The 55,316-nt window shown below is 63.6% G+C and carries 49 protein-coding genes; 22 read left to right on the forward strand and 27 right to left on the reverse strand.

Annotated features, from left to right (window positions below; genetic code table 11):
* The first annotated feature begins 85 nt into the window (after nt 1-85).
* The 4 genes from QZS13_RS03020 to QZS13_RS03035 all read left to right on the forward strand — a co-directional run bounded on the left by QZS13_RS03020 (nt 86) and on the right by QZS13_RS03035 (nt 2,962).
* The gene (locus tag QZS13_RS03020) at nt 86-634 is read left to right on the forward strand and encodes a DUF2975 domain-containing protein (protein ID WP_295585319.1); all 549 of its coding nucleotides are present in this window, start codon (nt 86-88) and stop codon (nt 632-634) included.
* 8 nt (nt 635-642) lie between these two features.
* Nucleotides 643-864, forward strand: coding sequence for a helix-turn-helix transcriptional regulator (locus QZS13_RS03025; RefSeq protein ID WP_295585321.1), 222 nt, complete (start codon nt 643-645; stop codon nt 862-864).
* A gap of 65 nt (nt 865-929) precedes the next feature.
* A complete protein-coding gene (locus QZS13_RS03030; RefSeq protein WP_295585324.1) occupies nt 930-2,462 on the forward strand; it encodes a DUF4153 domain-containing protein in 1,533 nt (510 codons plus the stop codon).
* Complete coding sequence (locus QZS13_RS03035) at nt 2,459-2,962, forward strand: hypothetical protein (RefSeq protein ID WP_295585326.1); 504 nt, start codon at nt 2,459-2,461, stop codon at nt 2,960-2,962. The genes QZS13_RS03030 and QZS13_RS03035 overlap by 4 nt, the downstream gene beginning before the upstream one ends.
* 43 nt (nt 2,963-3,005) lie before the next feature.
* Here the strand turns inward: QZS13_RS03035 and QZS13_RS03040 are convergent, their stop codons facing one another.
* A complete protein-coding gene (locus QZS13_RS03040) occupies nt 3,006-3,773 on the reverse strand; it encodes an IclR family transcriptional regulator (RefSeq protein WP_295585328.1) in 768 nt (255 codons plus the stop codon).
* Between the two features lie 189 nt (nt 3,774-3,962).
* Between QZS13_RS03040 and fabZ (QZS13_RS03045) the strand changes: the two genes are divergently transcribed.
* Nucleotides 3,963-4,406: a 3-hydroxyacyl-ACP dehydratase FabZ gene (gene fabZ, locus QZS13_RS03045; protein ID WP_295585331.1), complete on the forward strand. Its 444-nt coding sequence runs from the start codon at nt 3,963-3,965 to the stop codon at nt 4,404-4,406.
* Between the two features lie 61 nt (nt 4,407-4,467).
* Here fabZ (QZS13_RS03045) and QZS13_RS03050 read toward each other — a convergent pair whose 3' ends face one another.
* The 3 genes from QZS13_RS03050 to larA all read right to left on the reverse strand — a co-directional run bounded on the left by QZS13_RS03050 (nt 4,468) and on the right by larA (nt 7,481).
* A complete protein-coding gene (locus tag QZS13_RS03050; RefSeq protein WP_295585333.1) occupies nt 4,468-4,941 on the reverse strand; it encodes a GyrI-like domain-containing protein in 474 nt (157 codons plus the stop codon).
* Between the two features lie 34 nt (nt 4,942-4,975).
* A complete protein-coding gene (locus QZS13_RS03055; RefSeq protein WP_295585335.1) occupies nt 4,976-6,151 on the reverse strand; it encodes an NADP-dependent malic enzyme in 1,176 nt (391 codons plus the stop codon).
* A 70-nt stretch (nt 6,152-6,221) separates the two neighbouring features.
* Complete coding sequence (larA, locus tag QZS13_RS03060; protein ID WP_295585337.1) at nt 6,222-7,481, reverse strand: nickel-dependent lactate racemase; 1,260 nt, start codon at nt 7,479-7,481, stop codon at nt 6,222-6,224.
* A gap of 129 nt (nt 7,482-7,610) precedes the next feature.
* On the opposite strand from larA, the gene QZS13_RS03065 reads away from it, so the two are divergent.
* Nucleotides 7,611-8,486: a LysR family transcriptional regulator gene (locus QZS13_RS03065; RefSeq protein ID WP_295585340.1), complete on the forward strand. Its 876-nt coding sequence runs from the start codon at nt 7,611-7,613 to the stop codon at nt 8,484-8,486.
* 77 nt (nt 8,487-8,563) lie between these two features.
* Here QZS13_RS03065 and QZS13_RS03070 read toward each other — a convergent pair whose 3' ends face one another.
* The 8 genes from QZS13_RS03070 to trkA all read right to left on the reverse strand — a co-directional run bounded on the left by QZS13_RS03070 (nt 8,564) and on the right by trkA (nt 20,371).
* Entirely contained in the window at nt 8,564-10,006 is a 1,443-nt protein-coding gene (locus tag QZS13_RS03070; protein ID WP_295585342.1) for a DASS family sodium-coupled anion symporter, read from the reverse strand.
* A 441-nt stretch (nt 10,007-10,447) separates the two neighbouring features.
* Nucleotides 10,448-11,890 carry a DASS family sodium-coupled anion symporter gene (locus tag QZS13_RS03075; RefSeq protein WP_295585345.1) on the reverse strand — a complete coding sequence of 481 codons (1,443 nt, stop codon included), beginning with the start codon at nt 11,888-11,890 and terminating at the stop codon, nt 10,448-10,450.
* Between the two features lie 272 nt (nt 11,891-12,162).
* A complete protein-coding gene (locus tag QZS13_RS03080; protein ID WP_295585347.1) occupies nt 12,163-14,121 on the reverse strand; it encodes a sigma 54-interacting transcriptional regulator in 1,959 nt (652 codons plus the stop codon).
* A gap of 110 nt (nt 14,122-14,231) precedes the next feature.
* Complete coding sequence (locus QZS13_RS03085; protein WP_295585349.1) at nt 14,232-15,146, reverse strand: hydroxymethylglutaryl-CoA lyase; 915 nt, start codon at nt 15,144-15,146, stop codon at nt 14,232-14,234.
* Between the two features lie 63 nt (nt 15,147-15,209).
* The gene (locus QZS13_RS03090) at nt 15,210-16,409 is read right to left on the reverse strand and encodes a CaiB/BaiF CoA-transferase family protein (protein ID WP_295585351.1); all 1,200 of its coding nucleotides are present in this window, start codon (nt 16,407-16,409) and stop codon (nt 15,210-15,212) included.
* Between the two features lie 76 nt (nt 16,410-16,485).
* Nucleotides 16,486-17,427 carry an AEC family transporter gene (locus QZS13_RS03095; protein WP_295585353.1) on the reverse strand — a complete coding sequence of 314 codons (942 nt, stop codon included), beginning with the start codon at nt 17,425-17,427 and terminating at the stop codon, nt 16,486-16,488.
* 107 nt (nt 17,428-17,534) lie between these two features.
* Nucleotides 17,535-18,995: a TrkH family potassium uptake protein gene (locus QZS13_RS03100; RefSeq protein WP_295585355.1), complete on the reverse strand. Its 1,461-nt coding sequence runs from the start codon at nt 18,993-18,995 to the stop codon at nt 17,535-17,537.
* Between the two features lie 14 nt (nt 18,996-19,009).
* Nucleotides 19,010-20,371: a Trk system potassium transporter TrkA gene (gene trkA / locus QZS13_RS03105; RefSeq protein WP_295585357.1), complete on the reverse strand. Its 1,362-nt coding sequence runs from the start codon at nt 20,369-20,371 to the stop codon at nt 19,010-19,012.
* Between the two features lie 248 nt (nt 20,372-20,619).
* Between trkA and acpP the strand changes: the two genes are divergently transcribed.
* The 12 genes from acpP (at nt 20,620) to QZS13_RS03165 (ending at nt 30,357) form a co-directional block, all read left to right on the forward strand.
* The gene (gene acpP / locus QZS13_RS03110; RefSeq protein WP_295585359.1) at nt 20,620-20,850 is read left to right on the forward strand and encodes an acyl carrier protein; all 231 of its coding nucleotides are present in this window, start codon (nt 20,620-20,622) and stop codon (nt 20,848-20,850) included.
* A 65-nt stretch (nt 20,851-20,915) separates the two neighbouring features.
* Nucleotides 20,916-21,359 (forward strand): acetyl-CoA carboxylase biotin carboxyl carrier protein, encoded by a 444-nt coding sequence (accB, locus tag QZS13_RS03115; protein WP_295585361.1) that lies wholly within the window; start codon nt 20,916-20,918, stop codon nt 21,357-21,359.
* Complete coding sequence (accC, locus tag QZS13_RS03120; protein WP_295585363.1) at nt 21,353-22,744, forward strand: acetyl-CoA carboxylase biotin carboxylase subunit; 1,392 nt, start codon at nt 21,353-21,355, stop codon at nt 22,742-22,744. The genes accB and accC overlap by 7 nt, the downstream gene beginning before the upstream one ends.
* A complete protein-coding gene (gene accD / locus QZS13_RS03125) occupies nt 22,741-23,595 on the forward strand; it encodes an acetyl-CoA carboxylase, carboxyltransferase subunit beta (protein ID WP_295585366.1) in 855 nt (284 codons plus the stop codon). The genes accC and accD overlap by 4 nt, the downstream gene beginning before the upstream one ends.
* On the forward strand, nt 23,592-24,413 hold the full coding sequence (locus tag QZS13_RS03130; RefSeq protein ID WP_295585368.1) for an acetyl-CoA carboxylase carboxyltransferase subunit alpha: 822 nt from the start codon (nt 23,592-23,594) through the stop codon (nt 24,411-24,413). The genes accD and QZS13_RS03130 overlap by 4 nt, the downstream gene beginning before the upstream one ends.
* Nucleotides 24,410-25,360, forward strand: a complete 951-nt coding sequence (locus tag QZS13_RS03135) for a beta-ketoacyl-ACP synthase III (protein ID WP_295585370.1) — start codon at nt 24,410-24,412, stop codon at nt 25,358-25,360. The genes QZS13_RS03130 and QZS13_RS03135 overlap by 4 nt, the downstream gene beginning before the upstream one ends.
* A gap of 12 nt (nt 25,361-25,372) precedes the next feature.
* Nucleotides 25,373-26,311 (forward strand): DUF561 domain-containing protein, encoded by a 939-nt coding sequence (locus QZS13_RS03140; protein WP_295585372.1) that lies wholly within the window; start codon nt 25,373-25,375, stop codon nt 26,309-26,311.
* Nucleotides 26,312-26,369: 58 nt separating this feature from the next.
* On the forward strand, nt 26,370-27,305 hold the full coding sequence (gene fabD / locus QZS13_RS03145; protein ID WP_295585374.1) for an ACP S-malonyltransferase: 936 nt from the start codon (nt 26,370-26,372) through the stop codon (nt 27,303-27,305).
* Between the two features lies 1 nt (nt 27,306).
* Nucleotides 27,307-28,050 (forward strand): 3-oxoacyl-[acyl-carrier-protein] reductase, encoded by a 744-nt coding sequence (fabG, locus tag QZS13_RS03150; protein ID WP_295585377.1) that lies wholly within the window; start codon nt 27,307-27,309, stop codon nt 28,048-28,050.
* A gap of 89 nt (nt 28,051-28,139) precedes the next feature.
* On the forward strand, nt 28,140-29,381 hold the full coding sequence (gene fabF, locus QZS13_RS03155) for a beta-ketoacyl-ACP synthase II (protein WP_295585379.1): 1,242 nt from the start codon (nt 28,140-28,142) through the stop codon (nt 29,379-29,381).
* Between the two features lie 2 nt (nt 29,382-29,383).
* Nucleotides 29,384-29,818, forward strand: a complete 435-nt coding sequence (fabZ, locus tag QZS13_RS03160) for a 3-hydroxyacyl-ACP dehydratase FabZ (protein ID WP_295585381.1) — start codon at nt 29,384-29,386, stop codon at nt 29,816-29,818.
* Between the two features lie 77 nt (nt 29,819-29,895).
* Nucleotides 29,896-30,357, forward strand: a complete 462-nt coding sequence (locus QZS13_RS03165) for a MarR family transcriptional regulator (RefSeq protein WP_295585383.1) — start codon at nt 29,896-29,898, stop codon at nt 30,355-30,357.
* Between the two features lie 73 nt (nt 30,358-30,430).
* Here QZS13_RS03165 and gluQRS read toward each other — a convergent pair whose 3' ends face one another.
* Both gluQRS and QZS13_RS03175 read right to left on the reverse strand, forming a co-directional pair.
* Entirely contained in the window at nt 30,431-31,372 is a 942-nt protein-coding gene (gluQRS, locus tag QZS13_RS03170) for a tRNA glutamyl-Q(34) synthetase GluQRS (protein ID WP_295585385.1), read from the reverse strand.
* 43 nt (nt 31,373-31,415) lie between these two features.
* Nucleotides 31,416-32,795, reverse strand: a complete 1,380-nt coding sequence (locus QZS13_RS03175; RefSeq protein ID WP_295585387.1) for an undecaprenyl-phosphate glucose phosphotransferase — start codon at nt 32,793-32,795, stop codon at nt 31,416-31,418.
* A gap of 127 nt (nt 32,796-32,922) precedes the next feature.
* On the opposite strand from QZS13_RS03175, the gene QZS13_RS03180 reads away from it, so the two are divergent.
* Nucleotides 32,923-34,029, forward strand: a complete 1,107-nt coding sequence (locus QZS13_RS03180) for a glycosyltransferase (protein ID WP_295585389.1) — start codon at nt 32,923-32,925, stop codon at nt 34,027-34,029.
* 148 nt (nt 34,030-34,177) lie between these two features.
* Here QZS13_RS03180 and QZS13_RS03185 read toward each other — a convergent pair whose 3' ends face one another.
* The 5 genes from QZS13_RS03185 to QZS13_RS03205 form a co-directional block, all read right to left on the reverse strand.
* Entirely contained in the window at nt 34,178-34,903 is a 726-nt protein-coding gene (locus QZS13_RS03185; protein WP_295585391.1) for a hypothetical protein, read from the reverse strand.
* A 125-nt stretch (nt 34,904-35,028) separates the two neighbouring features.
* The gene (locus QZS13_RS03190) at nt 35,029-37,431 is read right to left on the reverse strand and encodes an O-antigen ligase (RefSeq protein ID WP_295585393.1); all 2,403 of its coding nucleotides are present in this window, start codon (nt 37,429-37,431) and stop codon (nt 35,029-35,031) included.
* A 141-nt stretch (nt 37,432-37,572) separates the two neighbouring features.
* Nucleotides 37,573-39,312, reverse strand: a complete 1,740-nt coding sequence (gene pyk, locus QZS13_RS03195) for a pyruvate kinase (RefSeq protein WP_295585395.1) — start codon at nt 39,310-39,312, stop codon at nt 37,573-37,575.
* Between the two features lie 164 nt (nt 39,313-39,476).
* Nucleotides 39,477-39,917 (reverse strand): HIT family protein, encoded by a 441-nt coding sequence (locus QZS13_RS03200; RefSeq protein WP_295585397.1) that lies wholly within the window; start codon nt 39,915-39,917, stop codon nt 39,477-39,479.
* A gap of 69 nt (nt 39,918-39,986) precedes the next feature.
* A complete protein-coding gene (locus tag QZS13_RS03205) occupies nt 39,987-40,589 on the reverse strand; it encodes a TetR/AcrR family transcriptional regulator (protein ID WP_295585400.1) in 603 nt (200 codons plus the stop codon).
* 136 nt (nt 40,590-40,725) lie between these two features.
* Between QZS13_RS03205 and QZS13_RS03210 the strand changes: the two genes are divergently transcribed.
* Nucleotides 40,726-43,011: a hypothetical protein gene (locus QZS13_RS03210; RefSeq protein ID WP_295585402.1), complete on the forward strand. Its 2,286-nt coding sequence runs from the start codon at nt 40,726-40,728 to the stop codon at nt 43,009-43,011.
* Between the two features lie 19 nt (nt 43,012-43,030).
* On the forward strand, nt 43,031-45,154 hold the full coding sequence (locus QZS13_RS03215; protein WP_295585404.1) for an RND family transporter: 2,124 nt from the start codon (nt 43,031-43,033) through the stop codon (nt 45,152-45,154).
* Between the two features lie 141 nt (nt 45,155-45,295).
* Here QZS13_RS03215 and QZS13_RS03220 read toward each other — a convergent pair whose 3' ends face one another.
* The 3 genes from QZS13_RS03220 to QZS13_RS03230 are packed head-to-tail and all read right to left on the reverse strand — an operon-like array spanning nt 45,296 to nt 48,089.
* Complete coding sequence (locus QZS13_RS03220) at nt 45,296-46,138, reverse strand: alpha/beta fold hydrolase (RefSeq protein ID WP_295585406.1); 843 nt, start codon at nt 46,136-46,138, stop codon at nt 45,296-45,298.
* Nucleotides 46,139-46,155: 17 nt separating this feature from the next.
* A complete protein-coding gene (locus tag QZS13_RS03225; protein ID WP_295585408.1) occupies nt 46,156-47,739 on the reverse strand; it encodes a sodium:solute symporter family transporter in 1,584 nt (527 codons plus the stop codon).
* Entirely contained in the window at nt 47,736-48,089 is a 354-nt protein-coding gene (locus QZS13_RS03230) for a DUF997 family protein (protein WP_295585410.1), read from the reverse strand. Before QZS13_RS03230 ends, QZS13_RS03225 begins: the two co-directional genes overlap by 4 nt.
* Nucleotides 48,090-48,307: 218 nt before the next feature.
* Here QZS13_RS03230 and QZS13_RS03235 point away from each other — a divergent pair, with 218 nt between their 5' ends.
* On the forward strand, nt 48,308-49,741 hold the full coding sequence (locus QZS13_RS03235) for a sigma-54-dependent Fis family transcriptional regulator (RefSeq protein ID WP_295585412.1): 1,434 nt from the start codon (nt 48,308-48,310) through the stop codon (nt 49,739-49,741).
* Between the two features lie 45 nt (nt 49,742-49,786).
* Here QZS13_RS03235 and QZS13_RS03240 read toward each other — a convergent pair whose 3' ends face one another.
* The 5 genes from QZS13_RS03240 to QZS13_RS03260 form a co-directional block, all read right to left on the reverse strand.
* Nucleotides 49,787-50,569 (reverse strand): HpcH/HpaI aldolase/citrate lyase family protein, encoded by a 783-nt coding sequence (locus QZS13_RS03240; protein ID WP_295585422.1) that lies wholly within the window; start codon nt 50,567-50,569, stop codon nt 49,787-49,789.
* Between the two features lie 116 nt (nt 50,570-50,685).
* Nucleotides 50,686-51,117 carry a signal peptidase II gene (locus QZS13_RS03245; RefSeq protein WP_295585414.1) on the reverse strand — a complete coding sequence of 144 codons (432 nt, stop codon included), beginning with the start codon at nt 51,115-51,117 and terminating at the stop codon, nt 50,686-50,688.
* A complete protein-coding gene (locus QZS13_RS03250) occupies nt 51,114-53,777 on the reverse strand; it encodes a translation factor GTPase family protein (protein WP_295585416.1) in 2,664 nt (887 codons plus the stop codon). The genes QZS13_RS03245 and QZS13_RS03250 overlap by 4 nt, the downstream gene beginning before the upstream one ends.
* A gap of 109 nt (nt 53,778-53,886) precedes the next feature.
* Nucleotides 53,887-54,330 (reverse strand): threonine/serine exporter family protein, encoded by a 444-nt coding sequence (locus tag QZS13_RS03255; protein WP_295585418.1) that lies wholly within the window; start codon nt 54,328-54,330, stop codon nt 53,887-53,889.
* Nucleotide 54,331: 1 nt separating this feature from the next.
* Nucleotides 54,332-55,105 (reverse strand): threonine/serine exporter ThrE family protein, encoded by a 774-nt coding sequence (locus QZS13_RS03260; protein ID WP_295585420.1) that lies wholly within the window; start codon nt 55,103-55,105, stop codon nt 54,332-54,334.
* Between the last annotated feature and the right edge of the window lie 211 nt (nt 55,106-55,316).

Consider the following 55,316-nt stretch of genomic DNA (forward strand, 5'->3'; position numbering starts at 1 on the left):
ACTTCCAGCATGATCACTTTAAAACCCGCATGATACAGACGTAGCGCCACACCACCGCAAAATTGCCCGGGTGCTCAACGCCCTGATGCTGGTCGCCCTGGTGTGCAACCTCATCATTTTGTACCTGGTGCCCGTGGCGGTGGTGTCGCTGGAGCTGTCGGACGGGTACGGACTGCTGGGGGGCGTGGCCTCCTACCTGGGAGACTTTCTCCGCCCCGGCCAGGACAGCCCCCTGACCGCCGGTGCCGCCGCCAGCCTCCTGGCCTGGCTGTGGTGCTGGAAGAGCCCCAAGGCGTCCGTGCTGACGCTGTTTCTGGTGATCTCCGGCATCTGCACGGCCGTCATTCTCTGGCAGGGGCGGCGGGTGCTGGGGACCATTCTGCGGGGTACCCCCTTCTCCGCGGAAAACGCCGTTTCCCTGCGCCGGTCGGCGGTGTGCTGCTTCCTGATCGCCGGAGCGGCGGCGGTGCGGGTGGTGTGGAGCGTCTGGTTTTACCGCTCCCTTTTCCCCCTGGTCACCTACAATGCCCTTTTCGTCCCTCTCTTCGCCATGGCGGGGCTTTTGTGCCTGGTCATGTCGGCCCTGTTCCGGCAGGCCGCCGAAATGAAGGCGGAAAACGACCTGACGATCTGAGGTGGACCATGGCGATTGTGGTGAATCTGGACGTGATGCTGGCCCGGCGGAAAATGACCCTCTCCCAGCTTTCGGAGAAGGTGGACATCACCCTGGCCAACCTCTCCATTTTGAAAAACAGCAAGGCCAAGGCCATCCGCTTTTCCACCCTGGAGGCCATCTGCGATGCCCTGGAGTGCCAGCCCGGAGACCTGCTGGAGTACGTGCCGGAGGAGAAAAAGGTTCCCTGAAGGCCGGTCCTGTCAACGTGCCGCTGTCCTTACTTGACGGACAGCTTTGAAAAGGAGAACTGCATATGTCTCAATTTGAACAAGCCCTGCCGCCGGGAGGGCCGGCGAAGCCTACCCAAAATCCGTCCTCCCCCGTCTGCGTGACGGGCCGGGAGCGGCTGCTGCTGCCCCTGACCTACCTGTGGTGTTTCCTTGCAGAGGACACCATCCTCTGGGCCTGGCCCCATGGCCTGGGCGTCTTTGCCACGGTGCTGGGCTGGTACGGCCTGCTGGCCCTGACCCTGGGCCCCACCCCCTTCCGGAGCCGGAACCACCTGTTGCTGCTGGGGATGAACCTGGCCCTGGGACTCACTTTTGCCATCGGCTCCAACCTGTACTTCCGGCTGTGGAATTTCCTGGCCCTGCTGGTGCTCCTGCCCCTCCACGCCCTGTCCCTTGCCGGCTGCTGCCGCCTGCCCTGGTGGCGAATCAGTATGCTGGGCGAGCGGTTTTTGCTGCTGATCTGGGGGCTGTTCAGCCATCTGGGCGCATCCGGCGCCGCTCTGGTGCCCCCCAAGGAGCACCGCTCCCGCCGCCTGGGCGCCGCGGCGGCCGGCGCGGTCACGGCGCTGGCGCTGGTGGCGGTGCTGATGCCGGTGCTCTCCTCCGCCGACGCGCTGTTCTATGCCGCCACAGCCCAGCTGCGTGCTTTCGTCTCCTCGCACCTGAGCGAGACGCTGTGGAAGCTGGTGCTGGCCCTGGCGGCCCTCCCCTTTGTGTTCAGTCTGCTCTACTCCCTGGCTCACCCCACGCCCCTCAAAGCATCCCCGTCCAAGCCCCTGACCGCCGATCCTCTGGCCCCCGCCCTGGTGCTGACAGCCCTGGATGCACTGTATCTGGCGTTTTTGGCGGTGCAGTCCGCCGGATTGTTCGGCGGGGCGGACTACCTGGCAAGCCGCGGTCTGTCCTACGCCCAGTGGGCCCGCAGCGGCTTTTTCCAGATGACCGGCGTTACCGTGGTAAACCTGACGGTGCTGCTGGCAGCCCTGGCCGTGAGCCGGCGGGGCGGCCGGATGTGGACGGCGGTACGGGTGCTGGGGGCCCTGCTGATTCTGGAGAGCTTCCTGCTTCTCTCTTCCGCCGCCTGGCGGATGGGGCTGTATATCGGCGCCTACGGCCTGTCCTTCAAGCGCTTTCTCACCGGCTGGGGTATGGGCATGATGGCCCTTTTCTTCCTGTGCGCCCTGTGGAAGCTGCACCGTCCCGACCGCCACTTCCTGCGCCGGGCGGTCCCCATCGCCCTGTGCGGGTGGCTGGTGCTCAATTGTATTCCCGTGGACTATCTGGTGGCCAAAAACCAGGTGGACCTCTACCTGGACGGGGAAAGCCCCACCCTCAGTGTCTTTTACCTGGCCGACTCCCTCTCCTACGACACCCTGGCCCAGCTGGAGCGGCTGGACGGAAGCGTCTCTGCATGGGACTACGAGTCCGTCACCGCCTCCTCCGAGGACGAGTCCCTGGACGCCCTGATCGCCGGGCGGCGGGCTCAGGCCAGGGCCGACTGTGCCGACTGGCGCAGCTGGTCCCTCTCCGCCTTCCTTGCCGGAGGCGGCGCATGAATGCCCGGCAGCTGCGCGCCCAGGTCCGGAGCGCTCTGGGTCTGGTGGCGCTGGGCGCCGCGGCGCTGACCGTCAGCGCGCTGGCATCGTTTCTGCTGCTGGCCGGCGGCAGCCTCCGCCCGCTGCTGGAGCGCCGGGACTATACCGCCGTGGTGGAGCTGAACTGGAACCTCTCCCTGCCGGAGAGCAGTGAATCGGTCTATGAGGCGGACTCCGGCCCCAGCTTCCACGGGGACGGGGAGCGGTACCATGTGCTCCAATACGCCGTGGACAGCGGCATCGAATCGGCCCTTTCCTGGCAGGCCCCGCCGGCGGACAGGACCATGGCAGAGACAATGGAAGCACTGATGGACGATCTGAACATTCCCCAACGGCTGCGGCCGGACCTGGACCAGTGCCGCTGGTACACCGCCGCCGATCCGTCGGATGACCGCAACCGCCTGTATTTGCTGTTTGATTTCTCCACGCTGGAGCTGTATATTCTGGAGTCCTTTTTCTGATGAAAAAAGAGCGCCCGCCGGAGCGGACGCTCTTTTGATGTACTTACAGCCGGTAGCCCAGCAGGCGGGAGATGTTGGAGGCCGTCTGCCGCACCTCCCGGATCATGTCCTCCTGGTCCTGGCGCATGCGGTAGTCGGGGCCGGAGATACTCACCGCCGCCGTGACCCGGCGGTTCATGTCGTAGACCGGCGCCGCCACGCAGATCAATCCCGTCTCGATCTCTCCCACGTCCATGGCGTAGCCGTTGAGCCGGGCCTGCACCAGCTCGTCCCGCAGGCGGTCCGGGTCGGTGATGGTCCGGTCGGTGAGGGGCTTTGCCTTGCGGCGCATCCACTCGCAGTAGTCGTCGATGAAGGCGGCGTCCTGGCACGAGAGCATCACCTTGCCGCTGCTGGTGGCGTAGGCCGGGGCCCGTCCGCCGATCTGGGTGTTGCAGACGATGGACCGGTGGGTCTCCACCTTGTCCAGATAGAAAATATCCCGCTCCAGCAGCACGCTGAGGTTGATGGTCTCCTGGACCGTGTCGCTCAGGTGCTCCAGCTCCGGCCGGGCCACCCGCCGAAGATCCGACTGTCCCAGGATGGCGCTGGCCAGCAGCATCAGCCGCGGTCCCACCCGGTAGCTCTTGCGCACCGGGTCCTGTACCAGGTACTGCCGGTCCGCCAGGGTGGACACCTGCCGGAACACGGTGGTAGAGGGCATGTCCAGATGCTCCACCAGCTCCTTGAGAGTCCACTCCGTCTCCCGGTCCATAAAGCACTCCAGGATCTGCAGTGCCCGAAGAATGCTGGATACCTGCTCTTTTGCCATGGTCGTCTCCTCCTCTTCCGCATAAACCGCCTATGGAAAACAGCCGCTTGACAAAGCGGCCGTCAATGCCTATGGTAAGAGTATAGCACAGGCGGCCGCGCTTGTGAATGCTTTTCACTGCATTTTCGGAATTTCATTCCATAATACGGAAATTTTGCCTGCGTGCTCCGCAGGCCAGGAGGCTTCTTTATGTGCAAGGCAATTTCTCTGACACACCAGCAGGTCATGGACATCATCCCCCACCGGGACCCCATGCTGCTCATTGACGAGGCCCGGGAGCTGGTGCCCGGCGAGTCTATCACGGCCACCTTCTGGGTGGACCCGGCCCGGGATATCTTCCGGGGCCACTTCCCCGGTGACCCGGTGCTGCCCGGGGTGTACACGGTGGAGGCCACGGCCCAGGCAACAGACCTGGTGCTCATGACCAAGCCCGTCTACGCCGGCAAGACCCCCCTGTTCCTGGGCATCAACAATGTGCGCTTCCGGCGCAAGATCCTCCCCGGGGACACCATGGAGATCCACGCCCAGCTGCTCAGCGAGCGGCCGGAGAAGGCCATTGCCACCTGCCGCTGCACGGTGTATGTGGCGGGCGAGCTGGCGGCGGAGACGGAAGTCACCATCGCCATGCGATAATCTTTCAAACAGCGCAGGACCGGAGATATAGGATACATCTCCGGTCCTGCGCTGTTTTACTTTATCTTGCTTTTACAGCAACCCACAATTGGCAGGTATACCGCTGGTCCCGAACATCACGCGCATCGGCCGGTGCATTACTGTAGCTTTCAATCCACAAACCATCCGCACAGACATAACCACTTTCAGGCAGCCATTGGGAAAACACCTCCCGGCTGAGAACCTGAATAGCCTGGGGAACGGGACCGGCACAGGGGAATACGGCCCAGGTATAAGCTGGGATCGTCCGGAGGACACAGCCCTCCGGAACTGCTCCGGCAGCATCCCAGTCGTCTGCAATCAGGTATCGGAGGCAGCCGCCGTCCGTCTGCGGCTCCGTCTGGCAAATGCCGTACATGCCCCGCAGCGTCCCCGGATCTCCATGGAACAGTTCATCCCAAAAGGCAGGAATCTGCTCCGGTGCAGCATCCATGGGAAAAAGACGCTCTCTGCCCAGTACGGTAAACGCATCCTTATGCTGAATCCTGACTTCCATTTTCCCACCTCTTCGGCAGCCAACCCCGGACAGCTTAGATCCGTGCCACGCCGGAGTCGTGGGCGGCCCGGCACACAGCCTCCGCCACGGCGGTCTTGACCCGGGGATCGAACGCCGCGGGGATGATGTTCTCGGCGTTGAGCTCGGCATCGGGGATGAGGCCCGCAATGGCCTTGGCGGCCGCCAGCTTCATCTCGTCGTTGATATCGCTGGCCCGGGCGTCCAGAGCGCCCCGGAACACACCGGGGAACACCAGCACGTTGTTGATCTGGTTGGGATAGTCGCTGCGTCCGGTGGACACCACCGCCGCGCCGCCGGCCTTGGCGTCGTCGGGATAGATCTCAGGGACGGGGTTGGCGCAGGCAAAGATGACGGCGTCCCTGGCCATGGTCTTGACCATCTCCGTGGTGACCACGTTGGGGGCGGACACGCCGATGAACACGTCGGCGCCCACCAGCACGTCCGCCAGGGAACCGGCCTTCTTTTCCAGGTTGGTCACCTGGGCGATCTCCTCCTTGATCCAGTTCATGCCCTCGGCACGGCCGGCGTACAGCGCGCCCCGACGGTCGCACAGCGTCACGTGCTTGGCGCCTGCGGTCAGCAGCAGCCGGGTGATGGAGATGGCGGCGGCGCCGGCGCCGTTGATAACGATCTTCACGTCCTCCAGCTGCTTGCCCACCACCTTGAGGGCGTTCCAAAGGCCCGCCAGGGTGATGATGGCGGTGCCGTGCTGGTCGTCGTGGAAGATGGGGATGTCACACTTTTCCTTCAGCTTGCGCTCGATCTCAAAGCAACGGGGAGCGGCGATGTCCTCCAGGTTCACGCCGCCGAAGGAGCCGGAGAGCAGATAGACGGTGTTGACGATGTCGTCCACGTCGTGGCTCTTGACGCACAGGGGGATGGCGTCCACATCGCCGAAGGCCTTGAACAGCACGCACTTGCCCTCCATGACGGGCATGCCGGCCTCGGGGCCGATGTCGCCTAGGCCCAGCACGGCGGAGCCGTCGGTGACCACCGCCACCGTGTTCCACCGGCGGGTGAGCTCATAGCTCTTGGAAATGTCCTTCTGGATCTCCAAGCAGGGCTGGGCCACGCCGGGGGTATAGGCCAGGGCCAGCGCCTCCTTGGAGTCCACGGCCGCCCGGGGCGTCATCTCCAGCTTGCCCTTCCACTCATAGTGCAGCCGCAGGGATTCTTTTGCGTAATCCATGGTCGATCTCTCCTTTATGTTTCTTTCTGTATGGATTGGTATGGCCCCAGGGGGCCATCGGTTGAACAGGTTATGTCTCCAGGTCGCCGGTCCAGGGCAGCGTGGAGCCGCCGTAGGGCATGACCAGCACGGTGGCGCCGCTGCCGCAGCGCTTTGCCGCGGCGTCGTAGGCCTCCTGGACCGTGTGGAACGGCGTCATGAAGAGGCTGCGGACCAGGTCGTCATTCAGGTCGCTGACGAGATAAATGTCCGCCTGCTCCAGTACCAGGGCGATGGCAGCCGCCTTGTGGCCGCCCAGCCGGAACTCCTTTTGGATGCGGTCGATGAGGGACCGGGGCGTGGGCGCCTGGGTGAGCCACTCCTCAAATACCTTCTCCCCCAGGCCCTCCCGGCACGAGCCGATGAGCACCACCACGCCGCCGGGCTTCACGGCGTGCTTGGCGTTGTCCAGGGCTTTCTGGGTCTGGTAGAGGTTCAGGTCCTTGGGAGCGCCCCCCTGGCTGACCAGCACGATATCCGCCCGCTGGGGCAGCTCCTTGCGGTAGAGAGTGTCCAAAAAGGCGCAGCCGGCCCGGTGGGCCTTCGTCACGTCGCCGGCCACCGCCCGGATGATCTCCTTGTGGGCGTCCAGCACCACGTTGACGATGAAGTCCACCCCCACCATGGCGGCGGCCTCCTCGATGTCCTCCCGGACGGGATTGCCGGTGAGCTTCCCGGCGCAGGCCGTCGGCTCCACCATGCGGCAGTGGTTGGCCTGGATGGCGTCCCGGGTGGAGACGCCGGGCATGATGGCCTTGGCGCCGCCGGAGTAGCCGGCAAAGTAGTGGTATTCGATGTTGCCCAGGCAGATGCGCCGGTCCGCCTGCGCCACCCGGCGGTCGATGTCCACCGGGGTGCCCCGGGAGGTGGTCCCCACATGGACGCAGTCGCTTATATCCAGATCCACGCAGCGGATCTCCCGCCAGGCCCGCTCTCCGGCCAGATGACGCTGCTCCTCGGGGGTGTGGGTGCGGTGGCTGCCCAGGGCAAACACCAGCGTGATGTCCTCCGGCCGCACGCCTGCATCGTACAGCTCCTCCAGCACCGGCGGCAGCACCACCCAGGTGGGCATGGGACGGGTGATGTCGCTGGTGACAATGGCCACCTTCTCCCCGGGCTGGACGATCTGCCGCAGCCGCGGCGTCCCGATGGGCTCTGCCAACGCCCGGCGGACCTCCGCCTGGCCTGTCAGCCCCACCGGCACGTCGTTGGGTTCCAGCACGCCCAGCAGCGACGCGTCGGGGACCTCCACCGTCTGGGTCCGCTCTCCGATCTTCAACGAAAGTTCCATGGTACTTCCTCCCTTATGTCATATAAATTGTAAAATCCTCCAGGTTCCTTGTCAAATATAGTTTTTCTTGATTTATATCAATATTTTTTATATTATCAAAGAAACGCTTTGAATTTGGAGGATTTGCCTATGAAATTGCAGCAGCTTCGGTATTTCACCGCCACCTGCCAGCTGGGCAGTCTCTCCCGGGCGGCGGAATCCCTCCACGTGTCCCAGCCGTCGGTATCCATGGCCATCCGGGAGCTGGAGCGGGAGTTCGGCGTAAATCTGATCGCCCGCCGCTACCAGGGCTTCACGCTGACGGAGGAGGGCGCCGCCCTGTGGGAGATGGCCCAGAGTCTGCTGCGCCACGCCGACCACGTGTGTGCCCAGATGCAGGCCCTGGGCCAGCGGCGCCGGCCGGTGCGGCTGGGAATGCCGCCCATGATCGGCACGGTACTGCTGCCCCGGCTGTACCGGGAGATGGCCAGGAGCTGCCCGGAGCTGCTGCTGGAGACGGAGGAGCTGGGCACCAAGACGCTGCTCCACGACCTGCGGGAAAACGCCCTGGATCTGGCCTTTGTCACCCACCGCCAGCCGCTGGCGCCGGAGTTCGGCGCAGCGCCGGTCACCACGCTGGAGATTCTCTGGTGCGCCCGTCCCGACCATCCCCTGGCCCGGCAGAGCCGGGTGTCCGCCGCGGATCTGGAGCAGGAGCCCCTGGTGCTGTTCCAAAGCGGCTTTTCCCTGCGGGAGCTGGTGACCGAGGCCTTTGAGGAAGCCGGGGTGACGCCCCGGGTGCTCCACACCTCCGAGCAGCTCTCCACCGTGGAGAGCCTGATCCGCAGCGGCACGGCCAGCGGCTTTCTGCTCAGTCCCCTCACCGGCGGCGATCCGTCCATGGCCGCCGTGCCCCTGGACCCGCCCATCTGCGTGCAGGTGAGTCTGGTGTGGCGCCGCAGCCGCAAGCCCTTCCGGGACATGGCCCGGCTCATTGACCTGTGCCGCCGGACGGCCCTTTTTTGAATCCCGGAAAGAAAATGCCTCCGGCGAGAGCCGGAGGCATTTCTTGGTAGAAACTCTGTTTTTGCGCATGTACAAGCTCAGGTACCGATACCGAAGATGCCCATGGTCACGCCGTAGAGCATGATGGGGAACACCACCAGGGCAATGATCTTCAGTCCCAGGCCGCAGGTAACCAGATCCTTCATGGTGATCTCGCCGGTACCATAGGCAATGGCATTGGGGGGAGTGGCGGGAGGCAGCATAAATGCGAAGTTGCACGCGAGCATGGTAGCTACCATCATGGCGAAGGGGCTCACACCGATGGCCTCGCCCACGCCGGCCAGCACGGGGATGAAGGCGGCCACAACCACGGCGTTGGTGGTCAGCTCGGTCAGCAGAGCGGTGACGATGCCGACAACGATGCAGATAACCACGGCGTTCATGCCAGCCAGGCCGGAGAGCATGTTGGCAACCCAGCCGGCCACGCCGGCGTCCTTGAAGGCGTTGCCCATGACCATGGAGCCGCCCAGCAGGATGACCGCGTTCCAGGGGATGTCGTTGAAGCCGGTCTTCCAGTCGCACACATACTCGCCGTTCTTGTAGTCGGTGGGGATGGCCATGACCAGGAAGGCACCCAGCATAGCCACGGTCTCATCGGTGGCGAAGGGGAGCCACTTGCCCCAGACCAGAGAACGGGTGACCCACAGGACCACGCAGAAGGAGAACACGATGGCGGTCCACTTCTCGCCCTTGTTCATGGGGCCCAGCTCTTCATACTGCTTGCGGGCGATGGAGATGTCGATAGAGGGCATCTTGTCCACCTTGAAGAACTTCACCATGTAGATCCACATGAGGGGGACCAGCACGATGGTGAAGGGCAGGCCGATCTTCAGCCAGTCCAGGAAGTTGATCTCCACACCGATGGTGGACTGAATCAATCCGATGCCGGTGGGGTTGGTGGTCGTACCGATGGTGGTGGCCATGCCGCCGATGGTGGCAGCGTAGGGGATGCACAGCACCATGGCCTTGCGCAGGCCCTTGGCCTCCTCACCCAGGGTGCTGGCGATAGCCAGAGCCACAGGCAGCATCATAACGGTGGCGGCGGTGTTGGACATCCACATGGACACAAAGGCCACAGCCAGGATGAAGCCCAGAATCAGGGTCGTGGGCTTTTTGCCGATCTTAGAGACGATGCCCAGGCTGATGCGCTTGTGCAGTCCGTGCTTGACCATGGCGCCGGACATGAAGCCCACGCCAACCAGCAGGTAGCAGGTGGAATAGGCGTAGTGGGTGAACAGCTGGACGTCATTTTCTCCCTTGGCGCCCGTAATTCCCATCAAGGGGAACAAAAGAATCGGAAGCAGTGCCGTAAACGGAATCGGCATGGCCTCGGTGATCCAGAAGACCACCATCAGCACGGTCACCGCCAGCACCCGCTGGCCCACCACAGTCAGGCCCTCGGGCGTAGGCATGAAGCCGATGATCAGCATCAGCAAAATGCCCACGATGAATCCGATTTTGCGAATTTTGAATTTACCCATCGAATCTCCTCCTCGTATGATGTGGATCAGACGGTATTTTTCCCCCTCCATCCGATCCGTGGGTTTGCTCCACAGAGCTTCATCGCCAAGTTATTATAGCAAAATCCGTGCCAACTACACAAGAGAGCTCGTCGTTTTTTGTTGATTTTTTGTACAAACCGGATTTCAAAAAATCAGCCTCTTACACAAATCAACGAATCAAACGTCTTTTCTTCCCACCGGGTTATGTCATAATTTTACAGTTCATTTAGCGGTTTGTTTCCGGAAAATTCCGATTTTTTAACAGGAACGTTACACAGAAAATTTACATATTTTCATTGAAAATTCCAGAAAAAGTCGCAGTTTTTAAAAGAAATACCCCCTGCCTGACGGCAGAGGGTATTTCGTGTTTTGTAACGTGCCGGTTTCAAATGTTACATCCGCACCATTCCGGGGAACGGCTCAGGTGCCGATGCCGAACACGCCCATGGTAATGAAGTAGAGCACGATGGGGAACACCACCAGGGCGATGATCTTCAGTCCCAGGCCGCATTTCATCAGATCTTTCATGGTGATCTCGCCGGTGCCGTAGGCAATGGCATTGGGCGGCGTGCCCGGAGGCAGCATGAAAGCGAAGTTGCACGCCAGCATGCAGGCGATCATCATGGCGAAGGGACTCACGCCGATGGCCTCGCCCACGCCCGCCAGCACGGGGATGAAGGCGGCCACCACCACAGCGTTGGTGGTCAGCTCGGTCAGCAGAGCGGTGATGATGCCCACGATGATGACGATGAGCACGGAATTCATGCCCGCCAGGCCGGAGAGCTTCTCCGCCACCCAGCCGGCCACGCCGGCGTCCCGGAAGGCGTTGCCCATGACCATGGAGCCGCCCAGCAGGATCACGGCGTTCCAGGGGATGTCGTTGAAGCCGGTCTTCCAGTCGCACACGTACTCGCCGTTTTTATAGTCGGTGGGAATAATCATCACCAGGAAGGCGCCCAGCATGGCCACGGTCTCGTCGGTGGCAAAGGGCATCCAGTCGCCCCAGAGCACGGAGCGGGTGCACCAGAGGATGACGCAGATGATAAAGACAATGGCCGTCCACTTCTCGCCCTTTTTCATGGGGCCCAGCGCCTCATACTGCTGACGGGCAATGGAGATGTCGATGGAGGGCATCTTGTCCACCTTGAAGAACTTCACCATGTAGATCCACATGAGAGGAACCAGCACGATGGTGAAGGGCAGGCCGATCTTCAGCCAGTCCAAAAAGTCGATCTCGATGCCAATGGACTCTTTGATGAGGCCGATGCCGGTGGGGTTGGTGGTGGTGCCGATGACCGTAGCCATGCCGCCGATGGTGGCAGCGTAGGGGATGCACAGTACCATGGCCTTGCGCAGGCCCTTGGCCTCCTCCCCCATGGTGCTGGCGATGGCCAGGGCCACGGGCAGCATCATGACGGTGGCGGCGGTGTTGGACATCCACATGGACACGAAAGAAACTGCCAGAATGAAGCCCAGAATCAGCGTGGTGGGCTTTTTGCCGATTTTGGAGACGATGCCCAGGCTGATGCGCTTATGCAGTCCGTGCTTGACCATGGACCCGGACAAAAAGCCCACGCCTACCAGCAGGTAGCAGGTGGAATAGGCGTAGTGGGTGAACAGCTGCACGTCGTTTTGCCCCTTGGCGCCGGTGATGCCCATGAGCGGGAACAGCAAAATGGGCAGCAGCGCCGTAAACGGGATGGGCATGGCCTCGGTGATCCAGAAAACCACCATCAGCACCGTTACTGCCAGTACCCGCTGGCCCACCAGGGTGAGCCCCTCGGGGGTGGGCATGAAGCCGATGATCAGCATCAGCAAAACGCCCACAAAGAAACCGATCTTTTGGACCTTTGTTTTACCCATGGATTCTCCTCCTCTATGTTTGCTTTGTAGTTTTCCGGCCGAATTTGTCAAACTATACAAGCACTTTCCATGCCAAACGGGTTGATTTTGTCGATATTTGCAGATCCTGAACGACCGGCAAACTGGTAAAAACGCCCTTTTAACGTCCCAGCTTCCTTCATTAACGGATTCTTGCGGAGGCGGTCTCCGGCGCTTCCCGGGGGAACGTTGCACCGTTGCGCTCTGTTGCAAAAAAAGTGGAGCGTGTGCAACAAGCACACGCTCCATGACCGTCAGCTGCGGCTGATCCCGTATTTTTTCATCTTCCGCCACAAGGTCTGGCGGCTGCACCCAAGGCTCTTGGCGGCCTCCTCCATGGAGCCCGGGTGGTTGCGCAGGGCCGCCGTCAGCGCCTTGCGCTCCTGGGACGCCTCGTCCCCGGGCCACTTGCGCTCCATGGGCGTGCCGCTGGTGCGCCGGCGCATGATCTCCGTCATGACGCTGTTGATCTCCGTGTCGTTTTGCAGCAGGATATGCACCCGCTCCGTGAAGTTCTGCAGCTCCCGGATATTGCCGTACCAGGCGTAGTCCTGCACCTGAGCCAGCATGTCCAAAAACCGCTTTTCCTGCTGGGATGAGACGGTGCCCCCGCAGAGCTTGCGGAAGTACTGCAGTCCCAGCACCCGCACGTCGTCGCCCCGGTCCCGCAGGGGCGGCAGCTCCAGGTCCAGCACGTTGAGCCGGTAGTAGAGGTCCTCCCGGAAGCGGCCCTCCATGGTCTCCTGGATCAGGTCCTTGTTGGTGGCGGTGATGATGCGCACGTCCACGGGAATGACCCGGTTGCCGCCCACCCGGCGCACCTCTTTCTCCTGGAGCACCCGCAGCAGCTCCACCTGGGTCTCCCGGGGGATTTCGCCGATCTCGTCAAGGAAGATGGTGCCGCCGTGGGCCAGCTCGAAAAGGCCCTCCCGGCCGCCTTTGGCGGCGCCGGTGAAGGCGCCGGCCTCGTAGCCGAACAGCTCGCTTTCCAGCAGGTTGTTGTTGACGGCGGCGCAGTTGATGGCCACAAAGGGACCGTCACGGCGGGAGCTGGCATTGTGGATGCTCTGGGCAAAAAGCTCCTTGCCGGTGCCCGTCTCCCCGTGAATGAGCACCGCCGCCTGGGAGGAGGCGTAGCTGCGGGCGATCTGAATGGTGTTGCGGATGGCCTTGGATTCTCCCACGATGTCGGAAAAGGAGTACTTGGCCACCAGGCCCTTTTCGTGGAGCTTGAGGCGGATCTTCTGCTCAGTGGACTGGAGCTGCTTGACGTCCTGGAACGTGGCCACCACGCCCCGGATCTGGTTGTCCACCACGATGGGGATGCGGTTGGTGTTGGCCATGGTCTTGCCGATCATCATCACCTGGTTGGTCTGGGTCTCACCGCTGCGCAGCACCTCCGGCAAAAGGGTGTTGGGCAGCACCTCGTCCACGGGCTTTCCAATGGAGTCGGCGGCCCGGCAGCCCATGATCCGCTCCGCCACCGGGTTGAGCACCTGCACCCGGCACTGGTCGTCGATGGACAAAATGGCGTCGTGGGTGAAGTTGAGCACCGCCTGGTACGTCTCCATCCGGGTCTGGATCACCTGCTGCTTTTCCGCCTCCTCGTGTTGGACGCGGCGGATCTGCCGGGCCACCTCCAGAGCGCTGACGATGGTGTCCTCGGAGTTTTCCACCGTAATGTGGGGAAAGCCCAGTTCCTTGGAAATGGGCTCCGTCCAGGCGCCGCCGATGCCCACCACGGCCCCGTCGGCCATGGCAGAGCGGACGCAGCCCCAGCAGTCCTCATAAGTTTTGAAAATGTAGTTTTTCACCTGGATGTCCAGCATCTTGCACATCTCCAGGACCTCCCGGCTCAGGGGGTCGTAGGTGAAAAACGCGATGAGGCCCGGCGTATGCAGCCCCCAGTCCTTGAGCATCCGCAGATAGTCCGTCAGGGTGTTGTTCAATCCCACCACCTTCAGATCCGTGGACTCCTCCACGATCTGCTGGGTGCCCTTTCGGGAGATGATGATCCTGGCGCCCTTGGCAGCCAGTGCCCGGGCACAGGTGATAATCTCCCGGCGGCCGTTGGAGGCCAGGAAAACATCCACGCCCGTAATTCCGCGCTTGTCGAGAATCTCCTGCGCTTTCTCGACCAGCTGCTGGGTGGGCGCCATGATGCAGATCTCGTTGACGTGCTCCATCCGCTTCCAGTCCAGATTCCGTTGCATACGTTCCACCTCATTCCTTAACACTTGCAACAATATAGCACAGATTCGACAAAAAAGGAAGCGCCCGGGCAAAAAAAGGAGCCGGCCAAAGGCCGGCTCCCGTATGGGGATCACACGCAGGGGGCTTTCTTGTACAGCGGCGTCATGTGGCTGACGATGTTGGCGTGGACGTTGGCTTGGATCAGCTCCACCGCCTCGTGGAGCACATCGTTGTCGATGCCGGTGGCAACGCCCATTTCGCTCATCATGTTCAGCACGTCCTCGGTGGCCACGTTGCCGGCCGCGCCGGGAGCGAAGGGGCAGCCGCCCAGGCCGCCGGCGGCGGACTCGAACTTGTGCACGCCCAGCTCCATGCAGGCCAGGGTGTTGGCCAGGGCCAGGCCCCGGGTATCGTGCAGGTGCATGACGAAGCGCTCGGGGCCGAACTCCTTGACCAGGGCCTCCATCAGGTCATAGGTGCGCTTGGGGTTGGACATGCCCACCGTGTCGGCGATCATGACCTCCTTGCAGCCCTGGTCCAGGCCGAAGCGCACCATCTCCGCCACCCGCTCCGTGCGGATCTCCTCGCCGAAGGGGCAGCCCAGGGCGGTGGCCAGGGCCAGGCGGAAGCGCATCTGATGGCCGTATTTTCCGGCCAGCTCCTTGAACTGGGCCAGAGACTCGTCGGGGGTGCGGCGGACATTGGCCATGTTGTGCTTTTCGCTGACGCTGACCACGTACGTCAGCTCGTCCACGCCGCACTCCAGGGCCGTCTCCACGCCCCGGGCATTGGGCACCAGGGCCACGGAACGGACGCCGTGGGTCTTGAGGGTATCCTTCACCGCCAGCATCACGTCCTTGGCGTCGGCCATCTGGGGAATGGCCTTGGGGCTGACGAAGGACACGGCCTCGATCCGCTTGAAGCCGGCCTCCGCCAGCTTTTTGATGATGGCGACCTTGGCGTCAAAGGGGATCAGATCATGGACGTTCTGGAACCCGTCGCGAGGGCATACCTCAATCAGTTCCACGCTTTCCGGCAGCTTCATATGCAAAACTCCTTTCAAAAAATAACGCAATATCTTCTGCGTCCCGAAGGACGCGGCTTTGCCTCAGATGACGCCCTCGTCCTTCAGCTCCGCCAGGCGCTCCGGGCTCAGGCCGAACACGCCCTCGTACACGGCCTCGTTGTCCTGACCCAGGGTGGGGGCGGGCGTCCGCAGCCGGGGCATGCTGTCCATGAGCTTGACGGGGTTGCCGTTGATGCGGATGTGACCGGCCACCGGGTGGTCGCAGTCCAGGAACATCTCCCGGACCTTGGCGATGTGCTCGTCGTTCATGACGGCGGGGATGTCGTTGATGGGGGCGGCAGGCACGCCGGCGGCGAGCACCGCGTCCACCGCCTCGGCGATGGTGTGCTGGGTGGACCAGGCCTCGATGATGACCTTCAGCTCCGCCTGGTTGGCAAGGCGGTGCACCGGCGTATCGTACCGGGGATCGCCCACCAGATCGGGACGGTGGAGCACCTGGTTGCACAGCAGGGCGAAGAGCTTGTCGTTGCCGCAGCCGATGACGAACTCGCCGTCCTTGGCCTTGAAGGAATCATAAGGGGCCGCGGAGGGATAGCGGTTGCCCATCCGCTCAGGCTGTCGGCCCTCCACCTGGTAGCGCTGGGTGTTGGTCTCCAGGAAAGAGACCAGACCGTCCACCAAAGATACGTCCACCCGCTGGCCCTTGCCGGTAAACTGCCGGGCGTTCAGGGCGGCCAGGATGCCCACGCACAGGTTCAGTCCACCCACCAGATCGCCGATGGCGCTGCCGGTGCGCAGAGGACCGCCGCCGGCCTCGCCGGTCAGGCTCATGATGCCGCTGGTGGCCTGGGCGATGATATCGTAGCCGGGGCGCTGGTGCTTGGGACCGTAGCTGCCGAAGCCGGACACCGCCGCGTAGACGATGCGGGGGTTGACCTCCTTCAAAACGTCATACCCCAGGCCCAGCTTGTCCATGACGCCGGGGCGGTAATTCTCCACCACCACGTCGGCGTTTTTCACCATTTCCTTGAACAGGGCCTTGCCCTCGGGCTTTTTCAGGTTCAATGTAACACCCTTTTTGTTACGGTTCATGTTACAATAATACAGACTTTCCCCGTTTTTGAAGGGCGGGAATTTCCGGGTATCGTCTCCGGTGCCGGGGATCTCGATCTTGATGACCTCGGCGCCCAGATCCGCCAGATACATGGTGCAGTAGGGGCCGGCCATGACGCGGGTCAGGTCCAGCACCCGGAGGTTGCTCAGTGCCAGTCGGTTTTCCATACAAGACTCCTTTCGCTCCCCGGCAGGGCGGGGAAGCTTCCTTTTCTATAATATCAAGCAATTTCCGTGCCAGGTCTCAGATAAGCCCTGCGGAGCGGAGGATGAACACCACGCCCGTCATGGTCACGATGGACACCAGGTGCGTCACCACCACGGCGCCGCAGGCGGTCTTTCCGTCGCCGCCCAGCTTGTCGGTGATGATGTAGACATTGACAGCGGAGGGCATGGCGCCCACCACGGTCAGCGTCACCACCTGCTCCGTGGTCAGGCCCGCCAGCACGGCCATGCCGCCCCAGATGGCGGGCATGATCACCAGCTTGATGCCCGCCGCCCGCAGCAGCAGCCCCAGATCCTCCCGGATGGCGTCCAGCTTGATGCTGGCGCCCACCACCAGCAGGGCCATGGTGCTGGTGGCCACCTCCAGATAGCTCAGGCTCTTGGTCACCACAAAGGGCAGCTCCACATGGAAATAGGCAAAGGGCAGTCCCGCCAGGATGGCCAGGACCATGGGATTTTTCAGCACGCCCAGCAGAATCTTGCCCACATGGACGCCGCCCTCTCCCTCCTTGACGGTCAGCAGGGCCACGCCCTGGATGTTGTACAGAGGCAGCACGATGGCCAGAATCACCGCCGTGGAGGCGATGGAATTGCCGTAGATATTTTGCAGCAGCGCCATGCCCAGGTAGGCGAAATTGCCCCGGAAGCAGGCGTGGGCAAAGGCGCTCTGCTTGGTCTTGTCCCGGCACAGCAGGTCGCCGCACACCCAGGCCAGGGCGAACTGCACCATGACGCCGCCGGCGGTCACCGCCACGTACTTGGGGTCAAAGGCCGCGGACAGGTCGGTCTGGCACATGTCCAGAAACAGCTTGGCCGGCAGCATGACGTAGTAGACCAGGTTGGTGGTTCTGGACACATAGTCGTCGGAAAACATTCCTTTGCGGGTCAGCACATAGCCCAGGCCCAGCAGAATAAACAGGGGCAGGCTGGTGTTGACGCTGAAGAGCAGATTTTGCAGCAAACAGATCGTTCCTTTCTCTCAGTAAACTTTACATTAAATTATACAAGCAATTTTTCTGCCAACTTTTGCCGGCAGGAAAACGCGCGGCCGGTTGGCCGCGCGTTTTTTCACTTGTTCCGCAGAGCGGGCAGCTTGCGCTTCCAGATAGACGGTGCCAACAGCAGCAGCATGGGGAACAGCTCCAGCCGGCCGGCCAGCATGTCAAAGGACAGCAGCAGCTTGGAGGCGTAGGAGAAAGAGGAGAAATTCCCCATGGGGCCCACGATCTCCAGGCCGGGGCCGATGTTGTTCATGCACGAGGCCACCGCCGTGAACGTGGTGATCAGATCCATGTGCTCCAGGGACAGCAGCAGGCAGGAGAACACAAACAGCGCCAGGTACACCGTGAGAAACAGGTGCACGCTGCGGATCTGCCGGTCTCCCAGAGCCTTGCCCTCAAAGCGCACGGTGGCCACTGCGTTGGGGTGGAGCATCTTCCGCATGTCGCCCAGGGAGGTCTTGCCCAGGATGACGATGCGGGCCACCTTGATGCCGCCGCCGGTGGAGCCGGCGCAGGCGCCCACGAACATCAGCGTCACCAAAATGGCCTTGGAGAACGTGGGCCACTGGTTGAAGTCCACGGTGGCGTAGCCGGTGGTGGTGATGATGGAGGAAACCTGGAAGAAGGCGTGGCGCAGGCTCTCCCCCACAGAGGAATACAGATGGGCGATGTTGGCGGTGATGGCCGCCACGGACGCCGCCACGATCAAGACGTAGGCCCGCAGCTCCTCGGAGCGGAACACGTCCCGGAACCGGCGGATAAGCAGGAAGTAGTAGAGGTTGAAGTTCACGCCGAACAGCAGCATGAAAATGCCGATGACCACGTCGAAATACGGGTTCTGGTAGGCGCCCACGCTCAGGTTGCGGCAGCTGAAGCCGCCGGTACCGGCGGAGCCGAAGGCGTGGATGCACGCGTCGAACAGCGGCATGCCGCCCAGCAGCAGAAGAAGGATCTCAATGACGGTCATGACCAGGTAGATGCCGTAGAGGATCTTGGCCGAGTCGCTCATGCGGCTGACCAGCTTGCCCACCGTGGGGCCGGGCACCTCCGCCCGCAGCAGGTGCATGCCGTGGCCGTCGCTCATGGGCAGAATGGCCATGACGAACACCAGCACGCCCATGCCGCCCACCCAGTGGGTGAAGCTGCGCCAGAACAGGCCGCTGCGGGTCAGGGACTCCACCTCCGTGAGGATGCTGGCGCCGGTGGTGGTAAAGCCGGACACCGTCTCAAAAAACGCGTCCACGAAATGGGGGATGTCCCCGGAGATGCAAAAGGGCAGCGCGCCGAAGGCGGACATGGCAATCCACGCCATGGCCACCACCGCCAGGCCGTCCCGGGCGAAAAGGGACATGCTGCGGGGCTTTTTCACGTTCATGAGCCCGCCCAGCACCGCCAGCACCGCCATGGGCAGTAGGAACGGCAGCGGGGACTCGCCGTACACCAGCGCCACCAGCAGCGGCAGTGCCAGCAGCGCCGCCTCCGTCAGGAAGATCTTCCCCAGGATATAGACGATCATTCGATTATTCACGCTCCGCCGCTCCTTTACTGCAGGATGTCCCGGATGTCCCGCAGGGAGGTGTCCGTGGTAACCACGATCACATCGTCATGGAGCCGCAGGGCATCCTCGCCGGAGGGGATGATGATCTGGCCGTTCTGGCGGACAATGCCGGCCAGCAAAATGCCGCTTTTGAGCTGCAGGTCCTTGAGCGGCACGCCGATGTAGGGAGCCTCGTGGGTCACACCGAACTCCAGGGCCTCCACCTTCTCGTCCACGATCCGGTGCAGCGTCTTGATCTGGGAGCCGGTGGCGTTCTGCATGGCCCGGACATACTGCAAAATGAGCTCTGCCGTCACGGAGCCGGCAGACACCACGCTGTCGATCATGCTCTCGTCGGACACCAGGTCCACCAGCTGCTTGCGGTTGATCTTGGCCACCACCTTGCACTCCCCCGCCAGCTTGGCCGCGCTCATGGACATGAGGATGTTGGCCTCGTCCATGCCCGTGAGGGCCACAAAGGCGTCGGTCTGGCTGATGCCCTCCTCGTGGAGCAGCTCGCTGTCGGTGCCGTCGCCCACGATGACCAGCGCCCGGGGCAGCCGCTCGCCCATCTGGACGCAGCGCTGCTCGTCCCGGTCGATGATCTTGACGGACATGCCCATCTCCAAAAGCTCCTTGGCAAGATAGTAACACATCTTGCTGGCGCCCACGATCATGACGGAGGAGGCCTTGCCCCGGAACACGCCCAGGTGCCGGAAGAACTGCTCCAGCTGGGCGGGTGAGGAAGTCAGGTAGATCTTGTCTCCGGTGCGCAGTTCAAAGTCACCGGAGGGGATGATGGTCTCGCCTTTGCGGGCCACGGCGCAGATGAGCACCCGCACCCGCAGGTTCTTGTAAAGGTCGGCCAGATGGACCCCGTGGAGCATGCTGCCCTCGGGAATCCGGTACTCCACCAGCTCCATGCGGCCCTTGGAAAAGGACTCCAGCTTCATGGCGTTGGGGAAGCGCAGCACACGGGCGATCTCCCGGGCCGTGGCCTTCTCCGGGTTGATGACCATGGAAAGGCCCAGATCCTCCCGCATGAAGCGCAGCTGCTTTTCATACTCCGGGTTGCGGATGCGGGCGATGGTGTGCTGTACGCCCATCTTCTTGGCCACCAGGCACGCCACGATGTTGATCTCGTCGCTGGAGGTGGTGGCGATGAGCAGGTCGGCCTTGTCGGTCTCCGCCTCCTTCTGCACCTCGTAGCTGGCGCCGTTGCCGCACACACCCATGACATCGTGAACGTTGATGATGTTCTCGATCAGATTGAAGTTATGGTCAATGACTGTCACCTGGTTTTCCCTGGACAGATGCTGCGTCAGCGCCAGTCCCACTTTGCCGGCACCCACGATGATAATTCTCATGGTACTTCCTCTCGTTTTCTCTGTATGTTCGCCTTTTACTCCGATTGTAATTTAATGATTATATAAGATCTTTGCTGAAAATGGAATACCTCCCACCGCTTATTGGCACAATTTTTATGGCTTTTCCATAACCTGTCTAAATTTCCCTTGACAAACCCAGCCCCAGTGCGTACAATAAGCACGGTTATTTTAGTTAAAGATTTTTAATTAAAATAATTTACATTTCGACAAAATAAGGAGTACCGTATATGGAATTCGAGAAAGTACGCGACATTATCGTGGAAACCCTGGGCTGCGACGCTGAGCAGGTGACCCCCGAGGCCAGCCTGGCCGACGATCTGGGTGCCGACTCCCTGGCCTCCGTTGAGCTGGTGATGGCTCTGGAAGAGGCCGCCGGCATCTCCATCGACGATGCCGATGTGGCCGGTCTGAAGACCGTGGGCGACATCATGAACTACCTGAAGGCCCACCAGAACTGACTGTAACCCCCCGCCGGTGAGCCCTGCTCCCGGCGGGGAAAACTTTCCGCTGAGAAAGGAACGACATGACCAATCAAGAGATTTTTGACCTGATGGACCGCTTCGAGCGCAGCAAGCTGCAATCCATGAAGCTCTCCTGCCAGGATTTTTCCATAGAGCTGTGCCGCCCCGAGCCGGCCCCTGTATACGCCGCGCCCGCGGCGGCCATGCCGGTCCCCGCGGCGCCCGCCGCACCGGCTGCCCCTGCGGCCGCGCCCGCCCAGGAGGAGGCCCCGGCCATCTCCGCGCCGCTGGTGGGCACCTATTACGCCGCCTCCGCCCCCGATCAGGCGCCCTATGTGGCCGTGGGGGACAAGGTCTCCAAGGGCCAGACCGTGTGCCTGATCGAGGCCATGAAGATGATGAGCGAGGTCCCCGCCCCCTGTGACTGCGTGATCGAAGAGGTTTTGAAGGCCAACGGCGAGCTGGTCTCCTTCGGCGAGCCTCTTTTCCGCTACAAGCCATGCTGAAGCGGGTCCTGATCGCCAACCGGGGCGAGATCGCCCTGCGGGTGCTGCGTGCGTGCCGGGAGATGGGCATCGACACGGTGGCCGTCTACTCCCAGCCCGACGCGGACGCCCTCCACGTCCAGCTGGCGGGCCAGGCCGTGTGCATCGGCCCGGCCAAGGCGGCGGAGAGCTACCTCAACCAGGACGCCCTGCTGACCGTGGCCAAGGCCACCGGCTGCGACGGCATCCACCCCGGTTACGGCTTTTTGTCTGAAAACGCGGAATTTGCCGACGCCTGCCAGGCCGCCGGCATCAAATTTATCGGCCCCAGCGGGGACACCATCCGCAAGGCCGGCTCCAAGTCCGCCGCCCGGGAACTGATGAAGGCCGCCGGCGTACCGGTGACCCCCGGTTCCGACGGCCCCGTCTCCTCCGCCCAGGAGGCCCTGGAGGCCGCCGGGCGCGTGGGCTACCCCGTGCTGCTCAAGGCCAGCGCCGGCGGCGGCGGACGGGGCATCCGCCGCTGCGACCGCCCCGAGGACCTGCCCGCCGCCTTCGCCGAGGCCCGGGCCGAGGCCCAGGCGTGCTTCGGAAACGACGAGATGTACCTGGAGAAGCTGGTACTCGCTCCCCGGCACATCGAGTTTCAGGTGCTGGCGGACCGGTTCGGCCATGTAATTCATCTGGGCGACCGGGACTGCTCCGTCCAGCGGCGCAACCAAAAGCTCATCGAGGAGGCGCCCGCCCGGTGCCTGACGCCGGCGCTGCGGGAGAAGATGGGCGAGGCGGCCGTCCGGGCCGCCCGGGCCGTGGGCTATGAAAACGCCGGCACCGTGGAGTTCCTCCTGGACGCCGACGGAGAGCACTTCTACTTTATGGAGATGAACACCCGCATCCAGGTGGAGCACGGCGTCACGGAGCTGATCACCGGCGTGGATCTGGTGCGCCAGCAGCTGCGGATCGCCTCGGGCCTGGCCCTGGACATGACCCAGGACGATGTGCACCTGACGGGTCACGCCATCGAGTGCCGCATCAACGCCGAGGACCCGGTGAAAAACTTCCAGCCCTGTCCGGGCACCGTCTCCTTCCTGCACTTCCCCGGCGGCACCGGCGTGCGGGTGGACTCGTGCCTCTACAACGGCTGCACTCTCTCCCCCTACTACGATTCCATGGCCGCAAAGCTGCTGGTCCACGCGCCCACCCGGCTGCTGGCCATCCGCAAAATGCGCCGCTGTCTGGAGGAATTCACCCTGGAGGGCTTCCCCACCAACGCGGAGCTGAGCTACCAGATTCTCTACCATCCCGATTTTATCCTGGGCAACTGCACCACTGCCTTTTTGGATAAGAACCTGCCGTCGCTGCTGGAGTTCAACCGGCGGCTGAGTGAAAGTGAGGAGCAGGCATGAATACGATCTTTGCCAAGCGCCGGGCACGGCTTTTGGCCATGAAGGCCATGCGGGACAACTACATTCCCGGCGACAAGCTGGTCACCTGCCCCAAGTGCGGTCAGGAGAGCGAGCGGCGCCTGGTGGCCCAGGAGCTGGCCGTGTGTCCCAAGTGCGGCTACCACTTCCCCATCGGTGCCTACTATCGCCTGAGCACCATTCTCGACCCCGGCTCCTTCCGGGAGCTGCACCCCCGGCTCTCTGCCGGTGACCCGCTGCACTTCCCCGGCTATCCGGAGAAAGTCCGTGCCGCCCAGCGCAAGACCGGATTGAACGAGGCCGCCGTCACCGCCACGGGCACCATCGGCGGGCGGCGGTGCGTGGTGGGCGTGCTGGACAGCCGCTTTTTCATGGGCTCCATGAGCGCCGCCGTAGGTGAGAAAATCACCCTGGCCATTGAATTTGCCGGCAAGAACAAGCTGCCTCTCATTCTCTTTTCCGCCAGCGGCGGCGCCCGCATGCAGGAGGGGATTCTCTCCTTGATGCAGATGGCCAAGACCTCCGCCGCCCTGGCCCGGTTTTCGGAAAAGGGCCTTTTGTATATCTCCGTGCTCACCGACCCCACCACCGGCGGCGTCACCGCCAGCTTCGCCTCCCTGGGCGACATCACCCTGGCTGAGCCCGGCGCCCTCATCGGCTTTGCCGGTCCCCGGGTCATTCAGCAGACCATCGGCCAGACGCTGCCCGAGGGGTTCCAGCGGGCAGAGTTCCAGATGGAGCACGGCTTCGTGGACCAGGTGGTTCCCCGGACCCGGATGCGGGACACCCTGGCTCAGCTGCTGCGGCTCCACGAGAAAGGAGGCCGCCCATGAGCAAGTCTCTCACCGCCGCCGAGCGGGTGGCCATTGCCCGCCATCCCCAGCGGCCCAACATCTGCGATTACATCGACGGACTGTTCACCGACTTTTTCGAGCAGCGGGGCGACCGTCTTTGCGGCGAGGACGCCGCCATCCTGGGCGGCGTGGCCCTCTACCACGGCCGGCCCGTCACCGTCATCGGCACCCGCAAGGGAAAGACGCTGGAGGAAAACCTCCAGTGCAACTTCGGCATGCCCAACCCGGAGGGGTACCGCAAGGCCCTGCGGCTCATGCGCCAGGCGGAGAAGTTCCGCCGCCCCATCCTCACGTTCATCGACACCTCCGGCGCCTACCCCGGCCTGGAGGCGGAGGAGCGGGGCCAGGGCGAGGCCATTGCCCGGAACCTCTATGAGATGAGCCGGCTGAGTGTGCCGGTCATCGCCGTGGTCACCGGCGAGGGCAACAGCGGCGGCGCCCTGGCTCTGGGCGTTGCCAACCGGGTGCTCATGCTGGAAAACGCCGTCTATGCCATCCTCTCCCCCGAGGGCTTCGCTTCCATTTTGTGGAAGGACTCCGCCCGCAGCGCCGAGGCCTGCGAGCTCATGAAGCTGACGGCGCCGGACCTTTTGTCCCTGGGCGTCATCGATGACATCGTCCCCGAGCCCGAGGGCGGCGCCCACACCGCCAGCGCCGTGGTCATGCGGCAGCTGGACCGCGCCATCTCCCGCCACCTGGCGGAGCTGGACAAGCTGAGCGGCAAGGCTCTGGCCGCCGCCCGCTATCAGAAATTCAGACAGATGGGAGCGGCTGCTCCCGACAAGGAGGAGCTATGAACGGAATCAAAATCCTGGGTACCGGCCGGGGCGTCCCCTCCAAGCTGGTCACCAATGAGGATATGGCCAAAATTGTGGACACCAGCGACGAGTGGATCACCTCCCGCACCGGCATCACCCACCGCCACCACCTGGCCGAGGGCGAGACCATCACCGACATGACGGTGATGGCCGCCCGCCGTGCCCTGGAAAACGCCGGCATCACCGCCGACCAGATCGGCGCGTGCGTCGTGGCCACCCTGACGCCGGACACCCTGGTGCCCTCCGCGGCCTGCTGCCTGCAGCGGGACCTGGGCCTGCCCCACGACACCGTGTGCTTTGACCTCAACGCCGCCTGCACCGGCTTTTTGTACGCCCTGCACACCATGGAGTGCCTGCTCTGCGCCTCCGAGCGCAAGTACGGCCTGGTGATCGGCGCCGAGAACCTCAGCCGCATCACCAATTGGGAAGACCGCGGCACCTGCATCCTCTTCGGCGACGGCGCCGGCGCCGTGGTGGTGGAGTCCCGGCCCGAGTGGCCCTCCATCTCCGCCGTGCTGGGCTGCCACGGCACCGACCAGATGCTGCGGGTGCCCGGCGTGGAGAAGGGCGTGCCCAGCCTCATTTACATGGAGGGCACCAAGGTCTTCAAGTTCGCCGTGGAGGCCGTGCCCTACTGCATCGACCAGGTGCTCTCCAAGACCGGCAAGACCGTGGACGACGTGGACTTCTTCGTCTTCCACCAGGCCAACGCCCGGATCATCGACCTGGCCGTGCGGAAGTACCACATCCCCCAGGAGAAGTACTACAAGAACATCTGCGAGTACGGCAACACCTCCGCCGCCAGCATCCCGCTGGTCATCAGCGAGCTGCACGAGATGGGCAAGGTGAGCTCCGGCTCCCGGGTGCTGATCGTCGGCTTCGGCGGCGGCCTGACCTGGGGCGGCGCTCTGGTGGAGTTTGCGTAAGAGGAGCGAGACATGAAAAAGCTGAACGAAATTCTGGGGACCGAGTTCCCCATCATCCAGGGCGGCATGGCCAACATCGCCACCGGTGAGTTCGCCGCCGCCTGTTCCAACGCCGGCGCTCTGGGCATGATCGCCACCGGCGCCTGGGACGGCCAGCGCCTGCGCCAGGAGATCCGCCGGGCCAAGGAGCTGACGGACAAGCCCTTCGGCGTGAATCTGATGCTCATGAACCCCTGCGCCGACGAGATCGCTCAGGTCATCATCGACGAGGGCGTGCAGGTGGTCACCACCGGCGCCGGCAACCCGGGCAAGTACGTCCCCGCCTGGAAAGAGCACGGCATCAAGGTGCTGCCCGTGGTGGCGGCCTCCGTGCTGGCAAAGCGGCTGGTGCGCCTGGGCGTGGACGCCGTCATCGCCGAGGGCACGGAATCCGGCGGCCACGTGGGCGAGATGACCACCATGGCCCTGGTGCCCCAGGTCATCGACGCAGTGGACGTGCCCGTGGTGGCTGCCGGCGGCATCGCCGACGGCCGTCAGGTGGCCGCCGCCTTCGCCCTGGGCGCCTGCGGCATCCAGGTGGGCACCTGCCTGCTGGTGAGCCGGGAGTGCCCCATCCACGAAAACTACAAGCAGGCCATCCTCAAGGCCAAAGACTCCGACACCACCGTCACCGGCCGCTCCATCGGCGGGCCTGTGCGGGTGCTGAAAAACAAGATGGCCCGGGAGTACCTGGCCCTGGAAAAGCGGGGCGCCACGCTGGACGAGCTGGAGAAGGTCACCCTGGGCGGACTGCGCCGTGCCGTGCTGGAAGGCGACGTGGAGCACGGCAGCGTCATGAGCGGCCAGGTGGCCGGCATGCTCCACGAGATCCGTCCCCTGCGGCAGATCTTCGAGGACCTCTACAACGGCGGCAAGGCCGTGCTGGAGGCAACGAACCGGGAGTGGCAGTGAGCCTCTCCCGCTTCGCCGGGACCCGCCGTCCCGATTTTGACGAATGGAGATACGCATCATGAAGCTTGGATTCTTATACGCCGGGCAGGGCAGCCAGCACCCCGGCATGGGCGCGGACCTGTACGAGTCCTCCCCCGTGTTCCGTCAGGTGCTGGACCAGGCCGCCGCCCAGGTGGACTTCGATTTGAAGAAGGTGTCCTTTGAGGACCCCGACGGGGTTTTGAACCAAACCCGCTACACCCAGCCGTGCATGGTGGCCTTCGCCGCCGGCATGACCGCGCTGCTGCACCAGGAGGGCATCGTGCCCGCCGTGGCCGCAGGTCTGTCCCTGGGCGAGTACTCCGCCCTCCACGCCGCCGGTGTGTTCGACGCCGCCACCGCTGTAAAGCTGGTGGCCTTCCGTGGCCGGGCCATGGAGGAGGCGGCCGCCGGACGGGAGAGCGCCATGGTGGCCGTACTGAACCTGGACCGGGCGCCTTTGCAGGCGTGCTGCGACGAGGCCTCCGCCCTGGGGTGCGTGGTGATCTGCAACTACAACTGCCCCGGCCAGCTGGTCATCGGCGGCGAGAAGGCCGCCGTGGAGAAGGCCGCCGCCCTGGCCAAGGAGAAGGGTGCCCGCCGGTGCCTGCCCCTGAAGGTCAGCGGTCCCTTCCACACCCCCCTCATGGCCCCCGCCGGGGACGCCCTGAAGGACTACTTCCAGACCGTCACCTTCGCCCAGCCTCAGATCCCCGTGATCTTCAACTGCCTGGGCGACGTGAAGGACGACACCGTCACCATTCCGGAACTGCTGGTGCGCCAGGTGCAAAGCAGCGTCTTTATGGAGGACTCCATCCGCACCATGGCCGCCATGGGCGTGGACGGTATCGTGGAGATCGGCCCGGGCAAGGCCCTGACCGGATTTGTGAAGAAAACCGTGCCGGAGATGCCCGTCATGCCGGTGGAGACCGCCGCGGACGTGGAGGCGCTCAAGGCCTGGATCAAGGAGAGATAATATGAACTTTGCAGGAAAGACCGCCATCGTCACCGGCGGCAGCCGGGGCATCGGCAAGGCCGTGTGCCTGGAGCTGGCCCGGGGCGGCGCCAACGTGGTGCTCTGCTACGCAGGCAGCGCCGAATCCGCCGCCAAGGCCGCGGCCGAGTGCGAGGCCCTGGGGGCCAAGGCCCTGGCCGTCAAGTGCGACGTATCCCATCCCGAAGAGGTCAAGGCCATGGTGGACACGGCCGTCAAGACCTTCGGCGCCGTCCACATTCTGGTCAACAACGCTGGCATCACCCGGGACGGGCTGCTTATGACCATGAAGGACGCGGACTTTGACGCGGTGCTGGACACCAACCTCAAGGGCACGTTCTACTGCATGCGGGCCGTGTCCCGGCCCATGATGCGCCAGCGCTACGGCCGCATCGTCAGCCTCTCCAGCGTGGTGGGTCTGCGGGGCAACGCCGGCCAGATCAACTACGCCGCCAGCAAGGCCGGCGTCATCGGCATGACCAAGTCCATGGCCAAGGAGCTGGCCACCCGGGGCGTCACCGTCAACGCCGTGGCCCCCGGCTTCATCGAAACCGACATGACCGCCGCCATGACCGACGCGGCCAAGACCGCCACCCTGGCCGCCATCCCCATGGGCCGGCTGGGCGCGGCCGAGGACGTGGCAAAGGCCGTTGCCTTCCTGGCAAGCGACGAGGCCGCCTATGTGACGGGCCAGGTGCTCTGCGTGGACGGCGGCATGGCCATGTGACAAAGGCTCCGGAAGTACGCTTCCGGGTCGCCTCCGCCCTTTTCGGGGCCGGAGTCCCTTTTACTTTGAACGAATTTGGAGGTTACAATATGGATCGACGCAGAGTCGTCATCACCGGCCTTGGGGCCATCACCCCCGTGGGCCTCACCGCGCCGGAGAGCTGGCAGGCCGTGAAAGACGGCGTGTGCGGCGTGGCGCCCATCACCCAGTTCGACACCACCGGCATGAAGGTCACCCTGGCCGCCGAGGTCAAGGGCTTTGTGGCCGAGGATCACCTGGGCAAGCCCGAGGCCAAGCGCATGGGCCGCTTCACCCAGTTCGCCGTGGTATGCGCTCGGGAGGCCATGGCCGACAGCGGCCTCAAGGCCGAAGAGGAGGATCTGGACCGCTGCGGCGTCATCATCTCCAGCGGCATCGGCGGCCTCGCCATCACCGAGTCCGAGCACGACCGGGGCCTTGCCCGGGGCTGGGACCGGGTGTCTCCTTTCTACATTCCCACCGCCATCTCCAACATGGCCGCAGGCCAGGTGGCCATTGACACGGGCTTCCGCGGCATGTGCACCTGCCCGGTGACCGCCTGTGCCGGCGGTACCAACGCCGTGGGCGACGCCTTCCACTATGTGCGCGACGGCTACGCCGACGTGATGCTCTGCGGCGGCACGGAGTCCGCGGTGACCCCGCTGGCCATCGGCGGCTTCACCTCCATGAAGGCCCTGAGCCAGGCCACCGACCCTAACCGCGCTTCCATCCCCTTTGACGCCGAGCGCAGCGGCTTCGTGCTGGGCGAGGGCGCCGGCGTACTGGTGCTGGAGGAGCTCCAGCACGCCCTCAAGCGGGGCGCTCCCATCTACGCCGAGGTGGTGGGCTACGGCGCCACCTGCGACGCCTACCACATGACCGCGCCCCGGCCCGACGGCTCCGGCGGCGCCAAGGCCATGGCCCTGGCCATCGCCGACGCAGGCATCACCGCCGACCAGGTGGGCTACATCAACGCCCACGGCACCTCCACCCACTTGAACGACGCCGGTGAGACCGCCGCCGTCAAGACCGTCTTCGGCGACCACGCCCGCAAGCTTGCCATGAGCTCCACTAAGTCCATGACCGGCCACATGCTGGGCGCCGCCGGCGCCGTGGAGGCCATCTTCACCGCTCTGACGTTGAAGGACGGCTACCTGCCCGCCACCATCAACTACTCCGTGCCCGACCCGGAGTGCGATCTGGACGTGATCCCCAACACCGGCCGCAGCGCCGACGTGCACTACGCCCTGTCCAACTCCCTGGGCTTCGGCGGCCACAACGGCAGCATCCTGCTGAAGAAATGGGAGGCGTAACCATGGGACTCAAGCTCAATTCCAACGAGATCGCCCAGATCCTGCCCCACCGCTATCCCTTTGCCCTGGTGGACCGGATCACCGACGGCGAGCCCGGCCAGTGGGCCAAGGGCATCAAGTGCGTCAGCGTGGGTGAGCCGGTGTTCTGCGGCCACTTTCCCCAGGAGCACGTCATGCCCGGCGTGCTGCTGATCGAGGCCATGGCCCAGGTGGGCGCGGTGGCCATCCTCTCCCTGCCCGAGTATCAGGGCAAGACCGCCTACTTCGGCGGCATCAAGAACGCCCGCTTCAAGTCCAAGGTCACCCCCGGCGACGTGGTGGAGCTGGAGTGCGTGCTCACCAAGCGCCGCGGCCCCGTGGGCGTGGGTGAGGCAAAGGCCACGGTGGACGGCAAGGTGGTCGCCACCGCCGAGCTGACCTTCGCCATCGGAGTGTAACCATGCCGGCAGTTTGCCCGCAGGAGCGCCCCAACAGAGCCGGTAAAGAAAATTTCGGGAAAGAGAGCGCCCGCCGTATGCTGGAACAGGCTTTTTTCAACGTGTATACGAAATTCAAACTGCATTTTTACCAGGAGATCTTCCGCCGCTTCCAGGACCGGGAGGCAAGCCTGACCACGGTGGAGACCTTCTGCATGGAGACCATCCAGGCCCTGGGCACGCCCACGGTCAACGAGTTTGCCACCTTCATGCGCATCTCCCCGCCCAACGCCGCCTACAAGGTCAACAACCTGGTGAAAAAGGGCTATATCCGCAAGGTGCAGTCCCACGAGGACAAGCGGGAGTACCACCTGGAGGTCACCCAGAAGTATATCGATTACTACAACATCTCCACCGCCTACATGGTGGAGGTCATGCACCGCATCGCCCGGCGCTTTACGCCGGAGGAGTGCGCCAAGCTGGAGGAGATGCTCTCCGTGGTCAGCCGGGAGCTGATGCCGGAGGTGGACATCCCCGAAGCCCGGATGCCGGGCAACTGACCCCGCCGGGAACCGGCAAAACAGCAAGAGGCCGCAGGCAATGCCTGCGGCCTCTTTTTCCTATGCACTCCAATCAGCCGAATAGTCCCTCCGGGATGGGGATGTCCGCTTGGGGCACCTTGGCCCAGTCGAATTCCGCCAGCAGCTCCTCAGCAGACGCCGCAGCGGCGGAGGGGTGGAACCCGCCAAGATAGGCAAGCCTCCCCAATATCTCCTCCGGCCCTAGGCGGCCCATGAGCACCTCCAGTCCCGCGTCGGCGTCCCGCTTGCTGAGGCGGCGTCCGTCGTGGCTCAGCAGCAGCGGGAAGTGGCAGAACCGGGGGGCGGGCAGGTCCAGCAGCCGGTAGAGCAGCAGCTGCCGGGGGGTGGAGTCCAGCAGGTCCGACCCCCGCACCACCTCCGTCACCCCCATGGCGGCGTCGTCCACCACCACCGCCAGCTGATAGGCGAACATGCCGTCGGACCGGCGCAGCAGGAAGTCCCCGCAGTCCCGGGCCAGGTTCTCCCGGTAAACTCCCATGTGGCGGTCCGTGAAGGCGATCTCCTCATCCCCCACCCGCAGCCGCAGGGCCGGGGCGCGGACCTTGGCCTTTTCCGCCGCCTGCTCCGCCGTGAGACGACGGCAGGTGCCCGGATAGAGGACCTGTCCGTCCTGGCGGTGGGGGGCGCTGGCGGCGTGGAGTTCCGCCCGGGTGCAAAAGCACGGGTACACCAGCCCCATCTCCTCCAGCTTTTGAAGCGCCGCCTGGTAGCGCTCCGTCCGCTCGCTCTGGAAATAGGGGCCGTGACCGCCGTCGGCGCCGGGGCCCTCGTCCCAGTCAAGGCCCAGCCACCGAAGGTCCTCCATGGCCTGGAGGGCATAGCGCCGGGGACAGCGGGCCGTGTCCAGGTCCTCCACCCGCAGCACCACCCGTCCTCCCTGCTGCCGGGCGCTGAGCCAGGCCAGCAGGCAGCAGAAAAGATTGCCCAGGTGCAGCCGCCCGCTGGGCGACGGGGCGAACCGTCCCACCACCATATGCGTCCTCCTTCCGCAAAAGGAAGCGGGGGAGCCCGCTTCCTCAGACGTTGATTTTCTCCTTGTTCACCGCCCGGAACAGTGTCATGAGCAGGATCTTCACATCAAACAGGATGTTCCAGTTTTCAATGTAATAGAGGTCGTGCTCAATGCGCTCCCGGATGGACGTGTCCCCCCGCAGCCCGTTGACCTGGGCCCAGCCGGTGATGCCGGGGCGCACCTGGTGCTTGACCATGTACCGGGGGATCTCCTCTTTGAACTGCTCGACGAAGTGGGGCACCTCCGGCCGGGGCCCCACCAGGCTCATATCGCCCTTGAGCACGTTGAAAAACTGGGGCAGCTCATCGATGGAGCACTTGCGGATGAAGGAGCCGAAAGCGGTCTTGCGGGGGTCCACATCCCGGCTCCAGCCGGTCTGCTCCTTGGCGTTGACCCGCATGGACCGGAACTTGTACATGTAGAATTCCTTTTTGTTTTTGCCCACCCGCTTTTGCCGGAAGATGATGGGCCCCGGAGACGAGAGCTTCACGCCCACGGCGGCCAGCAGCATCAGCGGTGAGGTCACCACAATGAGCACCGACGCGCCCACGATGTCGAAGGCCCGCTTCAAAAAGGCGTTGCCCAGATTGTCCAGAGGGACCCGCCGCAGGTTGATCATGGGCAAGCCGTCCACGTTGTCCACCTGGGGGTTGGAGGGGATGTACGCGGCGTAGAACGGGATCACCGAGGCCTTGGTGCCGGTCTTTTCGCAGGCGCTGATGATTTTGGGCAGCCAGCACTCGTCGGCGGCGCTTACCGCCACCACCACCTCGTCCGGTACCCGCGCGTCCAGCACCGCCTCCAGCTGGTCATAGCGGCCCAGGCAGGGCAGGGCGCTCCAGGCGCCGCCGTCGCAGACATAGCCGTCCACCTGGTAGCCCAGGTTGCGGTCCACATTCACCCGCTTGAGGTACGTCCGGGCCATGGGGCCGTCTCCCACCAGCACCACGTGCTTTTGGTTGTAGCCCATGCGCCGGTACCGCCGCAGCAAAAGCCGCATGGCCGCCCGCTTGCCCAGCAGCAAGAAGGAGCTGACCAGGAAGAAAAACACCAGTGTCCAGCGGGACATGTTCTCCAGGCGGAACACGAACAGTACGCTGGTCAGCGCCATGGTGTCCAGTATGTTGGCACCCAAAAACCGGGCAGCCTCCCGGTGGAACCGGATGGCCCGGTAGGAGCTGTACAGCCCCACCATGCCGTAGGAGATCAGGCACAGCACCACCGCCAGCGCGCCCAGATACACATAGTAAACAAACGGGACGCCCTCGATGCCGGAGAATACATAAAACCGAATGAAATAGGCGATCATCATGGAGGCGAACACCAGCACACCGTCTGAAATGACGTGCAGCTGATTGAGCAGATGCTGATTTTCCTTGATCATGTCCCCGTTCCTCCGCGGTGTCGAACTTTGTCCCTATTGTACCGGTTCTGTCCGCCCCTGTCAATTTCCTTGCAATGACACTTTCTTCCCTCTATAATAAATGCATCCTGTTTCGGGAGGTACTGCCATGCCGGCCGTTCTGTTCACCGCCTCCACCTGGTCCCACATCGCCCATTTCCACCGTCCCTACCTCCGGGCCTTCCGCTCCCTGGGCTATACGGTGCACGCCGCCTGCGGCGGCGCAGCCGTCTCCATACCGGAAGCCGACGCCTGCTTTGACATGCCCTTTGAAAAAAAGATGACCGCTCCGGCCAACCTCCGTGCCCAGAGCCGGCTGCGGCATCTGATGGCGGAGCACCGCTACGATCTGGTCATCACCCACACGTCTCTGGCCGCCTTTTTCACCCGCCGGGCCGCCGCCTCTGTCCGCCCCCATCCGGCGGTGGTGAACGTGGCCCACGGATATCTCTTTGATGACCAGACGCCGCCTTTGAAAAAGAGCGTGCTGACGGCGGCAGAGCGCCTCACCGCGTCCCGGACAGATCTGCTTTTGACCATGAACGACTACGACACCCGCTTTGCCCGGCAGCATCATCTTGGGCGCCGGGTGGAGCAGATCCCCGGCATGGGCGTGGACTTTTCCCGCTTCCCGCCGGTATCCCCCCAGGCCCGGCAGGTTCTGCGCCGGGCCCACGGCATTGCCCCGGACGCCTTCGTCCTGCTCTACGGGGCGGAGTTCTCCGGGCGCAAAAGCCAATCCACGCTGCTGCGGGCCATGCCGCTCCTTCCGGACCGGGTCATACTGGCCCTGCCCGGCCAGGGGGCATTGCTGGACGAGTGCCGGCATCTTGCCCGGGAGCTGGGCCTGGGAGACCGGGTTCTCTTCCCCGGGTACTGCCCCCACATGGCCCCCTGGTACGCCATGGCGGACTGCGCCGTCTCCTCCAGCCGGTCGGAGGGCCTGCCCTTCAACATCATGGAGGCCATGCATGCCGCTCTCCCGGTGGTGGCCACCGCTGTCAAGGGCCACACGGACCTGGTGACACCGGGCCGGACCGGGTATTTGTTCCCCTACAGCGACCAGGCCGCCTTTGCCCGGGCGGTGGAGCAGCTCCTGGCCGCCCCCGACCGCGCCGACGCCATGGGCCGGGCCGGTGCCGAGGCCGCCGCTCCCTATGAACTGACCCGGGTGCTGCCCCAGGTCATGGAGCTGTATCTCTCCGCTGCACAGTAAAGAAGTCCCGCGCCTTTCGGCGCGGGACTTCTTTACTGGGGAAGCTCCTCCTCTGCCGCTTGTTTCGGCACAGTCAGATAATCATCGGAAACTTCCCGTTCCTCCACGTACTGGCTTCCATCTGCATTGCAGATCAAAACTCTGATTTTCACAGCTTCACCCCATAAATAAAAATTTTTCCGCCCGGCTGAATCAAAACGTCATCATAGGCGAAAAAGTTGATGGTCTCTACGCCGCTGGCAGTGACATATTGCGGTAAGGGACTGCCGCCGACCACTGTGCCATACCCTCGATCGTCGGAAAAATTCAAAACGGTGCTAATGCAGCCGTTTTGCTCTGCGAGCCGGATCTGCACAGCAGTACCGCGCTGATCGGAGGCTGCATGTCCTTCAAACTCATACAAACAATACCGTTCACTGTTTTGACTTTTGTATGCAAGATTACTCATGCCGTTGATGCGAACCGCGATATTGATCTCCTGGGACACCAGCAGCTTTGGAACAAGCATCACGTACACATAATCCTGCCACCGGATATCGCGTACATCCACATCCACCTGATTGACCGCGGTGCCCACCGTCACCTCCCGCAGCTTTACAAAGGGCATGGCATCCACCATGGCCTGCAGCTGTGCCAGCGCCGTCTTGTCCGCCTTGCTGCTCTCCAGCGCTCCTGCGGCTGCTGTCACCGTCTGAGATACCTCTTGCTTGGCAGCATTAATCGCCGCTTCCCGGCTCTGCGTCTCCGTCTTCAGCGCTTGCTGCAGGGCCATCAATCCGTTTTCCACGTTGACGTTGTCCCGGTTGAAGTCCTCCCGGAGGATGCGGTCTTCCGGGTTCCATTGGTTCAGCCGGTAGTTTTCCGTATAATTCATTTTCTTTTACCTCCTTTCCGCCCACAGGGGCTTCAACCCGCCGCTCCGGGTCCGGAAAACGTGCACGAATCTGTGCAACAAAAAACGCGGAAGAAAAAATTCTTCCGCGTCTTTTTTCCGTTTGTTCAGCCGAAGAAGCTCTGCAGGGCATCGTAGGCCGTCTGGCCGTCGGCGCCGGACTGGGCCGCAGCTGCGTCCAAAAACGCCTGATTCTCCTCGGTGAGCTGGATCTGCTCCATGCGTCCGCTGCTGTTGAAGTCCGTGAGCAGCCGGGCAAACTTTTCCACGCTGTCCAAATACTCCGGCATCTCCTCCGGCTCCATCTGGGCCCCCGCCTGGATATACAGCCGGGCAATGCTGTTCCACGCGGCCGGGTTGGACGCCTCCTGCTCCAGGCCCGTCCGGCAGGCAGAGAAGAATCCGTCAAAGTCCCGCAGGGGCAGGCAGTAGTAAGCCGCCACGTAGTAGCAGTTGTCAAAGTTCTCCGTTGCCAGCAGCTTGGCAGCATACCCATTGGCTATGCCCCGGCCCGTGGTATTGCCCAGCTGCAGGGCGTTGACCATGGCGGTGGCCTGATAGGTGGCGTCGTCATAGAGCTCCATCCGGTCCAGGGTCTGCAGCTTGGAGACAAACTCCGAGCGAGTCAGCTCCTGGTTCTCGATTCCCTGGAACATGGCCGCCGCCGTCAGGGAGCTGACCTGGACGGCCGCAAACACCACGGCGGTTGCCCACAGCACCGCGGCTGTGGCGCTGCCGCATCGGGCCGCCCGGCGGCTCTCGCCGGGAACGTGGTAGCGGATGACTATGGCTGCCAGCAGAATGAGGACCGCTGTCTGATACATCTGGGTAGACCAGACCACCTCCGTCATGGAGTGGGCAATCATCATGGTCATGCAGGCGGCAAATAGGGCAAACTCCCCACCCCGCTCCGGGTCTTTGCGCCGGCGGATCAGCACCGCCAGGGCACTGCCCAGCAGGAACAAGAACGACGCCAAACCCACCACGCCGGCCTCATCCAGAATCTGGATAAACTGGTTGTGGATATACTTGGACTCATAGTAGAAGCTCTGCACGGCGGTGATGCGGCCCTCCACGCCGCCCACGCCCCAGCCGATGACAGGGCTCTCCTGCCACAGCTTCAGGCCGTCCCGGAAGAACACCAGCCGCTGGATGAAGTTCTGGTTGGCCCGCAGGCCCTGGAGGCGGTTGGCCGCAAAACCGGGCAGCAGCTTGTAGCCCAGGGGCAGCTTTGTGCCGTCGGAGAGGGTCACGGACTCCACGCTGCCCTCGCCGGTCATCTGGAACCACACCACCCGGGTGCCCTCTTCCACCGTGAACGACGCCTGAGACAGCGGCCCCTCATAGAGCACAGTCTGGGTGTGCATCATCAGCTGGGCCTCGTTCTGCGCATAAATCTGAACCTGGGGGTCCGTTCCCTCCACCGTGACGGTGTACGTCCCGGCAGCAGGATAGACCGCCCGGGAGACGGCCTCATCCGCCGTGAGGGTCAGACTGCCGGTGACGGTGAAGGCCAGCACGGCATAGAGCACCACCACGGCCGCCAGCACGCCGCCGGAAATCACGATCGCCCGGCTCCGGCCCGCCAATACCCTCACCAGCTTTTGCCCGGCGAAGCGGTCCAGCGCCCAGACGAGCGCCCCGCATACCACTGCCAGCAGCACCGGCACCACGCTGCCCGTGCCCAAAAACGGGTAAGCGGCAAAGGCGCACACCACCGTGGACAGCACGCACTCGACCATCAGCAAAAAGGCCTCCAGCCGCTCGCCCCGGCCCACGCAGACCAGGTAGACAAGGCACGTGAGGGCGAATGCGCCCATGGCGCCCATGGAGAAGGAGAGAAAGAACGCCAGGGCGTCCACGCCCAGCGTCAGCGCCGCGGCCAGGCGCTCTTTCTTTCCTGCGGCGGTGCGGTAGAGATACAGTCCCAGCACCAGGCCGAAGGCGATCAGTCCGGCGGAGACGTTGGCGTTGGAGAAAATGCCGGTGATGCGGGTTCCCTCCTCATAGCCCATGGTCTCCAGAGGATAACCGCAGCCCAGCAGTCCCATAAAGGCGGAGAAGGCCCGGGTCAGCAGCTGGGCGCTGCCGGCGTCGATGCACAAAAGGGAGACGGCCGCCAGCACGCCGTGGAGGGACCACAAAAGCCCCCGCAGCTTCCCCTCCCCGGTACGGGAGAGCACCAGGCCGAAGGCGGCCAGGGCTGCCAGCATTTTGGTGCTCTCCTGGGCGGCGTAGGCGCCGAAGTCGCACCAGAGCCCGGAGGCCAGGTACACCAGGCCGTAGACCACCACCGCCAGCGTCAGCCAGCTGCCCCGGCGGCGCAGATTGCCCCAGGGCCCCCGTCCCACGGAGAACACCAGCGCCGCGGCCACCAGTCCCACCGCCGCCTGACGGCTGATGCCGGTGATGGCCAGGAAGATGAAAATCGGCAGCAAATACGGATACACCGCGCCCAGCACACCCCGGGAGGGGGCGCCGCTTTGCGCCGGTTGACGAAACTTAGCCAAGGAACTTCACTCCTATTCATTATAATCGCGGAGGTATTATACATGGTTTTCCCTGTATTTTCAACCGTTTCCCGGCAAACCATGCACGCTTTGACCAAAAAGGCCCCCGGCGCGATGCGCCGGGGGCCTTTCCCAGAGCGTTTATTCCGGCAGCGTCTGCACGACGCCCCGGAGGCAGTCCACGGATACCCGGGTGCCGTCCTGGAGGCGGCGGGTGGCGTCCGCGGCGCCCACGATCACCGGCTTATCCAGCGTCAGTCCCACGGTGGCCGTGTGGCAGTCGGCGCTGGCCTCCTCGCTGATGACGGCGGCAGCCTGGCGGATGTAGGGCAGCAGGTCATTGGTGGTGTAGGGCACCACCAGCACGTCGCCCTCCCGGAACTTCTCCGCCACCTCTTCCAGGGTGCGGCACACGCACAGCCGGCCGCTGGCTTTCTTGTCGCCGATGCCGATGGCGTTGAGGAGGGAGCCGCCCACCTGCTGCACCCGGATCATGTTGGTGGTGCCGGCCACGCCCACGGGCACGCCGGCGGTGACCACCACCAGGTCGCCCTGGTGGACGATGCCCGCCTTTTCCGCCGCGTCCACGGCGAACTCCACCAGCTCGTCGGTGCTGCTGGCGTAGGGCATGGTCACCGGCTCCACGCCCCAGTACAGCGCCATCTGGCGGCGCACCTGCTCATCCAGCAGCAGCGCCACAATGGTGGTGCGGGGCCGGAAGCGGCTGACCATCTGGGCGGTGACGCCCCGCTGGCTGACGGTGAGGATGGCGTCGGCGCCGATGTCCATGGCGGTGGTGCAGGCGGCGTGGGCCATGGCGGTGGTGACGGACAGCCGCTCCTTGCCGGAGACCTTCAGGGGCTTTGCCCGGTCGATGTTGGCCTCCGTGCGGCGGGCGATGGCGTCCATGGTCTCCACGGCCTCCACCGGGTACTTGCCTGCGGCGGTCTCACCGGAGAGCATGATGGCGGAGGTGCCGTCATAGATGGCATTGGCCACGTCGGTGATCTCCGCCCGGGTGGGACGGGGATTTTCGATCATGGAGTCCAGCATCTGGGTGGCGGTGATGGCGGGCTTGCCGCAGGCCACGCACTGGGCGATCATATCCTTTTGGATGATGGGAATCTCCGTAAAGTCGATCTCCACGCCCATGTCGCCCCGGGCCACCATGATGCCGTCGGCCACGGCCAGGATGTCCGTCAGATTGCTGACGCCCTCCTGGTTTTCGATCTTGGCGATGATGCGGATGCGGGAGTTCTCCTGGTCCAGGATCTGGCGCAGCTCCCGGATGTCGGAGGCGGTGCGCACAAAGCTGGCGGCAATATAGTCAAAGCCCTCCCGGATGCCGAAGAGGATGTCGTCCCGGTCCCGCTGGCTCACATAGGGCATGGACAGCCGGACGCCGGGGATGTTGACGCCCTTGTTGTTCTTCATAACACCGCTGTTTTCCACATGGCAGAGGATATCCGTGTCCGTGGTCTTCACGACGGTCATCCGCACCAGGCCGTCGTCCAGCAAAATGGTGTCCCCGGCCTTCACGTCGCCGGGCAGATTGGCGTAGGTGACGGAGCAGCACGTCTCGTCCCCCGCCACGTCCCGGGTGGTCAGGGTGAACTCCGTGCCCTCCTTGAGCTCCACGGACCCGCCGGCAAAGGACTTGAGCCGCACCTCGGGGCCTTTGGTATCCAGCATGGCGGCGATGGGCAGATTCAGCTCCTGCCGCACGGCCTTGAGGGCGTCCAGCCGGGCCTTGTGCTCGGCGTGGGTGCCGTGGGAGAAATTGAACCGGGCCACGTTCATGCCCGCCAGCGCCATCTCCCGCAGGACGCCCTCCCCGTCCGTGGCAGGGCCCAGCGTGCACACGATCTTCGTTTTCCTCATGAATATAAACCACCTTTCCAAAAGGTAATCGTTTTTCTGACGCATATCATTCTAGCACACGCCAATGCCGTGCGGAAGAGGATATTTCGTAAAATTTGCGTGAACAGCTTTGGGAAAAAAGACAAGAGAGAGGCCTGCGCCTCTCTCTTGTGCAGCGGCACGGTTTACATGCCTAATTTTTCCCGCAGAGCCCGGATCATATCCGCGTATTCCTGCTCCGTCAGGTAGACCGGCTCCGGGTTGGTGATCTGGAAGTTCCCGCCGAACTCAAAGCCGCCCTCGTACTTGGGCACGATGTGGAAGTGCAGATGGGGGTTGGCGTCTCCAAAGGAGGCCAGGTTCAGCTTGGTGCAGCCCCACAGCTCCTTCACGGCGCCGGAGGCCCGGGCCAGATCCTCGGCGAAGTCCGCCCGCTCCCGGTCGTCACACTCGCACAGCTCCCGCCGGTGGTTCTTCAGCGCCAGCACGCACCGGCCCCGGTGCGCCTGGTCCTTGAAGAGATAGAGCATGCCGGCCTTCATCTCACCCACCGGAAACATGATGGCCTCCCGGCCCTCGTTGTGTTCGTCGCAGTAAAAGCAGCCCACAGGGATCTCCTCCTTCATTGGTTGATACTTCCACCTTACATCCGATTCGCCCCGCCGTCAAGGAAAACGCGGCTGCCGGCCGCGCTTTCAGGACGCCCCGCCCGGCGCCTGGGCCAGCAATCCCTCTCCGGCCCCCTGGACCATCCGGTCGGCGGCGCAGACCAGCGTCTCCTTAGGCAGGGACATCCCCTGGTCGAACCAGGTCTTCATCAGCCCGATGAGGCCGTAGGCCACAAAGCTCAAAAGGTACTCCATCCGCTCCGGGGAGGCGTGGGAAAACCACGCCCGGGCCAAAGGCAGTCCGTTTTCCCGGATGAGCTGGTGGAGCCGGTCGGTGAAGTTGCTGGTGGAGTTGTTCACAAACAGCGCCCGGCACACCGTCCAGTGGTCCACCACGTAGTCCAGAAGAGGCTCAAAGACAGGCCGCAGCGTCCGCTCTTCCCTGGTCTGGGCCATGTGGGCGTCGATGAGTGCTTGCGCCTCGGCCAGCATATCTGTCTCCACGCTTTGCAGCAGAGCGGTGGTGTCCGGGTAGTGGAGATAGAATGTGCCCCGGCTCAGATCCATCCGCTCCGTGATATCCCGCACGGAGATGTCCGAAAACCGCTTCTCCCCCATCAGCTCCAGCAGTCCTTCCTTTAAAAGACGCCGGGAGCGTCGGGAGCGTCGGTCCTCCGTTTCGTTTTTCATGGTGCATCCTCCTCTTGACACTTGTGCAAATGTGTCCATTGCATTTCCCTCTGAGCGGCATTATAATCTCCCTCGAAAAATAAATCAACAATATTTTATTATTGAACATTTGTTGATAATTGAGAGGAGCATGCACATGAACCGCTTCCATGTCCGCCCGCGCCGCGTTGTGGCAGCTGCCACAGCGGCAGCACTGCTGGGCACCGCCCCCGCCGCTCTGGCCGCGGAACCCATCGGCGACGGCGTGGCCCCCGTTTACGATGAGGCCTACTACGCCACACTGGACTACTACGGCAACCTGAAAGAGGGCAGCGTAGTCAAAAGCTACGTGCTCAACGGCGCTACCACCCTGGAAGACCACGGCACCTACGACGCCGTGAGCAACCTGACCGACGGCACGGAGCCCACGCAGCAGGACGGCACCGTCACCTTCCGCTTCGGGGACGACGCCCCCTCCCACTTCTACTTTGAGGGCAAGACCGCCGCCCCCTTCGAATCGCTGCCCTGGACGCTGTCCATCCACTATACCTTGAACGGCGTGCCCACCAAGGCCGAGGACCTGGCCGGCAAAACCGGCGTGGTGGAGATCTCCGTGGACGCCATCCCCAACCCGGACGCCAGCGAGTACGCCCGCAACAACTACACGCTGGAGGCCATGGCCCTGTTCAACCAGGACGACATTTTGTCCCTGGAGGCGCCGGGCGCCCAGGTGCAGCTGCTGGGCAACCTGCGCACGGTATTGTTTCTGGCCCTGCCGGGGGAGGAGCAGCACTTCACCATCCGGGTGGGCAGCGACGACTTCGCCTTTGACGGCATGACGTTTTTGATGGTGCCCGCCACCCTCAGCCAGCTGGACGAGATCGCCCAGCTCTCGGAGCGCAAGGACCAGCTGGAAGACGACTACGACAAGCTCTCCGGGAGCCTGGACACGCTGCTGGACGCCTTCGGCGGTATGCAGAGCAGCCTCAACGCCACCGCCGACGGCCTGGACCAGCTCAACGAGGCCCGGGGCACCATCTCCCAGAGCAAGGACCAGCTCTACGCCGAGGCGGACGTGGCCCTGGGAGATCTGGCGGGTCTGGCCGACACCCTGGAGCCCCTGGCGGGCCATCTGGACACGGCCTCCCAGGCCCTGACGGACATCCAGGAGCAGGTGAACAGCCTGTGCACCTCCGCTGTGAGTCTGCGGACCCAGCTGGGGGACCTGCGGGACGTGCTGGACGACCTGGACGAGGATCTTGCCGACCTGCAATCCGGCAAGGGCAGCGCCTCCGCCCTGCGCAGTGACCTGAGCAACCTGGGCCGTGTGCTGGAAAAGCTTCAGAAGCTGGCGGGCACCGCCCAAAGCGCCGTGGACGCCCTGTGCAAGCAGGCCCCCTCCCTTTCCGGCGGGTCTGAGGTGACGGTAAACGGTATGACCGTGGACGAGATCCGCGCTGCCGTCAAACAGCTGGACGCAGCCTACAGCGCCAAGTACGAGGAGTATGTCGCCCAGATGACGGAGGCGGGACTGGAGCCCTCCGAGGCGGAATTCCAGGAGCTGTGGAAGTCCGGCCTCTCTTCGGAGCAGTATCAGCTGTGGGCGTTCTCCAAGACCGGCGAATACGATAAGACGCTGGAGCAGGCGGACGCCGTCAACCAGCTGCTCACGGGCTTCGGCATCTCCGTGGACCAGATGAAGGCCCTGGCTGAATCCATGGGCGGTGCCACCAGCACCATGCTCGGCCAGCTGGGCGATCTGTGCGATGCCCTGGGCGAGGACGGCCTCAGCGGCACGCTGTCCGGCTTTTTGAAGAAGGCGGACAGCACCACAGACCACCTGCGGGATGCAGGCAGCGTTGCCCAGACCGCGTCCAAAAAGCTCCAGGAGATCCTGGACGAGACGGAAAAGCTCAATGAAACCGTAGACGGCTACATCCCCCAGGCCCAGCAAGCTCTCACCGACGCCAAGGCCCTGACGGAGGCCGCCGTCACCGGCGCACGGGACCTGCACACCTTCCTGACTGATCTGGAGGCGGTGACGAAGAACGCCGGCACCCAGCTGGACAGCGGTACCCAAAAGACCCTCTCGGGCCTTGCCGCCTCCCTGCGCCAGGCGGCCAGGAGCCTTTCCACCACCTCCGACGTGAAGGCCGCCAAAAACGACATCAGCTCCATCATTGAGGACACCTGGAACGAGCACACGGGCCAGATGGACAATCTCCTGAACATGGACGCTACCGCCGAGGCCGTGTCGCTGACCTCCGCAGAAAACCCCGCGCCCCAGAGCGTCCAGGTGCTCATCCGCACCCAGGAGATCCAGCCCGCCGGGGACGAGCCGGACGCGCAAGCATCCCAGCAGGCGCCCCAGACCTCCTTCTGGGACCGGGTGGCCCAGATGTTCCGGGATTTCTGGAACGCCGTCACCGGGATTTTCTCCTGAGCCTTGAAAGAGCAGGTGGATGAACTTGATTGAAAAATTTGCCCATGGCCTGACCCGCAGGCCCAAGCTGGTGGCAGCCATTGCGCTGGTGATGCTCATTCCCTCCGTCATTGGCTACGCCGCCACCCGCATCAACTACGACATTCTCTCCTATCTTCCCCAGGACCTGCCCTCCTCTCAGGGTGAGCAGCTGCTGGAGGACCCCTTTCAGATGGCCGCCACCAGCATGCTCATTGTGGACGGCATGCCCGCCGGCTACACCAACGACCTGGTACAGGAGATCCAGGACGTGCCCGGCGTGTCCAACGCCGTGTGGCTGAGCAATCTGGTGGGCATCCAGATCCCCGCGGACATGATCCCTGCCTCCTTCCGGGACCTGTTCTTCTCCGGGGACGCCACCATGATCCTCATCCAGTACGACCACCCCGGCGCCTCCGACGAGACGATGGAGGCCATCGGTCAGGTGCGCAGCCTGTGCAATGAAAAGTGCTTCCTGGCAGGCTTCTCCGTCATCATCAAGGACACCCGGGACGTGATGGACAGCGAGCTGCCTCTCTTCGTGGGGCTGGCCATCTTGCTGGCCCTGGCCGCCATGGCGCTGACGCTGGAGTCCACGGTGCTGCCCTTCGTGTTTCTCGCCAGCATCGGCATCGCCGTGGTCTACAACTTCGGCACCAACGTCTTCTTGGGCGAGATCTCCTACATCACCAAGGCCATCGCCGCGGTACTGCAATTGGGCGTGACCATGGACTACTCCATCTTCCTCTACCGCCGCTACGAGGAGGAGCGGGCCAACTACAGTGACAAGCGGGACGCCATGGCCCAGGCCATCTGCGCCGCGTTCCGCTCTCTGTCCGGCTCCAGTCTGACCACCATTGCCGGCTTCCTGGCCCTTTGCTTCATGCGTCTGACCCTGGGAAGGGACATCGGCATCGTCATGGCCAAGGGCGTGGTGCTGGGGGTGGCCACGGTCATTCTGGTGCTTCCCAGCCTGGTGCTTCTCTTCGACAAGCAGATCGACCGCCACAAGCACAAGACCCTCCTGCCCAGCTTCCACCGTGTCAACGGCTTCGTGCTGCGGCACCGGCGGGCCCTGGTGGTGCTGACGTTGGTGCTGTTTCTGCCCGCTTTCTACGCCCAGAGCCACGCGGATATCTACTATAAGCTCGATGAGTCCCTGCCCAAGGACCTGCCCTCCATCGTCAGCAACGAAAAGCTCAAGGAGGACTTCGACATGGCCACCTCCCATTTTCTCGTGCTGCGGGACGACCTGACCGCTTCCCAGATGAGTGAGCTGGAGCAGCGGCTGGAGGCCCTGGACGGCGTCACCTCCGTGGTGTCCTACCACGCGCTGCTGGGCACCGGAATTCCCGACTTCTTCGTGCCCGAGGACCTGCGTCAGATGCTCCGCCAGGACGGCTGGCAGCTGATGATGGTCAACTCCTCCTACGAGCCCGCCACGGACCAGGTGGCCGCCCAGCTGGACGAGATGCAGGCCATTCTCAACGACTACGACCCCGACGCCATGATCACCGGCGAGGGCGCCATGTACCGGGACCTGATCGACACCGCCGCCGTGGACTTCAACGTCACCAGCTACATCTCCATCGCCGCCATCTTCCTCATCATCGCGGTGGTGTTCCGCTCGCTGACGGTGCCGGCGGTGCTGGTGGCCACCATTGAGCTGGCCATCTTCTTAAACCAGGGCTGCTCCTACTTCACCGGCGCCCAGATCCCCTTCATCGCCCCCACCATCATCAGCTGCGTGCAGCTGGGCGCCACCGTGGACTACGCCATTTTGATGACCTCCCGGTTCCAGGAGGAGCTGCGCAGCGGAAAGACGGCCAAAGAGGCCATCGCCATCGCCGCCGACTCCTCCGACGCCTCTATCATCACCAGCGCCCTGGTGCTCTTCTGCGCCACGCTGGGCGTGTCCTTCGTCTCGTCCATCGACCTGATCGGCGCCATCTGCATTATGCTGGCCCGGGGCGCCTGCATCTCCGCCCTGGTGAGCATCTTCCTCATGCCCGCCATCTTGCTGGTGTGCGAGCCTCTTTTCAACAAGACCAGCCTCCGCTGGCGCACTACGCCTCCCCAGCGCACCGCCCCCCGCCTGCCCTGGAAAAAGCACGCCGGCGTGTGAGCGGAATTTCCCTTTCCATCAAGCAGCAGAGGCCGGAGCTTTTTATAAGCTCCGGCCTCTTTTTTATGAAAGCGCCCTGTCCCTTATGGGGACAGGGCGCTTTCGAGAGGGGAAAATGAGGGGAAAACAATTTGATGATGCTCAGGCGTACTGCTCCACAAACTCCAGCACCGTGCCATTGAACTGCTCCGGGTCCTCCAGGAACATGACGTGGCCCAGATTCAAAAACTCGTGGTAGTAGCACTTGCCGCCCACCAGGTCCCGGTAGTGCCGGCCCATGGCGATGCCGCGGGGGATCGCGCCGCTGTCCGCGCAGCAGATCATCAGGGGGATGGTGATCTTTTGCAGCGTGGGGGTGTAGTCCTTGAAGAGGAAGTCGTTGTACAGGGCAAATGCGATGTACACGGGCAGCTTTTTCATCTCCGTGCTGACCCAGTCCTCCACTTCCTTGCAGGGGGGCTCGTGGAAGCAGATGCGGGTAAAGGCCCGGGTGTAGGCGTCGTGGTTGACCATGGCGTTTTCCAGCGTGGCGGTCATGCCGTCCATGTTGAAGCCCGCCAGGGAGTGACTGTTCCAGTTCTCGGGAGAGAAGGGATACAGGGCGCTGTCGATGACGCCGATCTTCTTCAGGTGGTCCGCGCCGAACTGCTCATAGTACTCCATGACCACGCTGGAGCCCATGGACCAGCCCAGGAGCGTCACGTCCTCCAGTCCCAGGTGCTCGATGAGCTCGTGGATGTCCTTGGCACAGCGCTCCATGGTCAGGTTCTGGAGGGTCTTGGAGGAGGAGCCGTGGCCCCGCCAGTCCACCAGCACCAGCCGGTGGTTGGCGGAGAGGCCCTCGATGTTCTTATAGAAGAACTTGGAAGAGCACAGATACCCGTGGAGAATGACGATGGGGTCGCCCTTGTCCTTGCCGTAATCCTCAAAGTAGATCCAGGCGCCGTCGCTGACCTGGAAAAAGTTGTCCCTGCTTTTAATCATGGTTCATGTTCCTCCGTTCAGTCCTTCAGGGTGTCTACCTTGGCGTACTTCTCGTCGTAGTCGGCGCAGAAGAACACCTGGAAGTAGCCCAGCTTGATCCGCTCATTCTTCGTGGCCTTGCTCACCGCCACCAGCAGCACCAGCGAGAGAATCCACGCAGGCAGGAAGGCGTGGACGCCGCCCAGGGAGGCAGCCCACCAAGCCTTGGTGGCGGGGATGACGCTGGAGAGGAAGTAGAACACCACATAGGAGGCAAAGCCGCCCACGATGGAGGCCACCATGCCCTTGGCCGTGGCCTTCTTCCAGTACATGCCCACCAGCACGGGGAAGTACCAGGCAGCGCCCAGGGCCGCCAGGGCGAAGTTGATGATGTACTGGGTCAGCTCAGAGGGCTTGAGGGCGATGAGGGTGGCGATCAGGGCGATAACCAGCACGCAGGTGGTGTTGATGCGGCTCTGGGTCTTGGCGGGGGTGGAGGGCTTGCAGCAGTCGACGATGAAGTCCTTGGCCAGCATGGAGGCGCCTGCCATGGCAAGGCCCGCCAGAGAGGACTGCACGGCGGCGAAGATGCCGCAGAAGATGATACCGCCCACCCAGGAGGGCAGCAGGTTGGTGGCGTTGAAGATGGTGGTGTAGTCGGCGGTTTCCAGATTGGGGTTGATGGCGTAGGTCAGGGGGCCGGTGAAGCACATGATGCCCTGGACCAGAGTGAACACGCAGCAGGAGATCATGACGCCCTGCTTGAGCTTTTTGTGGTTGTTGTAGGTCATGGTGACGGACAGGGCATGGGGCACCGCGCCCAGACCTACGCCGGCGAACAGGGCCGTACCCATGGCGTTCCAGAAGCTAAAGCCGGTGTTGGCCTGAATGGCGCCGGGGAAGGCGGAGCCCAGGTACTCCATGGTGGCCCGGACGCTGCCGTGGTTTTCCACGTTGGTGGCAATGAGGATGCCGATGATGGCGAAGGTGGCCAGCAGCATGATGACGCCCTGGATGACGGCCACCTTGGCCATGGACTTGATGCCGCCGGAGAGGGTGTAGATAACGGTGATGACGATGACCAGCACAATGCCCAGATAGTAGGCGTTGGTGCCGGTGACGGCGGCGAACACCTTGGCGCCGGCGGAGATCTGGCCGGCGGCGAAGAAGGTCAGGCCGAACGCGCCGGTGATGGCCAGGGCAGCCACCACGGCCTTGGACTGGAACCGCAGGCCCAGCAGCTGCTGGAAGGTGACGGCGCCGGTACGGTCCCGGAGGATGGCCACCTTGCGGCCCACGCTGCCAAGACCGTAGGCGGCGGTGAGGAAGCCGGCGTAGTAGACCAGGGCGGCGGTGAAGCCCACCTTATAGCCCAGGCCCGGGGCGGTAATCATGGTGCCGCCGGCCATGGAGTTGGTGGCGGCGATCATGGCGATGGCGAAGGCGCCCAGCCCGCCGCCGCCGGTGAGGAAGGAGGCCAGACCGTCCTGGCTGCCCTTCCGGGACTGATACTTGATGTAGAAGCCGAAGCCCACAATGACCACCGTGTAGATGGCGAAAATCACCAGCATCGTCCGGGACGTGGACGCGGTGATGGAAAATCCTCCCAGATCGTAGCTCATGCCTTATTCCCTCCCTCTTTCTTGTCAGACCGGTTTTTCTTGAAGCGGGCCGTCAGGGGGAATTCCTCCCACTTGGCCAGGTAGATCATGCCCACCACAAACATGGCAAGGTAGATCAAAATGGCGCCGGAGATCCACATGGGCATCCCCAGCAGATACTTCATCTGGGCCGGGTCCCCGGTGCCGAAGGCGTACATCCAGATGGTGGCGATCACCGTGCAGGCGATGCCCAGGATGTGGAAAAATGCCGCGTCCTTTTTTCCGGCCTCCAGCCGCTCGTCCAGGTTGCCCACCTGGTCCACATCGTACTCCGTGGATTCCAGATCCACCGCGCTGCGCTTTTCTTCCATAGTCGTTACCCTCCTTTTGATTTGCCGCGTGTGCGGCTTCTGTCAGACGTCCCAACTATAAAGCAATTTTTGTGCCAACTAAATCCTTGTACTATTTCCACAAATCATCCTTGCGTTTATGTGCAACATCATGATATAGTAGGAGAAAAATCCCACTGTTTTTGCAATTTTGCAAAATATATTTTCGCATTTTGGCGAAACGCGAAAAAGGAGGCGCCATGGAATTTCCAAATCTTGCCGCAGATCCCGCCGCCCAGCGGGAGTATGAGCTTTTGAAGGTGCTGGCAGAGCACTACTTCGGCAGCATGCTGGTCACGGACAGCAAAGGCCGCTTCCTCTATGTCAACGACGGGTGCTGTAAGCTGCTGGGCATCGACCGTGAGACCCTGCTGGGCCTTTCCATCTACGATACGCTCCACGACTACTGCCACGCCACCAGCGCCTCGTCCATCAAGACCCTGGAGACGAAGAAGGAGTGCCTGAGCAACCACACCCTCAAGGACTCCGGCAAGCAGGTGCTGGCCCTCTCCCGGCCTCACTTCGGCCCGGACGGGGAGCTGGAATACGTGCCCACCTACAGCTGGGACGAACGGGAGCTCTATACGCTGCTGGAAAAATTCGACCAGGAGCGGGACAATGTCCGCAGCGTCATCCGCTTCATGCAGGCAACGGACAAGACGCCGGACATGCTCATCGCCGAGAGCCAGCCCATGCGCAGCCTGCTGGAGTACGCCGACCACATTGCCGCCGTGGACTCTACCGTCATCATCTACGGGGAGTCCGGCTCCGGCAAGGAGCTGTTCGCCAAGTACATCCACGCCAAAAGCAGCCGGGCCGACCAGGTGTTCATTCCCATCAACTGCGCCTCATTGCCTCCCTCCCTGCTGGAGGCGGAGATGTTCGGCTATGAAAAGGGCACGTTCACCGGCGGCATGAAGGACGGCAAGATCGGCCTTTTCGAGTTTGCCGACAAGGGCACGGTATTTCTCGACGAGATTGGCGAGATGCCCCTGGAGCTGCAGGCAAAGCTGCTTCGGATCATTGAAAACGGCGAGATCAAGCGGCTGGGCAGCAACCAGATCATCAAAAGCGACGTGCGGATCATCGCCGCCACCAACCGCAACCTTGCGGAGATGGTGCGGGAGAAGACGTTCCGGGCCGACCTCTACTACCGGCTCAATGTGCTGGTCATCAACGTGCCGCCTCTGCGGGAGCGGGCGGAGGACGTGCGGCCCCTGGCGGAATACTTCGTCCAGGCCTTCAACAAAAAGTACGGCTTCACCAAGCGGCTCAGTCCGGAGACCATCCAGGTCATGGAGCAGTACGACTGGCCGGGCAACGTGCGGGAGCTGCGCAACACGGTGGAGCGGATGATGGTGGAGAGCAAGAACACCCTGGTAGACCTGAAGTCCTTCCGGAAGATGGACACGGTGGTGGTGGAGCGGCCCGCCCCGCCGGCCGTGGATTCCTCCCTTCCCTACCAGCAGGCCATGGACCAGTGCCAGCGTCAGTACATCACCGCCGTGGTGGACGCATGCGGCGGGGACCTGCGTCAGGCGGCGCAGCGGATGGGGCTGCATCTTTCCACCTTGTACCGGAAAATGGAGAAGCTGGGCCTTCCCCTCCACAAGGAGGCCCCGGAGGAGCCATAAAAAAAGCGGACACCCGGATGGGTGTCCGCTTTTTTATGTACGGGATTACTTGTTTGCAAAGGCCTCCACGTCGGCCTTGGCCGCCTGGTAGAACAGGTACGTGTCGCAGGTGTAGCCCACGAACTTGATGCCCATGTCCCGCCACTTCTTGGCGCCCTCCACGGTGTCGGCAAAGCAGCCCAGCTTCACGCCCTTGGCGTTGGCCTTTTCGATGATGCCCTGGATGCAGGCCACCACGTCCGGGTGATCCACCTCACCCACATGGCCCAGGGAGCTGGACAGGTCGTAGGGCCCGATGAACAGCACGTCCAGGCCGGGCACGTCCAGGATCTCGTCCAGGTTATCCACAGCCTTCTTGCCCTCGGCCTGGAGGATGACCACCGTCTCATTGGCCTGGGCGAAGTACTCGCTGCCGGGCTTGGCGCCGTAGCAAGCGGAGCGGACGAAGCGGTTGGTGCCGCGGGTGCCCACGGGGGCGAACTTGGCGGCGGAGATCACGGCACGGGCCTGCTCGGCGGTGTCGATCTGAGGCACCAGCAGTGCGCCGGCGCCCACGTCCAGGGCCCGGTCCACCCAGATGTCGGTGCCCCGGGGCACGCGCACCACCGGGCACACGCCGGCCACGTTGGCGGCGCGGATCAGGTTCTGGAGGTTTGCAAAGGTGCCGGGGCCGTGCTCCATATCCAGCAGCACGAAGTCGTATCCGGCGTAGCCGGCGGCTTCCACATAGGCGGGATCAGAGGTAATCATAAAGGGGCCCAGGGCACCCTGGTCGGAGTCCATGGCGGCCTTGAAGCGGGCCACTGCGTCCATGGAGGGCATCTTCATCGTTTCCACAGTAATTCTCCTATCTTTATTCCGGCGCAAGCGCCGTTGATTCCATATAGCGGAACTGTATTCCACATTTTCCGCACCTCTATTCTACGCGCCCTCCCCGGTTCTTGTCAATGTCTGAACGAGGTTTTCCTGCTCAGGGAAATCAGCAGCGCGCCCAGGAAGATGGCGAAGTCCGCCAGGTTGTATACGTAGCGTTTCATCCGGCCGGGCGCCTTGGGAAACTGGATGTAGTCAAACACGCCCGCATCCCCCAGCCGCTCACAGAGATTGCTGGCGCCGCCGCCCAGCAGCAATCCGCAGCCCACCCGGCTGCGCCGGCACAGCGGCAGCGACACCAGCAGCACCACCAGGGAGACGCCCGCCAGGCACTTCCGGGAAAGATGCAGCAGTCCGAAGGCGGAGCCCCGGTTATGCATGCCCGTCAGGCGCACCCGGCCCCCCAGATGCAGGCTCTCCCGGCGCTCCGGCCGGTCCAGACGGTGCCGCAGAGCGGTACAGGCGGCCGCCACGGCGGCGGCCAGCAGCAATGCCAGAATCATGTCTCGTCCTCCCTCTCCATGGCCTTTTGCAGTGCGGGCCCCACGGGACGGTGCCCGCCGGGACGGTTGTTGCGCTGCAAGGCCGCCGCCAGCTGGGCCATGGTCTCCTCCACCTCCGCAAGGAATGCGGAGGCAGACAGCCGCAGTGCCCCGTGGCCCAGAATGATGAGCTGCTCCGGTCCGTCGGACGTGGCCACCTTCACCCGGTGCTCCCGGCCGATCTCGTAGGTGGCTTTTTCAATGTAGGCGTCCGCCGTCTCCGCCTCCTTGGTGTAGACCACGTGGATGTTGTGGTATTTCTCCACGGACCCAAGGCCGCCCTTGACCTTGTAGGCGTCGAACACCACGATCACATGGCATTTCCGCACGCCCTGATAGTTGCACAGAAGGTCGCACAGCTGCTTGCGGGCGGCGTCCAGGTTGTCCCGGGCCACGGTCTTGAGACTGTCCCAGGCGAAGATGATGTTGTAGCCGTCCACCAGCAGATACTCCTCCCCGCCCTTTTGGGGACGGACGGGCCGCTTTTCCGCTCCGTCCGTGCTCTGGGGGCGTTTGGGCGGGCGGGGCGGCTGGAACGAGCGCTGCTTCACCGGGCCGTAGGTGCGCTCGAAGATGGCCATAAGCTCCTTGTCCTGGGCCAGGGTACCGGCGTACCGCTCTCCCCGGCTCCGGTCCGGTCCGGCGTCCTCCGCTTCCTCCTCCGGCTCTCCCAGACGCAGGCCGCTGTCCACATGGGCCCGGGCGGGCACGTCCTGCCACTTGACCGTAACGCCCGCCCCGTGCTCGCAGAACACGGAGTCCGGCGGGTTGTCCACGTCCCGCTCCGGGTCGTATCCGGCGGCCTCCACCACCGACGCCTGGTCGGTGCAGGGGGCGTAACCCCGGAACACGCACTGGAGGTGACCGGTGCCCCGGGTGTAGGCGGTGACCTCCTGGGCGTAGTTGCGCATGGCGCTCACCGGCGCCGTGCCGGTGAGGGTGGTCATCTCCCCCGCCGTCTGAGGGGGCTGCGTCTGGCCGCCCATGCGCTGGATGTCGCTCAGCGCCCGGCCCACCAGCGAGGCAGGCACCTCCAGGGTAAAGTCGTACCAGGGCTCCAGCAGGATGTTCTCCGCCTGCATAAGCCCCTGGCGCACCGCCCGGTAGGTGGCCTGGCGGAAGTCGCCGCCCTCCGTGTGCTTGACGTGGGCCCGGCCCGCCACCAGGGTGATCTTCATGTCGGTAATGGGCGCGCCCACCAGGACGCCGGGGTGCTCCCGCTCGGAAAGATGGGTCAGCACCAGACGCTGCCAGTTCCGGTCCAGCTGGTCCTCCGGACACTCCGTCGCCAGCACCAGCCCGCTGCCGGGGGGCAGAGGCTCCAGCAGCAGATGCACCTCCGCGTAGTGGCGCAGGGGCTCGAAGTGGCCGATGCCCTCCACCGGGGCGGCGATGGTCTCCCGGTACAAAATGGCCCCCTCGCCGAAGGTGACCTCCATGCCGAAGCGCTCATGGATGAGCCGTCCCAAAATCTCCATCTGCACGGGTCCCATGAGCTGGGCGTGGATCTGGCGCAGGTGCTCGTCCCAGACGATGTGGAGCTGAGGGTCCTCCTCTTCCAGCTGACGGAGCTTCAAAAGGGCCGTATGCGGGTCCGTCCCCTCCGGCAGGCACACCTGATAGGTCAGCACCGGCTCCAGCACCGGCCCGGACCAGTCCGCCTCAAAGCCCAGTCCCTGGCCGGGACGGGTACGGGTCAGTCCGGTGACGGCGCAGACGGTGCCCGCCTCCGCCTGTTCAGTCAGCTGGAATTTGGCGCCGGAGTAAATGCGCAGCTGGTCGGCCTTCTCCTCCCAGATCTCCGCCTCCGCCCGGCCCGGACGGCGGTTGGTCACCGCCTCCTTGACGCGCAGGGCGCCGCCGGTGATCTTCATCCAGGTGAGCCGGGCCCCCTGGGCGTCCCGCGACACCTTGAAGATCCGGGCGCCGAACTCCGCCGGGTAGTCCGGCATGGAGGCATAGCGCCCCAGGCCCTCCAAAAACTCGTCCACGCCGGTGAGCTTCAAGGCCGCGCCGAACCAGCAGGGAAACATGGCCCGCCGGGCGATGAGGCCGGCAAGGTCCCCGTCCTCCAGCCGTCCCCGGGAGAGGTACCGGTCCAGAAGCGTCTCGTCGCACACGGCGGCCTCCTCCCAGACAGCCTCCTCCGGCGCGGAAAAATCTACGATGGACGACGACAGGGACGCCCGCAGCTCCGAGAGTACCCGCGCCCGGTCCGCCCCGGCCAGATCCATCTTGTTGACAAACAAAAACACGGGCACCTGGTACCGCTCCAATAGCCGCCACAGCGTCCGGGTATGGCCCTGGACGCCGTCGGTGCCGCTGATGACCAGCACGGCGCAGTCCAGCACCCGGAGCGTCCGCTCCATCTCGGCGGAGAAGTCCACGTGGCCGGGGGTGTCCAGCAGCGTGATCTCCGCGTCGGGCAGGTGCAGCTGTGCCTGCTTGGAAAAGATGGTGATGCCCCGCTCCCGCTCCATGGCGTCCGTGTCCAAAAAGGCGTCGCCGTGGTCCACCCGGCCCAGGCGGCGCACCGTGCCGCTGCGGTAGAGCATGGCCTCCGACAAGGTGGTCTTGCCCGCGTCCACATGGGCCAGGATGCCCGCTACCAGTTTCTTCATGGTTTACCCCATTTCTCTTGATACTACGGCGTTATCATACCATGTTCCCCTGCCGGGCGCAAGCGGCGGCGAAAAAGGCGGCCTCCCGAAGGAGGCCGCCTGAAAACCGTTACCGCTTCCCGGCGCGGCGGCGCCAGGTGAGCATGCGGACGATGGACGTGACCAGCGACGCGCCCACGGCGATGGCGGCGGCGCTGGCCGCCGTCTGGAGCCCCACCCGGGAGAACATGGGGTAGTCGCCGTTGATGAGGTAGTCCATGGTGTAGTAGAGCCCGCCGCCGGGCACCAGGGGGATGATGCCGATGATGAGGAAGATGGTGGCCGGCGCCTTGAGCACCCGGGCCAGCACCTCCGCCAGGACCGACACCACGATGGTGGCGGTAAAGAACCGGGCCGTCTCGCTGCCCAGGGGCTCCGTCAGCAGATACACCCACCAGGACACGGCGCCGATGGCGCTGCAAAGCACCATAAACAAGGGCTTGCGCACCTGGAAGATAAAGCAGAAGCTCATGCAGCCCAAAAAGGCGTACAGGCAGGGGAGGAATTTCTCCATCTCAGATCACCCCCCAGAAAAACCGCGCCAGGCCCACGGGGATGGCGATGCCCACCGCCAGGGCCATGGCGATGATGAGCACCTCGGCGAACTTGGTCAGCGCCGTCAGAAAGTCTCCGGCGATCACGTCCCGCATGACGTTAGTGATGGCGATGCCGGGCACCAGCAGCATGATGGCGCCGATGACCATCTTGTCCATGTGGATGGGCACGCCCAGATAGGAAAGGGCCAGGGGCAGCAGCACCATGGCCATGCTGGAGCATACGTAGGTGAAGAAGATGTTGGTGTCGTACCGGCTCAGGTATCCCACCGACGCCTTCACCGCCGCGCCGCAGAAAAAGGCCAGGCAGGCGTCCAGCAGCGTGCCGCCCCAGAAGAGGGTGAAAAACACCGCCACGAACCCGTGGGCCAGGTAGCTCACATACTGGGGATAGCTGGCCGCAGACGTCACCTCCTCCAGCCGGGCAAAGGCCTCCCGGGGGGCGGGCCGGTCCCGGCATACCCGGCGGCAGAGGCTGTTGAGCCGCTCCAGCTTGTCCAGGTTGATGAAGGAGGAGCGGATGCGGATGGACTTGGTGTAGTTGTGTCCGCCGTCCTGGATGTTCAAAATGACGCAGGAGGGGATGGCGAACACCTCCGTATCCTCATAGCCGTAGGCGGTGAGCAGCCGGTTGATGGAGTCCTCCACCCGGTAGATCTCCGCGCCGTTCTGGATGAGCTGGCGGCCCATCTCACAGCAGAAATTCAAAATCTGTTCCGTTCGTTCCGTCTTCATGTACGCTCCCGCCTCAAAGGGTAATTGGGTCGTGTTCCGTGAGGAACATTATAGATTCGCCCCGCCGGAAATGTCAACGTCCCTTCCTGGTTTTCGCAGGTCCGGAAAAAAATATTCCGGCGCCCTCGGGGGACGCCGGAATATGGGGTTCCAGCTTTTACAGCAGCGTATCGAACGCGGCCTTGAAGTCGGCGATGATGTCCTCGGGGTC

Source organism: uncultured Oscillibacter sp. (genome assembly GCF_900546705.1).
Lineage (GTDB): Bacteria > Bacillota > Clostridia > Oscillospirales > Oscillospiraceae > Oscillibacter.

Excerpts from the sequence above, each read along its gene's own strand:
- QZS13_RS03040 (WP_295585328.1), bottom strand. The coding sequence starts at position 3,773 with ATGGCAAAAGAGCAGGTATCCAGCATTCTTCGGGCACTGCAGATCCTG.
- QZS13_RS03260 (WP_295585420.1), bottom strand. The coding sequence starts at position 55,105 with ATGAAGACGGAACGAACGGAACAGATTTTGAATTTCTGCTGTGAGATG.
- QZS13_RS03140 (WP_295585372.1), top strand. The coding sequence starts at position 25,373 with ATGAAAAAGCTGAACGAAATTCTGGGGACCGAGTTCCCCATCATCCAG.
- QZS13_RS03050 (WP_295585333.1), bottom strand. The coding sequence starts at position 4,941 with ATGGAAGTCAGGATTCAGCATAAGGATGCGTTTACCGTACTGGGCAGA.
- fabZ (WP_295585381.1), top strand. The coding sequence starts at position 29,384 with ATGGGACTCAAGCTCAATTCCAACGAGATCGCCCAGATCCTGCCCCAC.
- QZS13_RS03215 (WP_295585404.1), top strand. The coding sequence starts at position 43,031 with ATGAACTTGATTGAAAAATTTGCCCATGGCCTGACCCGCAGGCCCAAG.
- accB (WP_295585361.1), top strand. The coding sequence starts at position 20,916 with ATGACCAATCAAGAGATTTTTGACCTGATGGACCGCTTCGAGCGCAGC.
- QZS13_RS03225 (WP_295585408.1), bottom strand. The coding sequence starts at position 47,739 with ATGAGCTACGATCTGGGAGGATTTTCCATCACCGCGTCCACGTCCCGG.
- QZS13_RS03175 (WP_295585387.1), bottom strand. The coding sequence starts at position 32,795 with ATGATCAAGGAAAATCAGCATCTGCTCAATCAGCTGCACGTCATTTCA.
- QZS13_RS03065 (WP_295585340.1), top strand. The coding sequence starts at position 7,611 with ATGAAATTGCAGCAGCTTCGGTATTTCACCGCCACCTGCCAGCTGGGC.
- QZS13_RS03250 (WP_295585416.1), bottom strand. The coding sequence starts at position 53,777 with ATGAAGAAACTGGTAGCGGGCATCCTGGCCCATGTGGACGCGGGCAAG.
- larA (WP_295585337.1), bottom strand. The coding sequence starts at position 7,481 with ATGGAACTTTCGTTGAAGATCGGAGAGCGGACCCAGACGGTGGAGGTC.
- acpP (WP_295585359.1), top strand. The coding sequence starts at position 20,620 with ATGGAATTCGAGAAAGTACGCGACATTATCGTGGAAACCCTGGGCTGC.
- accD (WP_295585366.1), top strand. The coding sequence starts at position 22,741 with ATGAATACGATCTTTGCCAAGCGCCGGGCACGGCTTTTGGCCATGAAG.
- QZS13_RS03085 (WP_295585349.1), bottom strand. The coding sequence starts at position 15,146 with ATGAAGCTGCCGGAAAGCGTGGAACTGATTGAGGTATGCCCTCGCGAC.
- fabZ (WP_295585331.1), top strand. The coding sequence starts at position 3,963 with ATGTGCAAGGCAATTTCTCTGACACACCAGCAGGTCATGGACATCATC.
- QZS13_RS03180 (WP_295585389.1), top strand. The coding sequence starts at position 32,923 with ATGCCGGCCGTTCTGTTCACCGCCTCCACCTGGTCCCACATCGCCCAT.
- QZS13_RS03020 (WP_295585319.1), top strand. The coding sequence starts at position 86 with ATGCTGGTCGCCCTGGTGTGCAACCTCATCATTTTGTACCTGGTGCCC.
- fabF (WP_295585379.1), top strand. The coding sequence starts at position 28,140 with ATGGATCGACGCAGAGTCGTCATCACCGGCCTTGGGGCCATCACCCCC.
- QZS13_RS03185 (WP_295585391.1), bottom strand. The coding sequence starts at position 34,903 with ATGAATTATACGGAAAACTACCGGCTGAACCAATGGAACCCGGAAGAC.
- QZS13_RS03055 (WP_295585335.1), bottom strand. The coding sequence starts at position 6,151 with ATGGATTACGCAAAAGAATCCCTGCGGCTGCACTATGAGTGGAAGGGC.
- trkA (WP_295585357.1), bottom strand. The coding sequence starts at position 20,371 with ATGAGAATTATCATCGTGGGTGCCGGCAAAGTGGGACTGGCGCTGACG.
- gluQRS (WP_295585385.1), bottom strand. The coding sequence starts at position 31,372 with ATGGTGGTGGGACGGTTCGCCCCGTCGCCCAGCGGGCGGCTGCACCTG.
- QZS13_RS03090 (WP_295585351.1), bottom strand. The coding sequence starts at position 16,409 with ATGGAAAACCGACTGGCACTGAGCAACCTCCGGGTGCTGGACCTGACC.
- QZS13_RS03030 (WP_295585324.1), top strand. The coding sequence starts at position 930 with ATGTCTCAATTTGAACAAGCCCTGCCGCCGGGAGGGCCGGCGAAGCCT.
- QZS13_RS03135 (WP_295585370.1), top strand. The coding sequence starts at position 24,410 with ATGAACGGAATCAAAATCCTGGGTACCGGCCGGGGCGTCCCCTCCAAG.
- QZS13_RS03210 (WP_295585402.1), top strand. The coding sequence starts at position 40,726 with ATGAACCGCTTCCATGTCCGCCCGCGCCGCGTTGTGGCAGCTGCCACA.
- fabD (WP_295585374.1), top strand. The coding sequence starts at position 26,370 with ATGAAGCTTGGATTCTTATACGCCGGGCAGGGCAGCCAGCACCCCGGC.
- QZS13_RS03070 (WP_295585342.1), bottom strand. The coding sequence starts at position 10,006 with ATGGGTAAATTCAAAATTCGCAAAATCGGATTCATCGTGGGCATTTTG.
- QZS13_RS03165 (WP_295585383.1), top strand. The coding sequence starts at position 29,896 with ATGCTGGAACAGGCTTTTTTCAACGTGTATACGAAATTCAAACTGCAT.
- QZS13_RS03205 (WP_295585400.1), bottom strand. The coding sequence starts at position 40,589 with ATGAAAAACGAAACGGAGGACCGACGCTCCCGACGCTCCCGGCGTCTT.
- QZS13_RS03240 (WP_295585422.1), bottom strand. The coding sequence starts at position 50,569 with ATGAAGATGCCCTCCATGGACGCAGTGGCCCGCTTCAAGGCCGCCATG.
- accC (WP_295585363.1), top strand. The coding sequence starts at position 21,353 with ATGCTGAAGCGGGTCCTGATCGCCAACCGGGGCGAGATCGCCCTGCGG.
- QZS13_RS03255 (WP_295585418.1), bottom strand. The coding sequence starts at position 54,330 with ATGGAGAAATTCCTCCCCTGCCTGTACGCCTTTTTGGGCTGCATGAGC.
- QZS13_RS03230 (WP_295585410.1), bottom strand. The coding sequence starts at position 48,089 with ATGGAAGAAAAGCGCAGCGCGGTGGATCTGGAATCCACGGAGTACGAT.
- QZS13_RS03075 (WP_295585345.1), bottom strand. The coding sequence starts at position 11,890 with ATGGGTAAAACAAAGGTCCAAAAGATCGGTTTCTTTGTGGGCGTTTTG.
- QZS13_RS03245 (WP_295585414.1), bottom strand. The coding sequence starts at position 51,117 with ATGATTCTGGCATTGCTGCTGGCCGCCGCCGTGGCGGCCGCCTGTACC.
- QZS13_RS03220 (WP_295585406.1), bottom strand. The coding sequence starts at position 46,138 with ATGATTAAAAGCAGGGACAACTTTTTCCAGGTCAGCGACGGCGCCTGG.
- QZS13_RS03080 (WP_295585347.1), bottom strand. The coding sequence starts at position 14,121 with ATGCAACGGAATCTGGACTGGAAGCGGATGGAGCACGTCAACGAGATC.
- QZS13_RS03235 (WP_295585412.1), top strand. The coding sequence starts at position 48,308 with ATGGAATTTCCAAATCTTGCCGCAGATCCCGCCGCCCAGCGGGAGTAT.
- pyk (WP_295585395.1), bottom strand. The coding sequence starts at position 39,312 with ATGAGGAAAACGAAGATCGTGTGCACGCTGGGCCCTGCCACGGACGGG.
- QZS13_RS03035 (WP_295585326.1), top strand. The coding sequence starts at position 2,459 with ATGAATGCCCGGCAGCTGCGCGCCCAGGTCCGGAGCGCTCTGGGTCTG.
- QZS13_RS03200 (WP_295585397.1), bottom strand. The coding sequence starts at position 39,917 with ATGAAGGAGGAGATCCCTGTGGGCTGCTTTTACTGCGACGAACACAAC.
- QZS13_RS03130 (WP_295585368.1), top strand. The coding sequence starts at position 23,592 with ATGAGCAAGTCTCTCACCGCCGCCGAGCGGGTGGCCATTGCCCGCCAT.
- QZS13_RS03025 (WP_295585321.1), top strand. The coding sequence starts at position 643 with ATGGCGATTGTGGTGAATCTGGACGTGATGCTGGCCCGGCGGAAAATG.
- fabG (WP_295585377.1), top strand. The coding sequence starts at position 27,307 with ATGAACTTTGCAGGAAAGACCGCCATCGTCACCGGCGGCAGCCGGGGC.